Source organism: Kordia aestuariivivens, from assembly GCF_014397005.1.
Classification (GTDB): Bacteria; Bacteroidota; Bacteroidia; order Flavobacteriales; family Flavobacteriaceae; genus Kordia; species Kordia aestuariivivens.
Genome location: NZ_JACGWS010000001.1, coordinates 634387 through 692057, shown reverse-complemented (window position 1 = coordinate 692057; position 57671 = coordinate 634387). Strand labels below are relative to the sequence as shown.

Below are 57671 nucleotides of genomic sequence, written 5' to 3'. Positions count from 1 at the left end.
CAATATAGTTTTAAACGTGCTTTTAATGGCACACTATATGTTAATCCTCTTTCAATACATTCTTGAATATTGTATCTAGGTGGGTCGACGAAGTAATCAAGAAATTCTAATACGAATTGATTACGGGTGTCTGTAATTGGAAAGTTTTCTTGGAAGGTGTTGTATAATCCTTCTTCACCACGCTCTTCCGATTTCGTCTCTAATTGAAAGAAATCTTGGAATGACTTAATCTGAATATCTAGGAAATCTGGATAATCAGGTGTATGTTTTGCCGAGGCGAAATTTAATCTTTCAGTCTGATTTGTGAACATCAATGGACAGTATTATGATTAAAATAAAATAAAATAAAACGTATTCACGCTTATATACACAAAAGGGTTTAGGTCTTAGGGATACTCCCAAAGACCTAAACCAAGTTTTTATAGCTTGGTAAGCTTACTTAAGCTCAACCTCTGCTCCTGCTTCTTCTAAAGATGCTTTAAGACCTTCAGCCTCATCTTTAGTTACTGCTTCTTTTACTGCAGCTGGTGCTGAATCAACAATTGCTTTAGCTTCTTTAAGACCTAAACCAGTTAATTCTTTTACTAACTTAACTACTGCTAATTTAGAACCACCAGCAGCTTTTAAGATAACGTCAAACTCAGTTTGCTCGTCAGCTTCGTCTCCTCCACCTGCAGGACCTGCAGCAACTGCTACAGCAGCAGCAGCTGGCTCAATACCGTGCTCATCTTTTAATATACCTGCTAATTCGTTAACTTCTTTTACTGTAAGGTTAACTAATTGTTCTGCGAATTCTTTTAAATCTGCCATTTTCTATCGTTTTAAAATAATGTTTTTGTTAAATATTTGTTTTATTAAGTGCGTACTTTTTGTATTATCTTTCAGATAATGTTTTGATGATACCAGCTAATTTACCACCTCCAGATTGAAGCGCTGAAACAACGTTCTTAGCAGGAGATTGTAATAATCCGATGATTTCTCCAATAAGTTCTTCTCTAGATTTGATATCAACTAAGACATCTAATTGCTCATTTCCTACATAAACCGCAGACTCAATAAAGGCACCTTTTAATAGTGGCTTTTCAGATTTTCTTTTCTTTCTGAAGTCTTTGATTAATTTCGCAGGAGCGTTCCCTGTTTCTGAAAGCATTAGTGAAGTGTTCCCTTTTAATACATCAGGAAGTTCTCCAAAATCTTTTTCAGAAGCTTCCATTGCTTTTGCAAGCAATGTGTTCTTTATTACTGCAAGTTTAATATCACTTTTGAAACATGCTCTTCTTAATTCTGATGTAGCATCAGCGTTTAATCCAGAGATATCTGTTAAGTAAATATTTGTATTTTCAGCTAACTGTGCAGTTAATCCTTCTATTACTACTAATTTTTCTTCTTTAGTCATGATAAAGATGTTTTTTAACTACCAATTGTTTTCGGGTCAACAGCAATACTTGGGCTCATTGTACTTGACATAAAAATACTTTTTACGTATGTACCTTTCGCCGCAGTTGGCTTTAACTTCATTAATGTTTGTAATAATTCATCTGCATTCCCTTGAATTTTGTCTGCAGAGAATGAAGACTTTCCTATTGCTGCGTGTACAATACCAGTTTTATCAACTTTAAAGTCAATTTTACCAGCTTTTACTTCTGTCACAGCTTTAGCAACGTCCATAGTTACAGTACCAGTCTTTGGGTTTGGCATTAATCCTCTTGGCCCTAATATTCTACCTAAAGGTCCTAATTTACCCATTACACTTGGCATAGTGATGATTACATCAACATCTGTCCATCCTCCTTTAATTTTCTGAAGGTATTCATCTAACCCAACATAGTCAGCTCCTGCTTCTGATGCTTCAGCTTCTTTGTCTGGAGTTACTAATGCTAAAACTTTTACGTCTTTACCTGTTCCGTGAGGTAATGTTACAACACCTCTTACCATTTGATTAGCTTTACGTGGATCAACACCTAATCTTACAGCAAGATCAACAGACGCATCAAATTTTACATTTGTTATTTCTTTCACTAAGCTTGAAGCTTCTGCGACAGAATACATTTTGTTTCTGTCAACTTTAGCTAAAGCTTCTTTATGTTTTTTTGTTACTCGTCCCATTTTTCTTAGATTTAAAAAGGTTTATCACCAGATACTGTTAATCCCATAGATCTTGCAGTTCCTGCAACCATACTCATTGCTGACTCAGCAGTAAACGCATTTAAGTCTACCATTTTGTCTTCAGCAATTGCTCTTACTTGTTCCCAAGTTACGCTTGCTACCTTTTTACGGTTTGGTTCTCCTGATCCTTTTTTAATCTTTGCCGCTTCCATCAGCTGAACTGCTGCTGGTGCTGTTTTCACTACAAAGTCAAAAGACTTGTCTTTGTATACAGAAATAACAACTGGTACTACTTTCCCTTGTTTATCTTGTGTTCTAGCATTAAACTGCTTACAGAACTCCATGATATTAACTCCGGCAGCACCTAAAGCGGGTCCAACCGGTGGCGACGGATTCGCTGCACCTCCCCTAACTTGTAGTTTAACTACTTTACTTAATTCTTTTGCCATTTTCTTGTTTTAAATTGTGCAACACTTTTTGTTTGGAAGCTAAAAGCGTTACGTGTATATATAATGTGTAACAATTATATTTTCTCTACTTGCATGTAACTTAGCTCTAAAGGTGTTTTTCTTCCGAAAATTTTCACCATTACTTCTAACTTACGTTTTTCTTCATTGATCTTTTCAACAGTTCCATTGAAACCATTAAAAGGACCGTCAATTACTTTTATAGTTTGTCCTATTGTAAATGGAATTGCAACATTATCAGTTTTCACTGCTAGCTCATCCACTTTACCAAGCATTCTATTCACTTCTGATTGTCTTAATGGAACAGGATCTCCTCCTTTTACTTCCCCTAAGAAACCTATTACATTGGTAACTGATTTTATTACATGCGTTACTTCTCCTGCTATATTTGCTTTAATCATAATATAACCTGGAAAGTAAACTCTTTCTTTGTTTACTTTTTTACCATTACGAATCTGAATTACCTTTTCCGTTGGAACTAAAACTTCTTCTACATAATCTTCAAGTCCTAGCCTAGTAATTTCACTTTCTATATAAGCTTTTACTTTATTCTCCTGCCCACTGACAGCTCTCACAACATACCATTTCTTTACATTAGAATCCGCCATAATAAGTATAATTTTTGAGAGTGATTAATTTTTACCTAATACTACATCGTACACATAACCTAACGACTCTGAAAAGACTGTATCGACTCCCCAAATTGCTATGGAGAATATAATTGAGAAAACAGCAACAACAATTGTTAAACGCTGTGCTTCTGGCCAAGTTGTCCAAGTAACATTGGTTCTCAACTCCTCGAAAGATTCTTTTATATAATTTACTATACCAGCCATATTGTGATTTTATTAGCACGGGTTGAGAGGCTCGAACTCCCGACACCTGGTTTTGGAGACCAGTGCTCTACCAACTGAGCTAAACCCGTATTTTATAAAAGGCGCCCCGAAAAACGGGACACCTCTACTATTTTTAATCAGACTTATTTTTAGTCTAAAATTTCAGTTACCTGACCTGCACCAACAGTTCTACCACCTTCACGGATTGCAAAACGTAAACCTACGTTCATTGCGATCGTGTTGATAAGCTCAACAGTAATTGTTAAGTTATCTCCTGGCATAACCATCTCAACACCTTCTGGCAAGTTGATAGTTCCTGTTACATCCGTAGTACGAACGTAAAATTGAGGACGGTAGTTATTATGGAATGGAGTGTGACGTCCACCTTCTTCTTTCTTCAATACATATACCTCAGCTTTAAACTTAGCATGTGGTTTTACAGAACCTGGCTTACAGATTACCATACCTCTACTAATCTGAGTCTTTTCAATACCTCTTAATAAGATACCTACGTTATCTCCTGCTTCTCCTCTATCAAGGATTTTACGGAACATTTCAACTCCAGTAACTGTAGAAGTTAATTTCCCAGCTCCCATACCGATAATCTCAACAGCATCACCTGTGTTAGCTACACCAGTTTCAATACGACCAGTTGCAACAGTTCCACGACCTGTAATTGAGAATACATCTTCAATTGGCATTAAGAAATCTTTTTCAACATCACGCTTTGGTAATTTAATCCAGTCATCAACAGCTTCCATTAATTCCATTACTGTATCAACCCATTTTTGCTCACCATTTAAAGCTCCTAAAGCAGATCCTTGGATAACAGGTCCGTTATCACCATCATACTCATAGAAAGAAAGTAATTCTCTTACTTCCATATCAACAAGTTCTAATAATTCCTCATCATCTACCATATCGCATTTGTTTAAGAATACGACCATACTTGGAATTCCTACCTGACGACCTAAAAGGATATGCTCACGTGTTTGTGGCATTGGACCATCTGTAGCAGCTACTACTAATATAGCTCCATCCATTTGAGCAGCACCAGTTACCATGTTCTTTACATAATCGGCGTGACCTGGACAGTCAACGTGTGCGTAGTGACGGTTTGCTGTTTGATACTCAACGTGCGATGTATTAATTGTAATACCTCTTTCTTTTTCTTCAGGAGCGTTATCGATTGTATCGAAATCTCTTGCTTCAGAAAGACCAGCATCAGCTAATACTTTAGTAATAGCAGCTGTTAATGTAGTTTTACCGTGATCTACGTGTCCAATAGTACCAATATTTAAGTGCGGTTTGGAACGATCAAAAGTTTCCTTTGCCATGATTTAATAATTTTTTTAATCTTAGTTATATATTAGTGTTCAATTTATACATTTTATGAGCCAATGACGGGATTTGAACCCGTGACCTCTTCCTTACCAAGGAAACACTCTACCCCTGAGCTACATCGGCAAGAAATATATAGAGCGAAAGACCGGGTTCGAACCGGCGACATTCAGCTTGGAAGGCTGACGCTCTACCAACTGAGCTACTTTCGCTTTTTATTTAGTGGGGAGAGCAGGATTCGAACCTGCGAAGACGTAGTCAGCAGATTTACAGTCTGCCCTCGTTGGCCGCTTGAGTATCTCCCCAATAATAAATCAATATTTCAAATTTTAACCGATGAAAGGACTTGTTTCGGTTACGCTGAGGATTATTTTATTGCCTAGTTTTAAAGAATCCTTCTGATTCTTATAAACTTCCTGTTGCGTTTTACTTTTTTTGAGCCGATGGAGGGACTCGAACCCACGACCTGCTGATTACAAATCAGCTGCTCTAGCCAGCTGAGCTACATCGGCTTTTACTCATAAAAAAAGCCCGCTATTTCTAACGGACTGCAAATGTATAGATAATTTTTTTTAATTAAAACAATTTTTTAAAAATTTTTATGTATCAATGTGTTCGTACTTTTTCTTTTCTTTTTAATAGTGCTCTTTGTAATGTACTTGTTGCCTCGTCAACTGCTTCCTCAAAGGTTCTACATTGCTTTTTCACCATAACATCATCTCCTGGAATATTCACCCTTATTTCTGCTATTTTATTTTCTTTTGCACTAGTGTTTTCTACCTTTAAATAGACATCAGCGTCAATGATTTTGTCATAGTACGTTTCTAACTTGTCCATTTTTCTCTGAATGAAATCTACTAACTTACGATCTGCCGTAAAGTTTACGGACTGCATGTTTACTTTCATACGCGGCATTTTTTTAGGTTATTTTTTAGGTTCTGGCTATTTTTTCAGAAGATTACTTTTTGTTTCTAGGATGGGCTTTGGCATATACATTTTTTAGTTCAGCTAAACTATTGTGTGTATATACCTGTGTTGAAGCTAAGCTAGCATGACCAAGTAATTCTTTAACAGCATTTAAGTCTGCACCTTGGTTTAATAAGTGAGTTGCAAATGTGTGTCTAAGTATATGCGGACTCTTTTTTATTTTTGTAGATGCTTTACTAAAATAATCATTTATTAAACGATATACAAGATTCGGGTACATTTTATTTCCTTTTGCTGTCAAAAATAATTCATCAATATTAGAAACATCTATCTGCTTTCTTTGCGTATTGTATTCTTTTAGTTGTGTTTCTAGTTTATGCAATAATGGAACAATGCGTTCTTTATTTCTTTTTCCTAATATTCTAATTGTTTTTGCCGTGTAATCAATATCTGACTCTTTTAAATTGATTAATTCACTTCTTCGCATTCCAGTGGCATAGAACATTTCTATGATTGTTTTGTTACGTATGCCTTCAAAATTATTTTCAAATCTTACACTTCCTAATACTTCATCCATTTCTTTTTCAGAGAATGGTACTTGTATTTTAGTTGACGTTTTTAATGCTTTGTGTTTGGCTAGCGGACTTGCTTCTACTTGTTTTGTTTTGAGCAAGTATTTATAGTAGGTTTTTAATGAAGATATTTTACGATTGATTGTCGCGTTTATTAAACCATTATCTACTAATGAGACAATCCAATTTCGAATTTGGACATAGTGTACATTTATAATGTTAGCATCTTCATATTCTTTTTCACAGAATTCTGAAAAGGAACGCAAGTCATTTTCATACGCCGTGACTGTATGTTGCGAATAGTTTTTTTCAAGTTTTAGGTATTCTGTGAACGGAGTGAAGGTCATTCTTGTTTCTTGTTGTTTGTTGTTTGTTGTTTGTTGTTTGTTGTTTGTTGTTTGTTGTTTGTTGTTTGTTGTTTGTTGTTTGTTGTTTGAAAAATATTTCTTTGCCACGAATTCACAAATGTTTTCTTTGATTCTTTTACTCAATTTTTAACTACTCAATACTAATAGCTTATTTGTTGTTCGTTATTTGTTTATGAGTTTATGAGTTTATGAGTTTATGAGTTTAAAGTTACTGAACTTGTAATAACTATTTAAATTTAAAGCATAAAAAAAGGTTTCCGATGTGGAAACCTTTTAGTTTTTTAAGTTTTAGAAATGTTAGATATTCTCTGCATCTCTTAATCCTTGTATGTATTGAGCTTTCTGGATTTGAGCTCTACGAACAACAGATGGCTTTGCAAAGTGCTTTCTAGCTCTTAGTTGACGCATTCCTCCTGTACGATCGAACTTTCGTTTGAAACGTTTCAGTGCTCTGTCTATATTTTCTCCTTCTTTAACTGGTATAATTAACATAGTCCTTAACCTCCTCTCTTTTAGATTTTGTGGTTGCAAATATAGATACTATTTTTTAATTCTATTAAATTATTTGCATTATTTTTTTTGCATTAGCGATAGAGGTATTGTTGGAGCTCCTCCCAAAGAAATTGGGAGAGCGACTACCGAAAGCGCGGCCGCAATTTTTCTTTGCGGAATGCCCAGATTATTAATTTGACAATGTAGCAATTTGATAATGTACCAATTAGCATTAGATGAGTTTTTATTTTACAGACCAAACAGAATAACTTTTTGGTGGTGCTTGAATTTTAACCCATTTTCCGCCTTGCGTTACTGGTTCCCAACCAGAATGTCCTGTGTAATCTTTGATTCGTGTGTTTGACCAATTGGTTTCCACCCAACGTTCTTGCCAACTGTTTGAGTTGTTTATATACACCACTAAGCCTGAACTGTTATAGCCATTTCTTCTGGCAACATATTCATCATTATCTGTGTATAGAATAGAAGTGTTTCCACTTGCTAAGTTGTTATGAATCCAGATAAGATTGTTTAGACGTTCTTTGTTTAACCATTCTTCGTAATCGCGATAAAAGATAGTTGGATATCCTTCATGTGTTAGAATGTAGGCATACGCGAGAATTTTATTGTTGATGATTTCATCCGTATCATGATTTGCCACAAATGTTACTGCTTTTGACGCGTTACGTTTCCATAACATGTCTCCATTTAGTTGTGTAAGGTCGTTTCCGCCAAACGCATCACGCATTTTGTAGTAACAAGCAAAATCGAACGCGCTTACTTCCGCTTGCGCTGTCCAGGAATCTAAGATGTTTACATTTCCGTCCCACAATTCTCCCACAGAGAAACCTCCAACAGCATTTTTCCAGTCTTTTACAACCCACGGCGCAAAACCTTTTACGTAGTCAAAACGCCATCCGTCAAACCCGATAACATTTTTATAGTATTTGGCTACTGAGTTTGAATTGTTCCAAAGCCAGTCTTGCACATATTGTTTGTGGTGACATAAATCGGCAAAACCTCCAAATACACCTTCATCATTTGCGTGGTAATCATTTGGATGAAAGTCATAATAGGTTCTATTGAACATTCCTGACATTGGTTGATAATCCGTGTAAGTATTTGTTCCTTTGAACGGATTGTACTCACTATCACCTCCGCTATTGTGATTTAATACAATATCTGCTATTACACTCAATCTGTTATTATGAGCCGTATTGACTAAACTTATCAATTCGGCAGTTGAACCAAAACGCGTTTCTACACTTCCCATTTGATTGTATTCTCCAAAATCGAAGTAATCAAATGGATCGTATCCCATAGAGAACGGTCCATTTTGCGCTTTGGAAGCTGGCGGAAGCCAAATAGCGTCAATTCCGGCGTTGCTCCAATCGTCTACTTTTCCTTTGACAACATTCCACCAAGTTCCACCTGCTGGCACATCCCAATAGAACGCTTGCATCATTACACCAGAACCAATTGGTTTTAGATTGGATCTATTTTTAGCAACAACAGTTTCTTTGACTGCTTCTGTACTTTGCTCATTTTCTTGATTGATTTCGTCTTCAGAACAGCTAATTAGAAATAAACTGATCAGTAAGAAATAGAAGATTTTAGTTGTTTTCATATTTTTTGGGTTAAAGTTCTTTTTCAATGTAAATATTTATTTTGTAGAACAAGAATCCCATATCTAGCGAAAACGTTTTCGTGTTGATAAGTTTCTAACTTATACGGTTTTACCGTAATTGGAAAGAGTTTCTTTATACCAAAAAAAAAGACCACTCGTTAAAGTGGTCTTTTGTTATTTATTTTAAGTGTTGATGATTTTCGTTTTGAAAGTACTTCTCGATACTATTTTCTATCTATTTCGACTGCGCTCAATATGACAGAAAATCACTCGAAGTGACGTGTACTGATTCAATATTATGTCGCAGGTTTGTAATCTTTTTTATCAATAATCAAAAAAAGAATTTTTGATAAAAATGACTCCAATCTATTTATGTCGCAGGTTTGTAATCTTTTTTATCAATAATCATTTTTGCAATGATTTCACGAAGTATTTCCGATGTTCCGCCACCAATTGGTCCTAAACGGCTGTCGCGAAATAAACGTGCCATTGGATATTCTTCCATATAACCATAACCACCTAACATTTGTAAACATTGATAGATTACATTATCCGACATTTTGGTCGATTGTAATTTAGATATGGTAGCTTCTTTTACAACGTATTCTCCTTTATTGAGTCTGTACGCTACTGTATAGTTGAATGTTTTACACACTTCAAGTTCTGCTGCCAAGTCAGCCATTGTATGACGTAATGCTTGGAATTTGTCAATACTTCTTCCAAATGCTTGACGTTCCGACATGTATTGTATTGCGTATTCCATGGCAAATTCGGCTCTTGCATGTGCATTTACGCCCATAATTAAGCGTTCTAAAGCAAAGTGTTGCATGATGTATGCAAATCCTTTGTTTTCTTCTCCCATTAGGTTTTCTAGTGGAATTTCAACATTGTCAAAAGCAATTTCTCCTGTATCAGAAGCTTTCCAACCTAGTTTTTCTAGTTTTGTCGCAGAAATTCCAGGCATTTCTCTGTCCAAGACAAAAATACTGATTCCTTTGTTTCCAAGTTCTGGATTTGTTTTTGCAGCAATTACTAAATAATCACTGTATACACCGTTTGTGATAAACGTTTTTGAACCGTTGATGATGTATTTATCCCCTTTTTTTACAGCCGTCGTTCGCATTCCTGCAACATCCGATCCGCCAAAAGGTTCCGTAATACATAGACAACCTATTTTTTCGCCTGTAATACTTGGTGCTAGATATTTTTGTTTTATTTCGTGATTCCCTTCTTTGTTCAAGTGCGTCATGGCTAAGTATACGTGCGCCCAAATTGCTGCGGCAAATCCACCAGAATTGATACGTTGTAATTCTTCTAAAAGTATGACTGTATAGAAAAGGTCTAAATCCATTCCGCCATATTCTTCTGGATATGCCAATCCGAAGTATCCCATTTCGCCAAATTTCTCCCAAATAAAGCGTTCAATGGTTCCTGTTTTCTCCCATTTATCAATGTGAGGAACGACTTCTTTTTTTAAAAAATCTCTTAGACTTTCTCTAAAAAGTTGATGCTCTTCGTTAAAGTACATACTTTCCATATATGGCAATTTTTATATTTTTCTATTCAATTGACAAATATAATTCAATTATCTTGATTTTCTTGGTTGGAAAGTTTCGAATTTTTGCCAAATCTTCAAAAGTTTTGAATCCTTCTCTGAGAATTCGTTGGTTGATAATTTCGTCTGCCAATTCATAGTCTATGTATGGAATTTTTAGTAATTCTTCCAGTGAACACGTATTGAGATTCACTTTAACGATCGCTGGTTTTTCTATATAGAAACGTTTCCAAACGTTCTGTACTACTTCTGGCTTTAAGCCATAGACATCTTCTAATTGAGATTCTATCACAAATCCGCCAATTTTTGTTCTGTATTTTACAATTCGTTCAGAAAGTTTTTCGCCGATTCCGTATACTTTTCGGAGTTCTTCAATCGTTGCTTTGTTCAAATCGATCTTTTCCAGCGCAACTTCGTCTGCTTTCTCGTATGTATTTGACTTTCCTAGGTAGAAACGTTTCCAAACTTTTTGTATTACTTCTGGCTTTAGCCCATATACATTTTCTAATTGAGATTCCGTGACAAATCCGCCCAATTTCGCTCGGTAGTTTACGATTCGCGCTGAGAGTTTTTCACCAATTCCGTATACTTTTCGGAGCTCTTCAATCGTTGCTTTGTTGAGATCGATCTTTTTTAGAATAACTTCCTCCTTTTTTCCATACGCCCACTTTTTCTTCTTTTTGTTGGTCACCCATTCGGGGAATTTAAAATGCGGTTGCAAGATGCTGAGTAATGAATCTGAAACCTTTGTGACCGTTTGAAATTCCTTGGCTGAATTTACATATTTATTGGTCGCTCTAAATTTGTGTAAACGATCAATTTCTTTAGTAGACATTCCTAAGGTAAAACCTTTGTAATCGGAAATAAAGTTTGGATTGAACGGGAAAATTTTCGGTTTTCGTTCCTCAATCGCAAGCAGTTTGAGCGAATCTATGTGTTGTTGATAGATCGCAACTTCTGCGTCCGCAAATAGTTGAGGTGTTTGTGTGGGATTTGTGTAAAAGTAGATTCCTTGTACCATAAAGATTAGGAATATTATACACAAAATCCCACTTCGTTCTGCTTTCAGAAACGTAAAGTGGGATTTGATGTTTTTCATGTTTTCGATTTTTTAAATTAATCGTTACATGAGTATTTTATGGGGTTTAGTATTCTACACTAAGTTATTATTATTTAAGCTTTATTTTCTTTAATAGCGCTCATATATCTTACCAATTCTTCTTTTACTCTTGGCGCTAGTAATACAAGTCCTATCATGTTTGGAATCATCATCGCAAAAATCATCGCATCTGAGAATCCAATTACAGAATCTAAACTTGCTGCTGCTCCAACGATTACGAATAAACAGAAAACAATTTTATACGTATACTCAGCTCTTTTAGTTCTTCCAAATAGGTATGCCCAACCTTGGAAACCGTAGTACGACCAAGAAATCATGGTACTGAATGCAAATAATACTACTGCAACCGTTAATACATACGGGAACCAGCTAATTGCACTTGCAAATGCTCCAGAGGTCATTAAAATAGCTTCTGCATCGTTAGAAGGTCCACCAGCAGCTAAGGTTCCTGTGATGATTAAAACTAATGCTGTCATGGTACATACGACAACTGTATCAATGAATGGCTCTAATAAAGCCACCATTCCTTCACTTGCTGCATATTTCGTTTTTACTGCTGAATGTGCAATAGATGCAGAACCAATACCTGCTTCATTCGAAAATGCTGCACGTCTAAATCCTTGAATTAATACTCCAATAGCACCACCGGCAATTCCTTCAGGACTAAATGCGCCATTGAAGATTTGCATAAACGCATCACCAATCATAGTATAGTTTGCAAATATTACAAATAATGAAGCCGCTACATAAATTACGACCATGAATGGTACAATTTTGTCCGTTACTTTCGCAATTTTCTTGATTCCTCCAATAATTACAATACCAACTAAAATAGACATTACCAAACCAAATGCCCAACCATATCCATGTAGAAAAGATTCATCTCCACCTGTAATGTTTTCAACTAATTGAAATGCCTGATTTACTTGAAACATGTTTCCTCCACCAAAAGAACCTCCAATTACGAAGATGGCAAATAATACGGCTAATACTTTTCCTAAGCCAGCCAATCCTTTTGCTTTTAGTCCTTTAGTTAAGTAGTACATTGGACCACCATATACGGTTCCATCTTCTCCAATGTCTCTATATTTTACACCAAGCGTACATTCTACAAATTTTGATGCCATTCCTAGCAATCCAGCAATTATCATCCAAAAGGTTGCTCCTGCACCACCAATAGATACTGCAATGGCAACTCCGGCAATGTTTCCTAAACCTACTGTTGCAGATAAAGCTGCTGTTAAGGCTTGGAAATGCGAAACTTCTCCTTCATGACCTTCAATTGCTATTGTTTCGATTGCATCTCCTCCAGGCGTTGAATCTCCTGCTCCAATCATAGATTCGTGATGATCAATATCATCATATTTTCCTCTTACAATATTTACAGATGTCCAAAAACCGCTAAAGTTGATAAACTTGAAATAGATTGTAAAATACGTTGCACCTATAATTAGTGGAAATAATACCCAAAACACTTTAACGTCTTCTGTAAATGGTATTTGATAAAAGATAAAGTCTACAAACCAACTTGTTGCCCAGCCAAATCCTTCATCGATTTGTTGATCGAGTCCTTTTTCGGCGGCTTCCTGCCCAAAGGTTAGTATAGGTAATAAGATTGTAATTAATGAAAGAAGATATTTCTTCATAATATAGTGTCAGTTAGTTAATATTTATTTGTGGATAATTAATAAGCTAGCAAGATGCTAAAAAAAAATTGCTTAATCAAGTTTTAACGAATTAAATAAGATTTTTCGACAGTTTCTAAAGGTTGTATTTTAACTTTAATGATTCTATTTGCTCAGGACGCCCTAATACGATTATTTTAGATTCTTTTGCTAATTTGAGTTCTGCTTCTGGGTTGATAACGTATTCACCATCTGGTGTTTTATAACCAATTACCGTACAACCTGTTTCTCGTCGTAAATCGAGTTCTTTTAAGGTAATTTCTTTACCAGAAGGCGTAATGTCTTCCATTTTTATTTCTTCTACATTTGTAGTGTTATCTCCGCTAAGTGAAAGATTGTCGATAAATTCTACTAAATCTGGCACAACCACCAAAGAAGCCATGTGTTCACCACCAATTCTATCTGGCATGATTACATTATCTGCACCCGCTAGTTTTAGTTTTCTATACGATGTTTCTTGTGATGCCCGACTGATGATTAATAGATTTTCGTTGATCTGTCTGGCAGAAAGCACTACAAATAAGTTATCCGCATCACTTGGCAATGCCGTAATTAAGCATTTTGCTTGCTCAATTCCTGCTTTTTGCAAAACCTCATCTTCGCTCGCATTTCCTTCTACAAAATACGTTTCGATATCTTCATATTTTTCAATGATATTTCTGTTTTTTTCAATAATGACAAATTCTTCGCCATACGCACTAAGTTTTTCAGAAGCTTGCCTTCCATTTCTTCCAAATCCACAAATAATGATATGATTTTCCATGTGTCTTATTTTTTTTAAGGTCTTACGTTGTATAATATTTCTTAAGGTGCTTCTACTTAGAATGTATTCGGTGATGACAGTTATGGCGTACGCAAATACAAATACACTCGTAATAATTAAGAATACAGTAAATAAGCGTGCATTTTCATCTAAAGGAACAACTTCTCCATAACCAACGGTAGTTACCGTAATGACTGTCATGTACACCGCATCTGTCCAACTCATTTCAGTTACGGAATGAAAGCCAAAAACTCCTATTGTAAATACAATTACTAATAAGGATAAAGCCAGATAGAATTTTGATTTGAAAAATCTATACATATATCAAAATCGATTTAGAAAGCATCTTTATTTCTTAAAATTATTTCAAGTAAATATATAAATTGATCACTAGTTTACATTCAAAATGACAAAAAAGTTTAGATCAAAAAAAATGCTGCTTAAATAAGCAGCATTTTATAATATATAAATGTTTTATAGATGAATAATTGCATCTGGATTACCATCAGGGTCCCCATTTACGGTTCCATCAGTTGTCGGATTTCCAAATAATAAAACTCCTGCTGCATGAGGTGCTGCCATTGAAGTTCCACTGATTGTATTATATCCTCCACTTTTCCATGTAGATCTAACTGCTACACCAGGAGCACAATAATCTACTGGAGAACCATAGTTAGAAAATGAAGCGAAATTATCATTAATATCCATTGCAGATATAGTGTATACATTCGTTCCATTTGCTCTTGCAGGTGAAGAACTATTTGCGTCTGTAGCAGAGTTTCCTGCAGCTAGCACAAACTTAACTCCTGTTGAAGCGGCAGATATCACAGCATTGTCTAATGCAGTAGATATTCCTCCACCTAAACTCATATTAGCAACATCGCCACTACTTCCATTTGCAGCTACATAATCAACTCCAGCAATCACACCAGAGTTTGAACCACTTCCTCTTCTATCTAAAACTCTAACTGCAACAACAACATTTCCTGGAGCTACTCCTACAGTTCCAACGCTATTATCTATTGCAGCAATTGTTCCTGCAACATGTGTTCCGTGTCCATTTTGATCTTCAGGGCTTAAATTTGAAGGTGATCCTGTTAAAAAAGATGCACTTCTTGCAACGTCTACATTTAAGTCTTCATGATCTAAATCGATTCCTGAATCAATTACCCATGCAGTATTAGATGAAGCACCGCTTCCTCCTCCAACACGTGTCGTTCCATAAGGAATTACTTGAGGATCACTTCCTCCTGTATTCCCGCCAGGTTTTCCTGCGTAAGGAGAAATTGTAAACATAAAATCTTGTTCAATACTTTCTACATTAGGGTTTCTTCTAAGTGCTTCTAATTGGTCTTTTGTTAAGTTTGCTGTAAATCCTACAAAAACATGTCCATACGTTTTTTGGATTGCTTCCGGAGTTACAACAGATTTAAAATCGCGTGTGATTTCTTTTTGTAAATCATTCATTTGAGTTTGATATTCTCCTAGTGATTTTACTTTAGGGAACTTTTTAACGTTTTTACCATTAGATTTTAGTCTAACTGTATATTGATTAGGAATTACTTGGGTGTTTTTAAAAGTAATGTTTTCCACTTCAATTAAGTCATCTTCATTTAGATTAGCATCCGTTTGACAACCGATAATTGTTCCTGCTAAGATTCCTACAAGTAGAAATCTTGATAATTTTTTGTTAAGTTTCATTAATTTGGGTTATGAGGTTATTAATAAGTTAAAGTGGGAAATTACACATTTTATGTTAAAAAATTAACAAATAACTTTTTTTTCTGACAAAAAAATACTTTTTCATAAATAAATTAACTAATAAAATGAAGGAAAATATTTTCTAAATATTAATATTTTTTTCTTTCAAAAAAACAAATAGAACCTCGAACCAGGATGGTTTAAACTTCTGTATTACAAATCAAATACAGAGGTTCGTTTGGTGTAAATTAAATCTTTTAAACGTAAAATAAAAGCTAAGGTTAGGTACAAAGCAAAACTTACTCCAAACGTAGCAAATGTAATGTAGATAAAAAATAAACGTACATTTTTTGCCCGCATTCCTAAACGTTCTGCCAAGCGTGACAAGGCTCCGAATCCGTGTTTTTCAAAAAAGTAACGCAGTCTGTATATAAATTTCATCTGTATCTATTTTTGCTTTTTACTAGCTTTTGCAGATTCTATGCAAGATAATTTTTTTGCACAAAAAAAGCCACTATTGATTAGTGACTTTTTAAATTTTTAATGATTTTTATTATTAGTAAAGTGCTTCTAAAGCAAATCTATCGTTGTTATTGAAATTAATTGCTGGTCCACATGACTGCATTATTGAAGACGAATCTGATCCAGTTGGTGTTCCATTGATATAGATTGCACCAACTCCAGCGCTTCCTTCATTGATGTTTTGTCCACAACTTTGGCGTGTTTGATAATCTGTATGACGGAAACCGATACAATGTCCAATTTCGTGCGCCATTGTTCCTGCTAGTTCGTTTACAGTAGGACTTATAGAAAGTTCAAACCATCTGCTATTGATTCCAAATCCTTTTGCAGGATCGCCTTTACGTGTTGGAAAACCAGCAGCTCTACCTAAGGTAATGAATCCACCAGATTCTAATTCGTAAAATTCAGTTACTTCAATATTTGCTTTGTTTCTTCCTCGTTGTCCAAAAGCAACTCTTGCAAACGTAAGACGCAATCCTAAGTTGTTATACATAGAAATTGTTGCATCTAACGCATTTGATCCTAATGTTCCTAAATCTGGATCTACACTAATGGTAATGACTCTTGGTAAACTTGTTACTAAATTTGAAGTTCTGTAATGTTTTGCTAATGGATCTGCTGGTGCTAACTCGTCTATTTGTGAATAGGAGAAAAACATATCTTCTACAGCAATTCCATCTTCTCCCATGAAATTCATGGCACGTGCGTTGGTTGTGTCAAATAATGCGGCATCAAGTTTTGACAAAATTTCTGGGTTAATTTTTGCCTCATCCTGTAAAGGTTCATCTGATTGATCAGATTGACATGCTGTAAATGTTGCAAATACAAGTGCAAATACAGCTAACATTGATAAAAAGTTTTTGGTTTTCATACTAAAAGATTTTAGGTTTTTTGGGTTAATAATTCCCTAAAGTAATTATTTATTAAGATTTACATTACAAATTAGATGGTTTTTCGATGAAATACTGTATTTAAAATAATTCTAAAATCATACTTAAACCAAAGCTAAATGACTAAAAATCTTTACTTTACCGCATATTTTATCATCTTAATATAGCATTTCCAATAGCACATTGTAAACATTGATGTGTATTACAATAGCTTTTCTTTAATTCTAATAATGCTTGTGTTTGTAGCGCGTTTTCAATCGTAATTTTTTTAGTTGCAAATTTTTGAATGATCGTATTTTTTTCAGGTGTAATGCTTCGCAGTAAGGCAAGTATGTTTTCTATATTCGGTTTGCTTAAATATCGCTCGTAACAATATTTCAATGGAATGATACTATTGATTAATAATACATCAATGAAACTTTTGGAAAGTACTTTTTTTCGCTTGGGCGAAATTTTCTCAAAGGTGTAATGTGTCTCCCAAAATACAGACGTTGCAACTTGCAAAATTGCATACATGTCTTCAATAGAAGTTGTGGTGATTAGTTTCGAAAATAAATTACTTTCTTGATGATATAAGGTTGCCAATTGCGAAGCGCGAAGCGTTGGAAAGTTGGCAGGACGCGTTCTAAAAAAGTGCAATGGAATTGATGCTTTTTCAGCATATTCAAATTTATGCGTCAGATAGTTGTATTCACGGAACAATTGGTCATAGTATTTTTCCTGAGTCACATCTTGCGAAAGCAATCCAAAAATACCAAACAGAAAAGCTTCTAATGATTGTTGTTTCTCGCTCAATTTCCGAATTATAGAAAAATCAACGGAACATGCAGCTTCAAAAAAGGCTTCACTATTGAGTTTGAGTCCAAAACCTTTGGCAAGCAATCGGAATAAGACCGCTTCCCAATCGTACTTGGTTTGTTTGACCAATATTTCTATTTCGGCAGCTTTCTTTTCTAGACGTTCGAGGTATAAGCGTTCGAGCCAGTTTTCAAGTTGGAATTCTGTAATTGCTGGAAATTCTGTTTCACAATTGATCCACTTTTTAGGTGTGTTCATTAACTTGGAATAGCGTTGTATTTGTGTAAAATTGGTATAGTCTTTTAAAACTAATGTTGGAATGACAGAGTTGTCTTTTCGATGAATTTCAATATCATGATTCCACACAACATGCAGAATGACATTATCATAGTTTTTATCCTTTTCATGATGATGTACAAACCAATCAGAAGCGTTTACATGCATTTCTACATTGCCTGCCCACAATTGATTTTCAATACGTAATTGCGCATTGAAAAAATCAGGACCAGCATGGTGATTGTGCGTTCCTAAGTTGATAATTTGAATATTTTCTTTATTGGAAGTTTGTAAGTTTTGCAGGTGGAGTTTCCCAAATTTCCACAGATAATACAGCAGGTCTTCTTTTACAGTCATATAGATAATTATTAAATTTTAATAATTTCAATGGGGAAAGAAGTTTATTATCTCTTGTAAGATTAATAGTGTAAAAATACACTATTTTACATTTTATTTTTATACATTGTAAATTACAATTTTTTGTATAAAAAGCAACTTTATCTTTAATTTTTTATGAATTAATGAACTCCCTAATTAAGTCAGTTTTTATTATTGCCTTACCTGCATTTGCACTTATTGCAATGTTAGATAGTCTTTGGTATTTATATACTGCTGGAATCTCATTACAACATGTTGCGCACTTATTAACTGCTGGATGTATTGTATTTTTCTTTTTACAAATTTTCATAAAACCAACACCACGCACAGACGCCATATTAAAAACGCATACGTTTATTATCTTTTTAGGCTGCATACTTGGACTGTTGGTTGGTAGTTTGCAAGAAGATGACACATTTAGAGGAATCTGTACTATTTTTAATATACTGTTGACAGTTGGCTGGATCATGTATTTAGTGTGGTATTCATACTTTGAAAAGCGAAATGCAGCGAATAATGATATTTTAAAAGTTGGAGAAACGCTTCCATTATTGACTTTTGAGAATAGTAAAAAAGAAGCTATAACTACCGAACGCTTCGCGGGAACGCCAAGTATTTTTATTTTTTATCGTGGAAATTGGTGTCCGTTTTGCATGGCGCAAATCAAGGAAATGGTAGATAAGTATGAAGAACTAACTGAACGAAATATCAATACTATTTTTGTGAGTTCGCAACCGCATGGTTTTAGTAAGAAGTTGACTAAAAAATATCCGCTAGATTTTCAGTTTTTGGTAGATGTTGATGGAAATGTTGCCAAACAATTAGATATCTTTTCCAAAAATGGTTTGCCGTTTGGTTTTCAGATTTTTGGCTTTAAATCGCACACCGTTTTACCAACCGTTATCATTACAGATTCTAATGAAAAGATTACGTACACGAATCAAACCGATAATTATCGCGTACGACCAGAACCGAAGACTTTACTGAAAATTATAGATCAGAATGTATAGTGATTTAAAAATTACTCTATTTCGTATCCTGCTGCTTTCCAAGCTTTAATGCCACCTTCAACATTATACGTTTTTGAATATCCTAACTCGCGAAGTGTTACAACAGTTTTTCCGCTTCTTCTGCCACTTTTACAATACACATAAATCGTTTGATCTTTCGCAATTTTACTTGTAACATCAGCTACAAAAGTATCATCATAAAAATTAGCTTCAAGTGCTTTGCCAGTAATTTTTCCTTCCGCTACTTCTTCTGGTGTACGAACATCCAATACAGTTACTTCAGCATCCTTCAATAATTCATAAAGTTCTGTAACAGTAATGTTATTCTCTTTCGGAGCATTTGAACAACTAAAGAATACTAAAAAAGTTAGTGCAATAAATACAAACGTGATTTTTTGGAGTTTCATACAGTTGAAATTTAGTTCGTTTTAGCGCCTTCCCATTCTGAGAATCCGCCCATTAAATTATATGTGTTTTCAAAACCAATACTATTCATTACAGCGCACGCTTGACCGCTTCTTCCGCCAGAGCGACAGTATATGTAATAGTTTTTAGAAGGATCTAGTTTTTTTACTTCATCAATAAATCCTTGTCCTAAAAAGATGTCAATATGTAGTGCATTCGGAATGTGTCCTTCGTCAACTTCATCTTGTGTGCGAACATCAAGGAGTACTGCGTTTGTGTCGTTTGCAAGTTGTTCTTGCCATTCTTGTTGTGATAAATCTGCCATTCTATTTGTATATTTTTGTTTGTTTCACTCTTAACTCATCACTTTTTAACTCTTAACTTATTTGTTATTTGTTATTTGTTATTTGATGATTCGTTAATTTGTTTTCACTTTTCACTTGTTTGCCAGGAATTCGCGAATATTTTTATTTAGCTCTTTACGCTGTTTTCAAATTCTCAATACTCAATTCTAACAACTCATTTCTTTTAGCGTTTCAAAGTTAAACTTTTCAATAGAAATTATTCAAAAAAAAGCCGAAGTAATTTACTTCAGCTTTTTACAGGCAATAGTTGTGCCTTTATTTTTATAAGTTAAAATCTAAGTCAGTCTAAACATCTAAGAAGTCTAACAGAATCCAAGAAAATTTAAACCTTTATTGAACAACCAATCGCTTTTGTCGTTTTTACCTCAACTTCTTTTCCAGCTAATAACGCATCAACTGCATCTTCTACATAGTGTTTTGTTGTTGCAGCTGCATCTTTGTAATTATCGTCAATTGCGCCAATATACTTTACTTGGTGACCTTTTGGTGTTTTAGCTAGTACATACATGTGCGGTGTTCGTGTTGCTCCAAATACTGGATACACTTTTTGTCCTACATCCAACATATAAGGAAATGTAAATCCTTTTTCTTTAGCGCGTGTTTGCATTGCTTCAAAATTATCTTTTGGTCTCGCTTCTGGATTGTTTGGATTAATCGCAATTACAGGATAACCTTGACTTGCATATTTTTTATCCAACGCAATTAATCTGTCTTCATACGCCACAGAATATGGACACGTGTTACACGTAAACGTAAGAATGAATCCTTTTGTATCTTTATAATCTGCCATAGAAACCATTTTCCCATCTACATTTTTCAATGAAAAATCTTTTACAATGTCACCAACTTGATAACCGTTTGCAACTTCTTTCTTTGGTTTTTCTACATTTTCAGCAACGGCTTTTGTTTCTGGTGTTGCATCGCCATCTTTTTTCTTGTCTGTACATGAATACGTCATGAAAAGCACAGCCAATACTGCTAGTTTTATTGTTTTCATTTTGTGGGTTTTATTAGTTTATAAAATTTCTTAATTCACTTTCTAATTCTGCTTTGGTAAACGAATGTTCATAAAACTTACGTTTTCCTTTTTTGTAAATTACCGTTGCCGGAATTGCGCCTGACCATTTCTCTGACACTTTTGAAATCCATGCATTTTGATCTGGATCGTCGAGCAAAACTTTTTCAGATTTTAATTCGTTTTTCGCTAAGAATGAATTCAATTTTTTCAGATTGAAGTCCAAACTTACCAACAATACTTTTACGTTTTTATCCTTATAGTCTCGATTTACAGCTTCAAAATGCGGTAATTCTTTTACGCAAGGCGCGCACCAAGTTGCCCAAAAATTGACAACATGAATATTATCATCTTCAATATTGAGATACTTTTCAAACTGTTCAAAATTTAATACGGGAATATCGGAAGTTGTTTCTTCAGCGATTTCAACGTTTGTTGAACTTGTTTCAGCGTCTTTTGCTTCTGTAATTGCTGTTGATTTTGGTTCGTTTTTACACGAAAAAAATACAATACAAATTACGATAAGAATACTCTTTTGTAGCATGGTTTTAATTTTCAGCCTAAAAATACAAAAACTAGTTTTGAAGGACGTCGCTTTAACAAAATTTAAACAATATTAAAAATGATTTAGAAGAAAATAATTTGATCTTCATTTTAATATTTTTTCATTTCTTTTGTCAATTGTATTTTTAATTTACCTACTGTTTTGTCAAAAGAATCGGTAGTTGGATTATTATCTCCATTATTGAAAATAATACTATTTAGTTCCTTTTCATAAGGATTATTAAAAGTATCCAAATTATCAACTAATTGAATAAACTCATTAAGTTTTATATTATAATGTGTTACGTGCCTTGTAAGCTCCTTACAGAGTTTACTCATCTCAGAATTGTAATCGATTTCAACTTCTGGCAAAAAACTTAAAAAAGTATTGTAACTCTCTTGAAGGTACTTTAGTCTATTTTGGAATACATATTGATATTGCTCTGATTTTTTCGTTTCGGAAATATGATGTTTCGAAGAAAATTCAGAAGCTAGTATAAGAGGACTTCTAACTCTTCCAAAATCGTCTCTTAAATCAAGAATAGATTTTAATAAGTTTCTTGATAATTCATACTTTAACTTTCCTTTATGTTCCTTTTTCCATTTATTAAAACTTCTAAGAGTAAAAAAGGTTGCAGTTAAAGAACCGATAATTAAAATAATATCTTTTATTAATGTTAAATCTATACTATTCAAACACATTTTCTATAGCTAATTAATGTTATGCTAAATTAAACATTTTCTATCGTATTTTCATTATTTAAAATTTGTAACTTACCTTGGGTATTTCTAAACAACATTCAATCCAGAAAAAGGTTTCCCTATCACCTTTTTTGCATCAATATCTAACCAATTATTCAAGACAGACGTATAAATTTCTCGGAAATCAATTTCGTATTTCAAATCGCCATTTTCATCTAAATTGCTCAAATCTGCCATCGGATTGTAAAAACCTGGTTTTTTCAACTGACTTCCAATCAAAAATACCTGATTCGCCGTTCCATGATCCGTTCCATTCGCAGCATTTTGTTGTACGCGTCTGCCAAATTCTGAAAAAGTCAAAATTAAGGTGTCTTTAAAAGAGTCTTCTTGTTTTAAATCTTTTATAAAAGCCGCCATTGCTTCATCATACACACTCAACAAGCGTTTTTGCTTATTGGTTTGATTCGCATGTGTGTCAAATCCGCCAAGCGACGCATAATATACTTTTGTTTGCAATCCGGAGTTGATAAATTGGGCAACTTGCTTCAATTGTTTTGAAAATCCAGTATTCGGATACGTTGTCTTTGTGCTAAACGTTTTGGAAGTTTCGTAAATGTATTTTGCTGACGAAGAAGCTGTCACCATTGTTTTGTATAAATAACCCAAATTATGTTCACTTAAATGAGCTTCATCATGATGTTCTACAACTTTTTTGAAATACGGCGCTTGTGTACTTCTGTAAAAAAGATTTGGGTTTTTAGTGGCAATTCCATCGGTTTGTTCGCCTTTTAGCATGAGCGACAAGGTATCATCAACTTCAATTGCATCTAGTGATTTGCTTTTAGAAGCATCTAAATAACGACCAATCCAACCCGATTGTAAATATTCGTTCGCATCACTTGCGGTATGCCAAATATCCGTTGCTCTAAAGTGTGAACGATTCGGATTTGGATAGCCAACATTATTAATGACGCACAATTCTCCGTTATTATATAAGTCGCTATGCGCGATGAGACTTTCGTGGAAACCAATTTCGTCTGTAATGCCGATGAGGTTACTTTTTTGTTGTGCCAACGAAGGACGTTTTTTATAGTAAATATCATTTCTAAACGGAACAATTGTGTTTAAACCATCGTTTCCACCAGATAATTGAATGATAACTATCTTCTTCCCTGTCGCAATAGCTTCATCCAACAAATTAAATCCTGAAACAAACTTCGGCAGAAATAATGCCGTACTTGCTAACGATGCGCTTTTTATAAAATTTCTTCTGTTCATTCAAAAATTTATTTTTGCATTCCCATGAAAATGGGAATCTAATTCACTCTAAAATTTAACACAATTGATATTCAGGCAACGACATCAATTGAATGCAATATTCTTTCAAATCCTGATCGGCTAACTTGTCTAAATAAGTTGCTGTTCCTTTATTTAATGGACTTACCAATAAAACTTGCTGTAATTGTGTTGTCGTTATATTTTTTTGTTCCGAATAAAACATTTCCCAATCGGGAAGTACTTTTAGTTTTCGTTGTCGATTTCGTTTGGTATTAAAACGTTGAAAATCGTCTTCAAACGCGCCTTTTTCATCCAATGCAATCGCGCCTTTTGCTAATAATATGGAAGGTAAATTAAGGCGTAACATCATTGTATTCGGATTGATCCAATTTCTGCCGCCTTTCCAACCAGCAACATTTGGCGGAAATAATAAATGCTGTCCTAATAATTTTTGCAGATACACAAGTTCGCGTTCTTTTTCAAACTGCATTGGCACGACATTATGAACGCCCACTAAAAATTCTACGGGCGATTTTATCTTCGTTCCTATATTTTTTTGATCATAAAACCAATCGGAAAGCAATACAAAACGCATTAAGTTTTCAATGTCATAGTCTTTATAAAAAACTTCGGTCATTTCGCGTATGCGAGAAGGATCTAGTTGATCATTCACAAAATAACGGTAGACTTTTTCACAGATAAATTGCGCACATTGTTTTTGCTTCAAGATGATTTCGATAATATCGTCTCCATCAAAATTTCCGGTTTCGCCAAAGAAAGTTTTCTCTCCGTAATCATGCTGAAATCTGCGCAAGCGAAAATTCCCCACAAAATCATGATTCCAACCTGTAAACGCACGCGCCGCTTCTTTAATGTCTTTTTCAGAATATTGATCGCGTCCAAGCGTAAACAACTCCATCAATTCGCGCGCAAAGTTTTCGTTGGGCTTTTCCTTTTTATTTTGTTTTGTGTTTAAATACTTAATCATTGCTGCTTCTTTAGAAATGGCAACGACAAAATCTTTGAAGTTTCCTAAAGCGTGTTTGCGAAGTGTATTATTGTATTGTTGAATATGAAGAATATTTTTATCATGACATACAAAATGATTTGCCCAAAAAAGTGTCATTTTTTCGCGTAAAACTTCTTGTGTAGTTCCAAGTCTGTAGATCCAAGCAATATTGAGTTCGTGTACTTTTTTCACGCTGTCTTTAATCAGCGAGCGTAGTTTTTTTCGATCGTTTCGTTGTGCATTTCGCACTTGTGCAGTGAGTTCAGAAACATCGACCGTAAGTGGTTTTACTTTGCGAGAAGCGTCAAATACTTGTGAAACAATTGTTGCACGTGATTTGTTTTGCAAAGCACTCGCTGCTGTATATGAAATCCCAAAGCCTACTCTATTATATATATGTACTATTTCTTGTAACGTCATACTGAACAGCTTTTATGCTAAGACTGTAAAACGCTGAAATAGTTTAATTTGGTATTTATTTGAAATTTAAAATTCGTCACTTTGAGTAATTTTCGAGAGAAAATTGTATCGAGAAGCAATTTGAAACCACATAAATTTTTTCTGTTTTTGAATTTTTCTCGATACTATTTTTCTTCACTTCATTTCAAAAAATCACTCGAAATGACGTTTTGAATGATTTATCATTTTTTAATTAAATTTTAACACTTCCAAAGTTGCACACGTTCTCAATTTAATTACATTTGTATATACAATTGTTGTACATACAAATGAGTAAATTAGAAGACATCTTAAAAAGTGACGCAACCTTGCCTTTAGCAAAGCGAACTGCATTAAATTTTATGATCACGAACAAAACGTTATCAGAAAATTATTTAGACTTCTTTAAACAGTATGATATTTCAGGACAGCAATTTAATGTATTGCGCATCTTAAAAGGTCAAAAAGGGAAACCTGCTAACTTGGCTACGATTCAAGAACGCATGATTGACAAGAATAGCAACACAACGCGATTGATTGACAAATTGATTTTAAAAGGCTTTGTAGAAAGAACGATTTGTCCTGAAAACCGAAGAAAAGTAGAAATCATCATTACAAAAAATGGTTTAAAACTGTTAGACGTAATTGACCCAAAATTAAATCGACTAGAAGAAGACATTATGAAACCGTTGACCACAACAGAAGCGGAAACATTAAACATATTATTAGAAAAACTAAGAGGTTAGCAATCCTTTTAAAATTGCCCTAAATAATACAATAGACATAAATTAAAAACAAAAAAAATGAAAACACGTATCTTAACATTAGTAGCATTATTCATATTTGCTACGGTAACAACAGCTTTTTCTCAGGAAAAAAGAATTGACACAGAAGCAAGTTCTATTGCTTGGACAGGTTATAAAGTAACAGGACAACACGAAGGAACCATTAATTTTAAAGGTGGCGCATTAGAGTTTAAAGACGGAAAACTTGTGGGCGGAACGTTTACCATAAACATGACAACAATTAATACTACTGATTTAACTGGAGAATACAAAGGAAAACTTGACGGACATTTAAAATCTGACGACTTTTTTGGTGTAGCTAAATTTCCAGATGCAGTTTTAAACTTTAGAAAAGTTGTAGAAACTGATGATAACATCTACAGAGTTGCTGCCGATTTAACAATCAAAGGAAATAAATCACCTATTACATTTGATATTGAAGTAGAAGCGAATACTGCAGAAGCAAAATTAAAAGTAGATCGTACAAAATATGGTATCAAATACGGTTCGGCTTCTTTCTTTGACGGATTAAAAGATAAAGCGATCAATGACGAATTTGATTTAAACGTACAATTAAAATTCTAAAATATTTTTTATTATAAAATTCATTGCTATATTTGTTACAACAAAAACAGAAAATGAAATCAAATTTAGTAAATACTTGGTGGTGGAACTTACGAACACAAAACTCGTGAGCTAAGTCCCTATTTACTAAGAATAGATATATAAAAAGACTTGTCAATCACGACAAGTCTTTTTTTTTGAAACAAACCGAACTATGTATTCTTTAAAAACGACCTACAAAAAAATTCTGGCCGATACCATAACGCCAGTAAGTGTATATCTGAAAATCAGAGATAAATATCCTAATAGTTTACTGCTTGAAAGTAGCGACTATCACGCCAGCGGAAACAGTTTTTCGTATGTATGTTGCAATCCAATTGCGAGTATTAAAGTTGTTAATGAAACGCTTACGCGGGAATTTCCAAATGGTGAAAAATACATCACTCCTATTGATGCAACTACGAATGTTCCTGAGTTGATTCATGAGTTTTCACAACAATTTAAAACAGATAAAAACGATTTTAAGTTCATCAACAATGGTTTGTTTGGCTACATAGCGTACGATGCAGTTCGTTATTTTGAAGATGTCGAAATATCAAAAAAAGAACAATCGCTTAATATTCCAGATATTTACTATGCAGTATATCAAAACATCATTGCGTTCAATCATTTCAAAAATGAAGCGTATATCTTTTCACATTGCTATGAAACAGCAGACAACATTGCCTCCATTGAACATTTACTAAGTTCCAAAAACTTTACAACGTATAACTTCAAAATTGATGGTGAACGTACTTCTAATTTAGATGATGAACAGTTCAAACAAAATGTAACCTTGGCAAAAAAACATTGCTTTCGCGGCGATGTATTTCAATTAGTTCTATCGCGAAGATTCATTCAAAAATTTAAAGGAGATGAGTTCAATGTATATCGCGCATTGCGAAGCATTAACCCTTCTCCATATCTATTCTATTTTGATTATGGCGATTTCAAAATCTTTGGTTCTTCGCCAGAAGCGCAACTCGTTGTACAAGACAATCACACAGAAATTCACCCAATTGCCGGAACGTTCAAACGTAGTGGAAATGACGAACGCGATGCAGAATTAGCAAAAGAATTATTCGACGATCCAAAAGAAAATGCAGAACACGTAATGTTAGTCGATTTGGCTCGAAACGATTTAAGCAGAAACGGAAATCAAGTCAAAGTAGAAACTTATAAAGAATTGCAATTCTTTTCGCATGTCATTCACTTAGTATCGAAAGTAACAGCTCAAAAACATAAAGATGCATTAACGATGCAAGTCGTTGCAGATACCTTTCCAGCAGGAACTTTAAGCGGCGCACCAAAACACAAAGCCATGCAGCTCATTGAAAAGTACGAAACCTCAAACCGTGATTTTTATGGCGGCGCAATTGGTTTTATGGATTTCGACGGAAACTTCAATCATGCCATTATGATTCGTACGTTTCTAAGCAAAAATCATCAATTACATTACCAAGCTGGTGCTGGAATTGTAGCAAAATCACAAGAAGAAAACGAAAATCAAGAAGTATACAACAAACTAAGAGCGTTGAATACTGCGTTGGAAATTGCGGAAACCATTTGAAATTTTAAATGTAAAAGTAAACGTCTTTGCGAGGCGACAGCCGAAGCAATCTGTTAGTTAAAATATCAAAATCGTCACTTCTAGTGTGCTGAACTTGGTTTAGTATCTATCGAGAAGTGATTTAAAAATAAGAAGTAAAAAAAGCTAATAGCTAAAGGCTAGAAGCGAAAAGCCAATAAAAAAATGAAAAAAGTATTAGTCATAGATAATTACGATAGCTTCACGTACAATCTTGTGCATTATTTGGAAGATTTAGATTGTAATGTTACGGTAAAAAGAAATGATCAGCTTTCGCTGGAAGAAGTAGACGGTTATGAAAAAATCATTCTTTCGCCAGGCCCAGGAATTCCAGATGAAGCTGGGTTACTCAAAGCAATTATTGCAAGATATGCGCCTACAAAAAGTATTTTAGGTGTGTGTTTAGGACAACAAGCTATTGGCGAAGTATTTGGCGGAACGCTTTCAAACCTTTCAGAAGTTTATCATGGTGTTGCTACAAATATTGAAGTTTCTGTTGATGACGAATCACTATTTGATGGTTTACCAAAAACTTTTGAAGTTGGACGTTATCATTCGTGGATTGTTGCAAGTCCATTACCCGAAAGTTTAGAAGCAACTTCGTTTGATGAAAACGGACAAATTATGTCACTTCGTCACAAAGTCTATAACGTTCGCGGTGTGCAATATCATCCAGAATCGGTATTAACGCCACATGGAAAGCAAATATTAGAAAACTGGGTAAAAAATTAGATTTACTTAGACCTGTTAGACTTATTAGATTAGTTAGATAAAAATTACCGCTAGAAGCTAAAGGCTAACAGCGAAAAGCCAATAAAAAATGAAAAACCTACTAAACAGACTTATCAATCACGAAAACATTACGGAAGCGGAAGCCAAACAAGTATTGGTCAACATTTCGAAAGATATGTACAATCCAAATCAGATTGCTTCATTTCTAACCGTTTTTATGATGCGCAGCATTACACTGGAAGAACTCAAAGGCTTCCGCGACGCATTGTTAGAATTGTGTATTCCTGTAGATTTATCAGCGTATAACGCCATTGATTTGTGCGGAACAGGCGGCGACGGAAAAGACACGTTCAACATCTCAACGTTGGCTTCTTTCATTACGGCCGGTGCTGGTGTAAAAGTTGCCAAACACGGAAACTATGGTGTTTCATCTGTAAGCGGTTCCTCAAACGTGATGGAACATTTAGGAGTCAAATTTACCAACGACACCGACTTTCTTGAAAAATGTATTGACAAAACAGGAATCTGTGTATTGCACGCACCATTATTTCATCCAGCTATGAAAAATGTGGCACCAATTCGTAGAGCTTTGGGCGTAAAAACATTCTTTAATATGTTAGGTCCAATGGTAAATCCTTCATTTCCGAAGAATCAAATGGTGGGTGTTTTCAACTTAGAATTGGCGAGAATGTATGGTTATTTATACCAAAATACAGATAAGAATTACACCATTTTACATGCGTTAGATGGTTATGATGAAATTTCACTGACGGGCGCAACAAAAGCTATTCGAAACAATTCGGAAGAAATGCTAACACCAGAAGATTTTGGCGTTCCGACACATTCGCAAGCATCAATTTATGGTGGTGATTCAGTCGCTTCGGCAGCAGAAATTTTCACAAATATACTAGAAGGAAAAGGTACCGATCCACAAAACAATGTGGTTTGTGCCAATGCAGGAATGGCAATTGCTACGGTAAATGGATTGGAAGCAAAAGAAGGTTTTGAAATCGCGAAAGAATCCTTGCATTCTGGAAAAGCGTTGCAAGTATTGAAAAAATTACAGGAGTTGAGTAAATAGTTGCTTTTTCATTCCCGCGTGTCACATCGAGCGCAGTCGAGATGCAGGAATCTATACGTGACTAGCTAAGAATAAACAATCAGAAGGTTCCCGTTTGCACGGGAATGATTAAAGAGTTTCCCGCCTTCGCGGGAATAAAAATTGAAAACTTTTATGACCATTTTAGATAAAATCATCGCAGACAAATACAAAGAAGTCGCACTTAAAAAAAGTATCATTCCAGTATCGCAATTAGAAAATTCGGTATTATTTGGTCGTAAAACTTCTTCTTTAGCAACCGCTTTGCGCGAAAGTACAACGGGAATTATTGCTGAATTTAAAAGGCGTTCACCTTCAAAAGCAGTCATCAATCAAAGTGCAAGCGTTCAAGATGTAGCACAAGGTTATGAGCATGCGGGCGTTTGTGGAATGTCTGTTTTGACAGATGGAAAATACTTTGGCGGTTCGTTAGATGATGTATTATTAGCAAGAGCGAGCGTACAATTTCCAATATTGCGAAAAGAATTTATCGTAGATGAATATCAAATCTTAGAAGCCAAAGCACATGGCGCAGATGTTATTTTGCTCATCGCAGCAGTATTGACGAGAAACGAAATTAAATCGTTATCGGAAGTTGCTAAAAGTTTAGGTTTAGATGTATTGTTGGAAGTTCATAATTTAGAAGAATTGCAGAAATCCATCATGCCATCGTTAGATATGTTAGGCGTAAACAATCGCAATTTAAAAACCTTTGAAGTCAGCACAGACATTAGTAAAGAATTGTCAAATCATATTCCAACTGACTTTGTAAAAGTTTCAGAAAGTGGAATTAGTTCGGTAGCTGCGATTAAAGAACTGAAACCTTTTGGTTATCAAGGTTTTTTAATTGGTGAAAATTTTATGAAAACGGAAAATCCCGGTGGAAGTGCGTTGGCGTTTATAAATGAATTGAAGAAATAGATTCCCACTTTCGTGGGAACACAAAAACAAGTGTTGTGATGAAGCTCAAAATATGCGGAATGAAATACGAAGATAATATGACAGCAATTAGCGAATTGCAGCCAGATTACTTGGGTTTTATATTCTATAAAAAATCATCACGTTTTTTTGATACAAGTATTCCAGAAATTCCGAAAAGCATAAAAAGAACGGGAGTTTTTGTGAATGCTTCGATAGAAGATATCTTTAAAAAAATAAAATTACACGATTTGCAAGCAATACAATTACATGGAAGTGAAAGTGTTGAGTTTTGTGCTGAATTGAAAAAAATATGTCACATCGAGCGCAGTCGAGATGCTCGTGATGAGATACTGAATCAAGTTCAGCATGATGATTTCAATACGCACGTTGCGCATATTGAAATCATCAAAGTATTTTCTATAAAAGACGAATTTGATTTTACGGTTTTGAAACCGTATGAAGCTGCTGTGGATTATTTTTTGTTTGACACCAAAGGAAAATTACCTGGCGGAAATGGAGTTACGTTTGATTGGAAAGTGTTGGAAAATTATCCGTCTAAAAAACCTTTCTTTTTAAGTGGCGGAATAGGTTTGGAAACGATTCCAAAACTTGAAGCTTTTCTGAACAGTAGCGCTTCAAACTATTGCCATGCGTTAGACATTAATAGTAAGTTTGAAATTGTACCTGGATTGAAAGATGTTGAGAAATTGAAAGAATTTAAAAATAAAATTACAACGTCATGCTGAACTTGATTCAGCATCACATTAAGAAATGAAAGAAAGTTATGTTTATATAATGACAAATAAATACAGAACTACTTTTTATATTGGGGTAACCTCTAGTTTAAAAAATAGAATGTTTGAACATGCTTCTGGAAAAGGTTCTGAGTTTACTAAAAGATATAACTTAACCGATTTAGTTTATTACGAAAAATTTCTTGACATCAATCAAGCGATAGCAAGAGAAAAACAATTAAAAAATTGGCAAAGAAGCTGGAAAATTGATTTAATAAAAGAATTGAATCCAACTATGGAAACTTTGGAATTATAAGTCCAAGATTATGTGAAACTGAATCAAGTTCAGTTTGACGAAAAGAAAATAGGGCGTCATGCTGAACTTGATTCAGCATCTCACTCGTAAGTTTTAAAATGAGTATATGAAACTGAATCAAACTCAGTTTAACGAAAATTATAAAAAAAGTGCAACTTAAATAGATTCCCGCCTACGCGGGAATAGAAGACTATGAAAAAGACCTATCACGTTAACGAAAAAGGATATTACGGCACGTTTGGCGGCGCGTATATTCCAGAAATGTTATATCCAAATGTGGAAGAATTACGTCAAAAGTATTTGGATATTATGTATGAAGATTCTTTTCAGAAAGAATTCAAACAGTTACTAAAAGATTACGTCGGACGACCATCGCCGTTATTTTACGCGGAACGTTTGTCTGAAAAGTACAAGACCAAAATTTACCTAAAGCGTGAAGATTTAAACCATACTGGTGCACACAAAGTAAATAATACCATCGGGCAAATTTTGATGGCAAAACGTTTGGGCAAAACCAGAATTATTGCCGAAACTGGCGCAGGACAACACGGTGTTGCCACAGCAACAGTTTGTGCATTAATGGGCATGGAATGTATTGTGTATATGGGCGAAATTGACATTGCGCGACAAGCACCAAATGTAGCGCGCATGAAAATGTTAGGCGCAGAAGTTCGGGCTGCATTGTCTGGAAGTAGAACCTTGAAAGATGCCACAAACGAAGCGATTCGCGATTGGATTAGCAATCCTGTAGATACACATTATATTATTGGTTCGGTGGTTGGTCCGCATCCGTATCCTGATATGGTGGCTCGTTTTCAAGCCGTGATTTCAGAAGAAATAGAATGGCAGTTACAAGAAAAAGAAGGTCGCTCCTATCCCGATCATGTGATTGCGTGTGTTGGTGGCGGAAGTAACGCAGCTGGTGCTTTTTATCAATATTTAGATGATGAACGCGTGAATTTAATTGCCGTGGAAGCAGCCGGAAAAGGAATTCATTCTGGTGAAAGTGCCGCAACTTCGGTGTTGGGTGAAGATGGAATTATTCACGGAAGTAGAACGTTGTTAATGCAAACCAAAGACGGACAAATAACAGAACCGTATTCTATTTCAGCAGGATTGGATTATCCTGGTGTTGGACCCATGCACGCACATTTATATGCAAGCAATCGTGCTGAATTTATTTCAATTACAGATGATGAAGCAATGACAGCTGGACTCGAATTGTCACAACTAGAAGGAATTATTCCAGCGATAGAAACCTCGCATGCATTGGCAATTTTTGATACACGGAAATTCAAGGAAGACGAAATTGTTGTGCTGAATTTATCGGGTCGTGGTGACAAGGATTTGAATACGTATATAGAATACTTCAAGTTATAAATTTTTCATTCCTGCGAAGGCAGGAATCTATAAAATTATCAAATGGATATTCAATATGTATATATACTGACAAATAAAAATCATACGGTTTTGTATGTTGGATGGTCTAAACAATTGAAAAAGCGATTGATTCAACACAAAAACAATGAAAAAGATACGTTTACTGGTAAATATAATGTTCACAAGCTCGTATATTTTGAAACTACGAAGTATGTAAATAATGCTATTAAAAGAGAACGACAACTAAAGAAATGGAATCGACAATGGAAGATAAATTTGATCAACGGATTAAACCCTGATTGGAAAGATCTTTCTGAGTATATATAATTATTTAGAATTGTGTGAGATTCCCACCTTCGTGGGAATGAAAAATATAATAATACAATGAACAGAATAAACCAAAAATTACAAGAAGATAAAAAGTTATTATCCATCTATTTTACCGCAGGATATCCAAGTTTGAATGATACGGTTGGCGTACTTCAAAATCTGGAAAAAAGCGGCGTTGATATGGTCGAAATTGGATTGCCGTTTAGTGATCCTTTAGCCGATGGACCAACGATTCAAGCAAGTTCTACGCAAGCGTTGGAAAACGGAATGACGAGCGAAATTTTGTTTGAGCAATTAACTGACATTCGAAAAACAGTTTCTATTCCGCTAATTATTATGGGCTATTTGAATCCGATGATGCAATACGGAATTGAAGCATTTTGCGCAAAATGTAAAGAAGTCGGAATTGATGGTTTGATTATTCCTGATATGCCTGTGAATGTATATCACGAGCAGTTTCAAGCTATTTTTGAGAAATACGGTTTAATCAATGTGTTTTTGATTACGCCGCAAACTTCCGAAGAACGCATTCGATTCATCGATAGTATTTCCGACGGATTTATTTATATGGTAAGTTCGGCTGGAACCACAGGCGCAAAAAGTAGTTTCGGCAATGCACAATCTGACTATTTTGATAGAATTGGCAATATGAATTTGAAAAACCCGCAAGTTGTCGGTTTTGGAATTTCCAATCGTGAAACTTTCACGCAAGCAACAAGTAAAGCAAAAGGAGCCATTATTGGAAGTGCTTTTATCAAACATTTGACAAAACATGGAGTTGATACTATTTCAGATTTTATCAACGAAATTAGATAATCTAAAATACCGTACTTTTAAACATTTATAAATTCAATCAAAAAAAATGAAAAAATACATTTATATCCTTTCGCTAATTTTATGTTTTTCTTGTGAAGATGAGAAGAAACCAACCACTGATACTCCTGACAAATCTACACAAACATTTGCTGCTTTTTTGGATGATTATTATCAAAAAGGATTGGAATTGAATCCTCTGAGCGCAACAATGGCTGGTGACAATCGCTATAATGATTTGTTTCCAGATTTTTTATCGGATATACATATAGAAAAAACGAAAGCACATTACAGAACTTTTAAAACAACACTTAGAAATTATGCTGACGTTGATCTTTCTGAAAGTGAACAACTTAGCAAAGCTATTTTGAATTGGGATTGCGATATGAGTTTACGGCAATTAAGTTTTAAAAACAACACATTAATGCCTATCAATCAAATGTGGACGCTGAATTTATCAGTTGGACAATTGGCAAGCGGATCTGGCGCGCAACCTTTTAAAACCGTGGAAGATTATACAAATTGGTTGAAACGTTTGGAAGGTTATAATACTTGGCTACAATCGGCAAAAAAACGCATGCAAGAAGGTATTGATGAAGGATATGTATTGCCAAAATCGTTAATTAAAAAAGTAATTCCACAGTTTGAAGTGCTGACTTCTAAAGATTTAGAGAATCATCTATTTTATTCGCCGATTAAAAATTTTCCAGATAGTTTTTCTGATGAAAGTAAAGAACAATTAACAACAGCGTATACTACATTTTTGAAAGATACATTGATTCCATCTTTTGATGATTTACACCAGTTTTTAAAGACCGATTATTTAAACGCTGGGAGAACAAGTAGCGGAATTGCTGCAATTCCTTTTGGAGAAGCATATTATGATCATTCTATCAAAAATTATACAACCACCAATATGACAGCAGATGAAATCCATGCGTTGGGTTTGAAAGAAGTGGCGCGGATTTTGGCAGAAATGGAGAAAGTAAAAACACAAGTTGGTTTTAAAGGTGATATTAAATCATTTTTCAATTTTGTGAGAGAGAATAAAGAGTTGATGCCGTATACAGAACCGCAGCAAATTATTGATAATTTTAATGTGATTCATGATCGAATGAAGCCACAAATAGCAAAATTGTTCGATTTGAAACCAAAAACGCCTTTTGAAGTTCGCCGTACAGAAGCTTTTAGAGAAGCATCTGCAAGTGCCGAATACAATCAAGGTTCGTTGGACGGAACGCGTCCTGGGATTTTTTACACACCAATTCCTGATGCAAAAACCTATAATGTATTTTCGGATGAAGCTTTGTTTTTGCATGAAGCGATTCCTGGACATCATTATCAAATTTCATTGACACAAGAAAACGAAAATTTGCCTACGTTTAGAAAAACTTTATGGTATAGCGCGTATGGCGAAGGTTGGGCTTTGTATACTGAATCACTTGGAAAAGAATTAGGCTTATATACCGATCCGTATCAGTATTTTGGAATGCTAGGTATGGAAATGCATCGCGCCATTCGTTTGGTAGTTGATACAGGACTGCACGCCAAAGGTTGGACACGAGAACAAGCAATTGAATATTCATTGAATAATGAAGCTGAAAGCGAAGGAAGCATTATTTCAGAGATTGAACGTTATATGGCGAATCCGGGGCAAGCATTATCGTATAAGATTGGTCAGTTAAAAATTCGTGAATTGCGTGCAAAAGCTGAAACTACTTTAGGCGACAAGTTTGATATTAGAGAATTTCACAATCAGGTATTAAGTACAGGTTGTATTCCGCTTCAATTGCTAGAAGATAAAATTAATGTATGGATTCAAAAAAGAAGCGACACGAAGTAGCGAAGTCAAAATTGCATCCGCTGAATAAACATCGGGAACGCTATGATTTTAAATTGTTGATTGAACGTTGTCCCGAACTTGATTCGTTTGTAAAACCGAACAAATTTGGCGATGAATCTATTGATTTTTTTAATCCAGAAGCTGTGAAAATGCTCAATAAAGCATTGTTAAAACAGTATTATCATATTGATTATTGGGACATTCCTGAAAATTATTTGTGCCCACCAATTCCTGGTAGAGCTGATTATATTCATTATGTTGCGTCGCTTCTAGGGGAAACGTATCAGGGTGAAATCCCGAAAGGGAAACAAATTAAATGTTTAGATATTGGAACTGGCGCAAATTTGGTGTATCCAATTATTGGAACACAGGAATACGGTTGGTCGTTTATTGCTTCTGATATTGACCCGATTTCTATTGAAAATGCACAAAAGATTATTACGGAAAATTCAAATTTAACAGCTCTTATTGAAATTAGACATCAAACAAATCCGAATCAAATTTTCAAAGGAATTGTAGATCCTTCCGAATGTATTTCGGTAACAATTTGCAATCCGCCATTTCACAAATCTGCCAAAGAAGCACAAGCTGGAACGACTCGAAAACTTCAAAATTTAAAAGGAGAAAAAAGTATAAAAACTGAACTAAACTTTGGTGGACAAAGCAACGAATTGTGGTGTAAAGGTGGCGAAAAGAAGTTTATTAAAAATATGATAAAGGAAAGTAAACAGTTTGGAAAATCGTGTTTATGGTTTACGACGTTAGTTTCTAAAGAAGTGAATCTTCCCGCAATTTATAACGCTTTAAAACTTGTAAAAGCAACCACTGTAAAAACCATTCCGATGGGACAAGGAAATAAAGTAAGTCGGATTGTGGCTTGGTCATTTTTATGAAAATATAATAAATAGTACATTTACACCTTAAATATAAAAATTATGAAAACTTGTAAAAACAGAACGATGTAAACTTAGCAGTCCAAAGTTGAAATTTCGATTTCAATAGTACGCGAAGAATAAAAATATATTATACACTAAAATTTAAAGAAATGAGTACCCTATTTTTTACTTCTGACCATCACTTTGGACATAAAAATATCATCAAATTTTCAGAACGTCCTTTTACGGATGTAGATGAAATGGACGAGATTTTAATCCAAAAATGGAATGAAAAAATAAATCCTGAAGACGAAGTATATCACCTTGGTGATTTTGGACTTTCTTCTTCTGGAAAATTGAGAAAGATTTTAGACCGTTTACACGGGAAAATCTATCTTATTAATGGAAACCATGAGAAATCTGCGCAAGCGTGTCATACGCGATTTGAGTGGATTAAAGATTACCACGAATTGGTTGTGAAAGACGATGAGTTTCCACGCGGAGAACAAATGATTGTATTGTTTCATTACGCAATGCGCGAATGGAATGCTTCCCATTGGGGAACGTATCATTTATACGGACATTCGCACGGAACTTTGGCAGATAATCCAAATTCGTTATCGTTTGATATTGGTGTCGATTGTCACGATTTTTATCCGTTATCATATGAAAAGGTGAAAGCTATTATGAAAACAAAAAGCTGGAAACCACCTTTTGAAAAAAGTAATCGATAAATACATATAGTACGAGCCTTGATATAGAAAATCAAGGCTCGTTTTTTATGGTGATTTAACATTTTTTGCTTCTTTCAAAAAAGACTTACAAAAATTTATTTATATTTGAAATTAACTAACACTAATCAACAATAAATTATGGAATGGTATTTAAAAGTAGTACGTGATAATTTCGCGAACTTTGAAGGAAGAGCAAGACGTCAAGAATATTGGATGTTTATTTTGTTTAACATTATTATTTTGATAGGCTTAGTGATGACATTCGGAATACTGACTGCTATCACTCAATCTCCAGCAATAGGAATATTAGGCTTTAGTGTCTATATTATTTATGGATTGGGTATACTCATTCCAAATCTTGCGGTCATCGTACGACGCTTGCATGATACTGGAAATAGTGGTTGGATGATTCTTATTCAATTGATTCCATTAGTTGGAGGAATTTGGCTACTTGTGTTAATGTGCACAGAAGGACAAGTTGGACCAAACGAATATGGACCAGATCCAAAAGCAGCATATCCAGACGATTTAAACACTATTGGACCAAGAAGCAATAACTAAATCATTATAGATTTTCTTTTTTAGAAGAACTTTTTATATTGTAAAACGCGAAAATCAAAAGTTGTAAACGTTGGGTTTTCGCGTTTTAGTTTTCGGTATAATGGAATGCTTCCCACAGCACGATTTGCCGCGCCAGACGCTGAGGTAAGTGAAACGGTTTTGATTATTCTTGACTTCTCGACTGCGCTCGAAGTGACAGCTTGTTTATGAGATGCTGAATCAAGTTCAGCATGACCTTCGTTTTTTATAAAACCAACGTCAAACTGATGAATTCTTGGTACAATGTCTGAAACGACTTCTAGTTTTAGATTGTACTCTTTTAAGTGTTTTCGGAAGAAATATTCTGGGCCATTTTTGGAGTTTCCGCCCGTGAATAATATGGTGTGAATGCTTGGGTGTTTTTTTAGATAGCCAACCACATCCCGCAATTGAATGTTTTGCATTCCCAAATCAGAAGCATCTATTTTTTCGCGCTCGCAACTGTCAACAATATCACAAACGCCAATTTTATGTTGGATTAGGAATTGTTTTCGTTCGTCAATCGCTTCTTGCGAATTGTCATAACGCAAATTCAGCTTGTGAATTTTATCAATGAATAACCACAGCGAATTGTAATAACTTCCGTAACAGAAATTCACATCTTTTTCGAGCAAATCATCTGTGGAAAATCGTGGTGGCGGTAATGTTCCTACAATGAGTTTTTCGGTATCAGGCTGAATGAAAGGTTGGTATGGATGTTTGTGGAAGAACATGAAGTTATTTATATGTTTAATATGATACTAAATAAAGTAGTAGCTATCGTTAATCTATTTTTACTTGTTACTTTCATTTTCTTTGCTCGCACAAAGAAAACAGAAACAAAAGAAAATGCGCTTTCTCTGGCAGGTATTTTTAGTTTTTTCTTCGAAAAACTAAAACCGAAAAACTTTTACTAAATTTTCTCCAAGGCTTCGAAAATTCTTAACGCAAAACCTTTTCTATACTTCAGAGAAAGAAAAACTACTGAGATAATATTTTTTAATTAGCATGAATTATTCATTATCCAATTCTTCGCGAAACTTTCGCACATTCGTAATGACTTGTCTGTAAATACGTCTGTTTGGTTTTGTCATGTGTTCAGATTCTATGATAATTTCATCCAAAACTTCAACAGCTTTTGCGCGCTTGCCATTTTTGTAATAAAACTTAGCCAAGGTAAGGCGCTCTCCATAATTGGAATATCGTTGATCAATCACTTTCAAGTTTTGTTCAGCTTCTTCTATTCTGCCCAATTTATCAAGTGCTAAACCATAAATGTATTGCGACTTAGAATTTTTAAACTCGTGTTTGTCTTTAATTTCATCTGCCAAACGAATTACTTCTTCATAATTCTGAGATTGACTCATAGCACTAATCATTTGTGCCATTACATAAAAATCCTTTTTAAAATTACCTTTCAATGCCGCTTCATAATGTTTACTTGCATTTTCATAATCAGCATTTTCAAAATGTGCATCAGCTAATGCAACTCTGTTTTGAAATGTATCGGCAAAAGCCAATCGTTTTTCAGCATCTTTTACTTTTTTTGACGGTACAATAATCGTTACAATCTCGTCAGCTACTTTTTCAAGATCAGTTTTGTTAAATACTTGCGTCAATAAATACAGAATAGCACCTAGTAAAGGAACCATAAATATGATTAAATACCAGAAGTAATCTTTTTTGTTTTTATATGCATGGTACAAACAATATATTTGAAGAATCAGTACTGGAGAGTAGAAACGTAGCATAAAATTATCGTGTAAAAACTAATTCGTTTGTAGTAGACATTTCTTCACTAAAGCCATATCCTTCATAATTGAATCCTTTTAAATCATCAATTGTTTTAGCATTTGTGTCTATAATATAGCGCGTCATAAAACCTCTAGCAAGCTTTGCGTAAGTCATGATGGTTTTGTATTCGCCATTTTTAAAATCTTTAAAAACAGGTGTAATTACAGGGACTTTCAACGCTTTTGCATCCACAGCTTTGTAATATTCATTGCTTGCCAAATTGACAAATAATTCACCGTCTTCTAATTCGTTATTTAGTTGTGTGGTGATTTTCTTCTTCCAGAATTCATATAGATTTTTATTTTTCCCAACTGGCAACTTTGTCCCCATTTCCAAGCGATATGGCTGCATTAAATCTAATGGTTTCAACAATCCGTATTGCCCTGACAAAATTCGCAATGTGTTTTGCAACGTTTCTATTTTTTCTTCGGAAAGTGTAAACGCGTCTAATCCTTGAAAAACCGCACCACTAAAAGTGTAAATACTTGGTCGTGCATTTTCAGCAGTAAATGGCAATTGCCATTCTTGGTTTCGCTCATAGTTTACATCTGCCAAAGCATCTGAAATATTCATGAGCTTCGATAAACTTTTTCGCGACTTCTTTTTGAGTACTTTATTTAATTGTGCTGCTTCTTTTAAGAAACAAGCTTCAGTGTGTTTTTTTGTTGGGATTTTGCTATCTAAATCTAATGATTTGGCAGGTGATATGACAATCTTCATGGTATGCTCTTTCGTTTTTTTTGTTGTTAAATTTACTCTTTTTCTGGGACTATTTTACCATTTAGAAATGCAAAATTATAGTCGCCTTTAATATGAAAATCAGCTACCAATGCTTCTTCTTGTGTTGGAAACCACTTTTTCTTTGTATTGTTGACCAAAATAAACAGTCCTTCATCATTTCCTAATACACAAAAACGTTCAAAATTCCCATCATATATTGGAATTGGACGCATGGCATTCAATTCATCATAAATTGCTTTATTATCGCTTGAAACGATTCCAATTTCACTAATACTCAGTAAATCGGTTGAAGAAAACGGATGCGTATTTTTAATGTCTAAGCCTTTTCGCGCGATGAATTCGACAATATTTCCATCTACATCATAAAAATACAAGGCTTCTGCATTCCAATTGGAAAAATCAGCAATCTGTTCGCCTTCACATAGTAAAATTTCTGTTCGTTGTTGCATCCAACTTAAAGCTTCTCGAATTTTATAGGATGAAATATTAATGGCAAAATGTGCTGGATTTGTACTTTTTTCAGCAATAAACGTGAGTGAAGAAACGCCGATTCTTACCGTAAATTTTTCTTCATCAGCAACTACTAATGGTAATGCTAACACCTTCGTGTAGAAGTGTCTCTGTTCCGCTAAATGCGTTGTAAAAAGGGTTAATTCGCTAATTTGCATACTATAAAAATACAATTTTCAGAAATGATTGAATCATCTTTGAAAAAGTTATCGTTTATACAGAAATAAAGATTACTTATGAATTTGGGTTTTGGGTTTTGGGTTTTGGGTTTTGGGTTTTGGGTTTTGGGTTTTGGGTTTTGGGTTTTAAAAGAGATACTTTTAAATTTAAAATTCCCCATTTAACATTTAAAATTTAAAAACTGTAACAAACCATCATTTTTAAGAACCTATACTCAAAGTTCTTCTATGAAAATAAAATCCAACGCAACACCGTTAGAGCTAAGTTCTCCTTTTTATCTAGCAAACGAACAGTTCTGTCACGATTTTGAACGTTTTATCGCGAGTAAACAAGGAAAGGTAAAAGGAGTTTATAATGCTTGGAGTTATAGTATTTATGGCAAAATAGAAACTGGCAAAGCATGGGATTTAAAATATAAAAAAGCAACGTATTCAGGTGGAAGTATTTGGTTTTCTTCTAAATATCAAAACCTTCTAACGTTGGCAGAATGGAAATGTCATGATTTTGGAACGAATGATACTTCATTTGTTGTGCGGAAAAAGAAATTTTTAGATCTACTGAATCCTTCTTTTTCAAAAGTAGATACTCATGAAAATTATGTAATAAAGGCAAAAAAAGGAAAACCAAGAGTGCTTCCGCAACTAGTAAGCATTCTAAAACCGCTTTTCGAATCTAAAGAAATTTATAAAATTACCTGTAAAAATAATACACTCATTATCGAATTGAGAAACGAAGGACATCATTTCGATATTTTCAATCAATTGATTCAACTTTCATAGAATAGCTCTATCTTGCAGCCTTTAAAAATTTAGACATGAAGTTATTAAAATCAATCGATAAATTATTGGCAAGTATGGGAAGCAGCAAAGCTGCAGAGCGTGGACATTCAGCAGCTATTACAGAGAAGATCATGAAAGATGTACCTGGAGAACTCCTTGCTACTTCAGAATATGGCGGAATTTGGGCTGGACTTCAAGAACTGAATGGTTATGTTTTTATGGAAGTTACCATTTTAAATCCTACAAAAATCAAAACTTTTACAGGAAGTACATTAACTTTTTTAGGTGGCGATGAACTCGTATTAACTTCTGACTCTAAAGAGATTAATTCTGAATATTCAGGTGCTTACAATAGTTGGATAACGTTGATGAGTTTTGAAATTACAAAGAAAAATTTGGCATTCATTAAGGGCAAAAAATTCGATCAAATTCAACTCGATTTTAAAAAGAAATCATTGCTGTTTGATGCTAAAAAATAGTTATGCACTTCGCTTCGCTCTGTGTGTGAGTTGTGAGTTATGAGTTATGAGTTAAAATTAACAAATCTCAATACTCATTACTAACATCTCAATTCTTTTAAAAATCACATATCCATGTGCTTCGCATAGTGACGCCATTTCTCAATACATTGTGCAATATCCGTTGGAACTTCAGAGTTGAAACTCATCTTCTCTCCTGTTCTTGGATGGATGAACCCTAAGGTTTTTGCGTGTAATGCTTGTCGTGGCAAGATCTTGAAACAGTTGTCTACAAATTGCTTGTATTTAGTGAATGTTGTTCCTTTTAAAATGCGTTCGCCACCATAACGTGAATCATTGAATAAGGTATGTCCAATATGCTTCATGTGCACACGAATTTGATGTGTACGACCCGTTTCTAATTGACAAGAGACTAACGTTACATATCCCAAACGTTCTAACACTTTGTAATGCGTTACCGCAGCTTTTCCTTTGTCTTCTTCATCGCCAAAGAATACCGTATTTTGCAATCTGTTTTTAGGATGACGACCAATATTTCCTTCTATGGTGCCTTCATCTTCTTCCATATTTCCCCAAACTAATGCATGATAAATTCGCTCAGAAGTTTTATTAAAAAACTGCTTTGCCAAATGTGTCATGGCTTCTTCCGTTTTAGCAACCACTAACAATCCGCTAGTATCTTTATCGATTCTATGCACCAATCCTGGGCGTTCGCTAGAGTTTTTTGGAAGATTGTCAAAGTGGTAAATTAATGCGTTAATCAACGTTCCTGAATAGTTTCCATGTCCTGGATGCACCACCATTCCTGCTGGTTTGTTGACAACTAATAAATCATCATCTTCATAGACAACATCAATTGGAATGTCTTCACCAACTAATAAGTTTTCATACGGCGGATGTGCAAATAAAACGCGTATAACATCATTTCCTTTGACTTTGTAATTTGATTTTACTGGTACATCATTCACATGAATGTTTCCATCTTTGGCAGATTGTTGAATTTTATTTCGCGTAGCGCCTTCAATAAAGTTCATTAAATATTTGTCTACTCGTAATGGTTGTTGCCCTTTTTCGGCTGTAAACGAATAGTGTTCGTACAACTCATCATTTTCTTCTTGTGGCTGTGGAAAGTTATTCTCCTGCATTGTTGTCATTTTCTTCATTAACGGTTCCTCCTGGACGATTTCCATTTCCTAAAATCAATTCTACTTTTGACATTTTTGGAAGTCTATCACCTGGATTTATGGGTTTCCCTTTGTATTGTATTCCGAGTACCATATCTTTTCCGATATTGTCTTTGTAAATTACTTTTTCAACTTCAAAACCAACTGCATTTAACGTAGATTCAGCGGTTCTTCTGGTAATTTGAATGACATGAGGAATGGTAATTTCTCGGTATTTAGAAGGGTTTATTTTTAAATATATTTTTCGATCTTCTTTTACTTTGTCGCCAGCAACCGGACTTTGCTCTATCACGGAAAATGCTGGATAATCTGGATTGTAATTGATGGTATCTTGTAATTTGTAGCTTAAATCGTTTTCTGCCAATTTTGCTTTTGCTTCTTCAAACGAAAGTCTACTCAAATCTGGAACTGTTTTAAATTCTCCGTGATTTGTAGAATATTTTAACCATTGCATGATGAGAAAAATCAAAACGATCAGAACACCAACAGCAATACCAATTTGTTTTAGAAATGCTTTGGTAAATATAAGTTTGATAAAATTCATTTGTAATACATTTTAATGTGGCAAATATACATACTATTATTCCTATTATTGTACTTTGATTTGTCATCAAATACATTTACTTTCGTTTACGTAACGTTTATTTCTGTTATTTCTTATACTAATGAAGAAAAATGTAGCCATTATGATGGGCGGTTATTCTAGCGAATACGCCATTTCACTTAAAACCGGAAGTGTAGTTTACAAACATTTAGCTAGCGAAAAATATAACGCTTATAAGGTGCATATTTTTAAAGATAAGTGGGTTTGTGTTACCGAAGACGGAAAAGAATTTCCAATTGATAAAAATGATTTTTCTGTAACTATTGACGATCATAAGATTACGTTTGATTGTGCTTTTAATGCAATTCACGGAACACCCGGAGAAGATGGCCATATCCAAGGTTATCTGGCACTTATAGGAATTCCGCAGACAAGTTGCGGCATGTATCAAGCTGCGTTGACATTTAATAAACGTGATTTATTATCTACATTGAAACCGTATGGAATTAAATGTGCAACTTCCTATTATTTGAATGCAGGCGATGCAATTGACGAACAAGCCATTGTAGCTAAAGTTGGTTTACCCTGTTTCGTAAAAGCGAACAAAGCAGGAAGTAGTTTTGGTGTTTCTAAAGTACATAAGGTTGAAGAACTACGAAATGCCGTTGCTGTTGCGTTGAAAGAAGATGATGAAGTGATTATTGAATCGTTTTTAGATGGTGTAGAAGTTTCTGTTGGTGTCATTAATTATAAAGGCAACGTAACCGTATTACCGATTACTGAAATTGTTTCTGAGAACGACTTTTTTGATTATGAAGCAAAGTATTTAGGACAATCACAAGAAATCACACCTGCACGAATTTCTCCAGAAATGGAAGAAAAAGTGTCTAAAATGGCTAAAAATGTCTATGAAATCTTAAAAATGGAAGGTTTTTCGCGAAGTGAATTTATTTTTAAAGATGACGAACCATATCTTTTGGAAGTAAATACCGTTCCGGGAATGACTGAAGAAAGTATTTTGCCACAACAAGCACAAGTCGCGGGGATTTCACTTCCTGAATTATTTGGCAATGCTGTTGAATTGGCTTTGGCTAAAAAGTAGTACCTTGTTATTCTTTACACAGAAATTTTACACACATGAAACATTCATGACTAAAATCTAGTCATCTAAAGAAGTCATAGTATAAATGTTCCATGTGACAGATAAAAAAGCAATAAACATACACACATGAAAAAAGCTGTTTTTCCCGGATCTTTTGATCCAATTACGTTAGGACATTACGACATTATAAAGCGCGGCGTTAAATTATTTGACGAAATTATTGTTGCTATTGGTGTCAATTCTGCCAAGAAATATATGTTCAGTTTGGAACAGCGTAAAAAGTTTATTGAAGATGCTTTTAAAGACGAACCTAAAGTTACAGTTGTAGCGTATGAAGGTTTAACGGTTCATTTCTGTGAAAAAAATAATATCGATTTTATTTTGCGTGGATTACGAAATCCTGGTGATTTTGAGTTTGAAAAAGCCATTGCGCATACCAATCGTGATTTGGCACCTATAGAAACTATTTTCTTATTGACAGCCGCAAGTACATCATACATTTCATCTTCTATTGTGCGTGAAGTGATTCGCAATAACGGCGACTATACGTTGTTAGTTCCTGAAAGTGTTCGGGTAGATCAGACTTCTTAGATTATTGGACTTACTTAGACTTGTTGGATTATTGGACTTGCTTGTGCTGAAATGAGGAAAAATTTCTGTTACAAACGAACTCTCATTTTTATGTGAAGCTGAATCAAGTTCAACTTGACGAAAGCCACAGAAATCTAATAGTACAAAGCGAAGCGATCCAAAAGCGCGAAGCGTTCCAAAAGCAAAGCGTTCCAAAAGCGCTCGCACTGAGCTTGTCGAAGTAAAGCGATCCAAAGAAACTACTTCATATACTTCTGAATCAAAGTAAATAATTGCGAAGCTACAAATGGTTTTAGAATCATGTCGTTCATGCCCGAATCGATAATTTTATGCAAACTATCATCCAATGAAACTGCTGTAAACGCAATGATTGGAACTTCTTTGTTGAATCTTCTGATAGCTTTGGTTGCTTCGTAACCATCCATTTCTGGCATGTGAATGTCCATGAGGACAACGTTATACTGATTGTATTTTACACGTTCAATAGCTTCTGCGCCACTTGCAACAATGTCTGTTTCAATTTTTTTCGTAGATAGAATTTTCTTGGTCAACATTTGATTGATTTTATTATCATCAACCACTAACATTTTTAGTTGACTAAAATCAACAGCATCCAAATGTACTTCTATATTTGGATCAACACCATCTACAGCTTTCGGGAAACGAATATCAAATGTAAAAGTTGTACCTACATTGACTTTACTTTCTAGGTAAATATTACTATTATATACCTCTAATAGTTTCTTTACAATTGATAATCCCAAACCAGAACCTTGATATTCTTCATTGATGACATCGTAGTTTTGTGAGAACATTTCAAATACTTTTTCCTGCTTTTCTTTTGGAATTCCAATTCCAGTATCCTGAACGCAAAAATGCAATTGCACATCTTCTTCAGTTTCTTCTACTTTTTCTACGCTCAAACGAATGGTTCCAGCTTTTGTAAACTTGATGGCATTACTGATAAGATTGATCAGTATTTGCGAAATTTTCAAACTATCACCTACTAACAATTCTGGAATTTCTGTATCGTACGCAATGTGCAGTTCGTTTTCACGATCTTTTATCAGTAAGTCAAATGATTTTATAATATTATCAATATTTGCTTTAAGATTAAAGGTAGATGCACCAATGGTAATGGTGTTATCTTCTAGTTTGTTTGCTTGCAAAATATTATTCACCAAAGACAATAAGTGATCTCCTGAAAATTTTAATGACTTTAAGTATTGTTGTTGCGAAGGTTTTGGATTTTCTTCCAGCAATAAATGTGTAATTCCTGTAACGGCATATAAAGGTGTTCGCAATTCATGACTCATCATGGAAAAGAAGTTTGACTTTGTTTTAGAAGTCATTTCCGCTTTTAGTTTTGCTTCTTCCAATTTGTTGTGCTTCATGCGGAGCAATTTGTTACTTTTTATCTTTTTATAAATTGCTTTAACGATCAATGTTCCTAAAATGATACAACCAATTAAGAGTAGTATTATAATGGCTACTACGACTTTAAATCTATTGACAATGATTGCATTTTGATGATTTTTTTCTTCTAATTTATCTAACTTTAGTTGGTCTTTACCCAAACTATAATTTGCCAACAATTCTTCTTGCACACGATCACGATCATCATCTAATTTTTTCTTTAGATTTTCTTGATAGTTGAGTTGCGCCATTCGTTGTTTTTCTACTTCACCTTTCGATTTATAGATTTCCGCCAATTGCATATACGATGTTGCTAAATTTGGCGCATGTGTATATTCGTTTGTGGTATGTTTTTCTAAGAACTTTTGTGCTTCTTCATAGTTCCCTAGATGATAATAAGTGTTTCCTTTCGTATATTCTAAATAGTTGATGCGCGCCGTATACATAATCTTTTCAGCCTTTATTTTCTTTACGCGCGCAAACATTTCATCGGTAAATGTCAATAACTCTTTATATCTTTTTTCGGATTGAAATATTGTTATTTTTGCCCAATCCATAATTAAGACATTTTCCAAATCACCCGAAATTTCTGCAACTTCATAGCCTTTTTGCAGATATTCATGTGCTTTCTCAAAATTTTCTTCATCTTGAAAAATTCGAGCTAAATCATGATAAATCAATACTATTTGACGTTTATTGTCTAATTCTTGTTGGATTTTGAGTGCTTTTTTATAATATTTTTTTGCTTTATCACGATATTTCATTCGGTGATACGTTTTCGCTAAGATGTTATACGAATACGCCAACGAAGCATCATCTTCATTATTGGTTGCATGTTGTATGGCGAGATAACTATATGAAAGTGATTTTCCAAAACTATAAGCACGTGTGAGGCTGAAAGCTTTTTCGTTTAGTTTTTTGATACTATCAGAAGATACTTCTTGTGCAAACAATTGCAAACAGGCAAACAAGCAAAGGACGATATGTAGAAACTTACTATTCTTCACTTGATTCGTGTATTACGTTCTCAATTTTATCATACAACATTTCAGGCTCAAATGGTTTGCTAATCACGCCGCTAATTTTTGCGTCGACCACTTTTGCATACGCATCCGATATTTCCATGGCTGTTAATAAAATAATTGGAATGTTGTTATTGTTGTCTCTAATTTTCTGAATGGTTTCAATACCGTTTAGTTTTGGCATAAACATATCCATCAATATGAGATCAAAATCTTGCCGATCCAGAATGTCTAATGCAGAAAAACCGCTGTGTACTACTCTGGTTTGCACCTCTTGACGTTGCAGTATTTTTTCCGTCAGTAAACCATTTACAGCGTTATCATCCACAATTAAAATTTTCAGATTATGCAGATGATACGTTTTATCTTCAAAGTCTTCCTCTGAAATTTCAGAAACTTCAGTTTTACGCAACAACAACTCAAAGTAGAACTCTGAACCTTTGTTTAATACGCTTCGCAGGTGTAATTTTGACTTTAATACTTTTAATAAATTATTTACCGTAGTTAATCCCAAACCTAAATCGAGATAACCATTATCTTCTCTTAAAATGATTCCTTTTTCAAGATTTTCAAAAATGATGTGTTTTTTCTGTTGCGGAATTCCCAAACCATTATCTTTTATAGAAAACTTCAACGTAACGGTTTCAGAGGCTTCTGCAACTTGATATATTTTTAATCGAATATTCGCTTCCATATTGTAACGAACAGCATTGTCTAGTAAGTTGAAAAGAATTTGCGAGATTTTTAAACTATCACCTAATAATTGAGTAGGAATCTGCTCATCGATGATAACATCAATTGTATTTCTATTTTCTTTTACCAAAAAGTCCACAGAAGTAATTACATTTTTAACACTTTTCCGTAAATCCACATTCTCTTCAATGGTTTTCATTTTACTTGCTTCAATTTTATTCATTTGAAGAATATTATTGATAATAGCGAGTAAATGTTCTCCTGAAAATTTTAGTGATTTCAAATATCGTTCTTGATATTCTTCAGGTTTTTCAAGCAGTAATAAATTGGTCATTCCGATAATTGCATACAAAGGCGTCCGCAATTCGTGACTAATTAATGAAAAGAAATTTGATCGAATTTTAGATACATTTTCAATTTGCTTTTTTGCTTCAAATAATTGTCTATTCTGTCCGCTGAGCAATGCATTTGTTTTCATTCTTGAGCGTTGATTCAAGTAGAAAACTCCTGTAAGCAATCCTAAAAGAATCAAAATAACAACTAAAATATACGTAAGTTTTTTATAATTTGAAATATCTAATTCTTTCGCTTCTTGTCCCTTTTCTATATTTTCTAAACGTCCTTCATAATCGTCAATTCCATATTTTAAGATAATTTCAGAAAGTGTTTTATCTTTTTTCCAAACATTAAATATTTCATAAAAATGAATATGCTTTTCAAGCGCAGCTAACGCTGCTTCTTTGTCCTGCTTTTTGGTATACACTTCCGCCAAACTTTCATAAGCCAAAGATAAAAGCTCCGCATGATTTTCATTGTTGGGATCACAAAAGGAAATTACTTTTTGATATTCCTTTTCTGCTTGTTCTATTTTCCCTTGTCCAAACAAGGCTTGTCCATTAAAATAATGAGCCGTTTGTAAAATATTTGTTGTCGTGATATAATTGGGATTATCAATACAATACTCAATGACTTTTTCAAAGCAATCTTCGGCTTTGATGTAGTTTTCTTTGCTTAAAAATAATTGCCCAATATTGTATTTTGGATAGATAGAACTAAAATCATCGCTAAACTTCTCAGAAAGTGCTAAACTTTCTTTCAATTGTTTTTCGGCGGCTTCGTATTCGTTGTTTTTATATAAATAATAACCAATGTTATTATAAAGTTTCATCAAGCCTTTTTCGTTGTGAGATTGCTTATAATATGGAATTGCTTTTTGGTAGTTTTCAATAGCGAGTTCTCCATACTGCATTCGAATGTAAACAATTCCTAAAGATCGATAACTTTCTGCGACCAAACTATCATTACCTATAGTAGTAGCGTACTTTAATGCTTCCTGACTGTTGTGAAGTGCCTGATTGAATTTTCGCTGTGAAGAAAGTTCGTTTGCAGATTCATGCAACCGAATAACACTGTCTTTATCAACGGTACGAGCTATTTGTCCGTATGTATTCGATACAAATAGTAGAATAAAAAGTAATAAAAAAACACGTCTGGCAATCATGTTTATGGAGTAGGCTATAATCTGCCGAAAAAGATACAAAAATTAGCGAAGCTTTCTAATCTTTTAACGCTTACTTCGTAAATAATTATTTTTGTATATCCATCATTACGTGATATCTTGGATCATCAACGGCATCTTCAATAACATTTGCTAATTTCGGTGAAGCCTTTACCATCAACGCTTTACAATCTTCGCTTAAATGTTTGATACGCAATTCTTTTCCTGCTGCATCATACTTATTAATCAGATTAAAAATAGCTTCTAATGCAGAATGATCCGAAACTCTTGATTCCATAAAATCAATAATCACTTTATCTGGATCATTTTTTATATCAAACTTATTGTTGAATGCTTGAATGCTTCCAAAGAATAAGGGGCCAAAAATTTCGTACACCTTTGTTCCATCGTCTTGTATTTTCTTTCTAGCGCGAATACGTTTTGCGTTTTCCCATGAAAATACCAATGCCGAAATGATCACACCTGCAATTACAGCAACCGCTAAATCTTTCCAAACCGTAATTAATGATACCGCAATTAAAATAATAGCATCACTCACTGGTATTTTATTTAAAATTCTAAAACTACTCCACGCAAAGGTTCCAATAACTACCATAAACATTACACCAACTAAAGCTGCAATTGGCACTTGTTCTATTAAACCTGACGCAAAGAGTATAAAACATAACAACGCTAAGGCTGCAACAATTCCAGACAATCTTCCGCGTCCACCACCTTTTATATTAATGATCGATTGTCCAATCATGGCACAACCACCCATTCCGCCAAACAAACCGTTTAAAATATTCGCGCCACCTTGCGCCAAACATTCACGATTGCTATTTCCACGAGTTTCTGTTAATTCATCCACTAAATTTAAGGTCATCAACGATTCTATCAATCCAATAGCTGCTAAAATAAACGCATAAGGCGCCATAATTAAGAATGTTTTTAAGCTCCATAATTCGGCGGTAAATATACTGGTTTGAAACTGTGGCAAATCACCTTTTAATCCGGTTACTTCTCCTCCACTACCTTCAATAATAAACGATTTTACCGTTGCTACATCAACATTTCCAAAAATTACAATCGCAGAAACAACTGCAATCGCGATTAATGCTTCTGGTAATTTTTTGGTTAATTTTGGCAATCCCCACATAATCAACATTGTCAATAATACCAACCCGAACATAAACCAAAATTGCGCATTACTAAATAATGCTTCAAACCAAGCACTAGAATTTGACCAAATAGAAATACCGTCTGGTGCAATCTGTGGAAACATTGCTAATTGTGACATAAAAATTACAATCGCCAAACCGTTTACAAATCCCATCATTACTGGATGTGGAATCAATCGAACAAATTTTCCAAGTTTAAAAACACCCGCTAATACTTGAATCGCTCCAACCATTAACAATGTAATGAATAAGAATTGTAATCCTTGTTCACCTATATTACCTTCAAGACCAAATTCATTTCCTTTCTTAACAAGTGCAATCATTACAACCGCCATAGCTCCGGTAGCTCCAGAAATCATTCCTGGTCGTCCACCAAAAATAGCCGTGATAATTCCCATCATGAAAGCTCCATACAATCCTACCATTGGTGGAACATCTGCAACAAAGGCAAACGCAACAGCTTCTGGCACTAATGCCAAAGCAACTGTTAATCCACTCAAAATATCATTCTTGGCATTCGCCGTACGCTTTCTAATAAACTCAGTCATAATTCTTTGCTCTAATTTTTCTTAATTTTAAGAAGCCGCAAAAATACAGTTATTATTTCTACTGACAAGTTTTTGAGAATGCTTTGTCTACTTAGATTCCTTATTTTTTGACTAAGTTTGACGAGTCAAAACCTATTTTCATGAAATAAGCCATAACAATTAGTTGAAACCAACCGAGTTGATTATTGGCGAATTCCATCTGACACTTTAAAAAAATAAAATATAAACAGATGAAAAAAGTACTTTTCCTTTTATGTCTTTTAGTAGCATTTGCATGCGATTCTCCAAAAAAAGAAACAACCGTTACACATGATTTTACAACGACATTTGAAAAATCGAACGGAACACAAACGCCAACGTATCCAGAAGTGATTGCGTATTATGAAAATTTAGCGGAAAGTTATACTGAAATTCACTTGGAAACCATCGGAAATACAGATGCTGGATTTCCTTTGCATATAATCACTTTTAATCCTGATGGAAATTTTAATTTTGATCAAATTCGAAAAGAAAAAACAATTGTATTCGTAAATAATGGAATTCATCCTGGTGAAAGTGATGGAATTGACGCTACCATGATGCTCATGCGAGATTTAGCAAACGGCACAAAAAAAGCACCTAAAAATGTAGTCATTGCAGCAATTCCCGTGTATAATATTGGCGGAAGCTTGAATCGAAACTCAGGAACAAGAGCCAATCAAAATGGTCCTGAAGCGTATGGTTTTCGCGGAAACGCACAAAATTATGATTTGAATCGTGATTTTATAAAGTCAGATACTCGAAATGCAAAAGCTTTTGCGGAAATTTTCCATAAAGTACAACCCGATGTTTTTGTAGACAATCATGTGAGCAATGGCGCGGATTATCAATATATATTGACACATTTATTTACACAACATAACAAACTTGGAAACGAAGCTGGCACGTTTTTACACGAAATCATGATGCCAGATTTAGAAAAAACACTGCAACAAAATAATTGGGATATTACACCATACGTGAATGTTTATGGAAGAACTCCAAACGAAGGTTTTTCACAATTTTTCGATTCGCCACGTTATTCTACAGGATATACAACCTTGTTTAATACACTTGGTTTAATGGTGGAAACACACATGCTAAAACCGTATAAACAACGTGTAGAAGGAACGTACGCTTTGATGGACGCGCTGATTCAAAATATTGAAACCAAACATCATAAAGACATTAAGTTGATTCGCGAGAAAACACATCAATCATTTTTGAATGCTCCAAAATATACTGTGCAATGGGAATTAGACAAAAGCAAAGAGACAATTTTAAACTTCAAAGGGTATGAAGGAACTTTTGTTGATAGTGATGTAACAGGTCAAAAACGTCTGAAATACGATGCAACAAAACCATTTACAAAAGAAGTAAAATATTCAAATTATTTTAAGTCGAAAAAAGAAGTAACGGTTCCAAAAGCATACATCATTCCGAAAGGTTGGCATGCTGTTTTGGAGTTGCTTTCGCTGAATAATGTGGAATTTAATACGATTGAAAATGACACTCTTATTAACGTAGAAACCTATCATATTAAAGATTTTAAAACCTATACAAATCCGTATGAAGGACATTATACACATTACAATACGGAAGTCACTAAAACGTCACAAAAGATTGGTTTCAAAAAAGATGATGTCATTGTGTATACAAATCAGCCTGCGTTTCGTTATTTGATAGAAACACTCGAACCTGAAGCTGTCGATTCGTTCTTCAATTGGAACTTTTTTGATACAATTTTACAGCAAAAAGAAGGATTTTCAGCGTATGTTTTTGAAGATGAAGCAAAAGAATTATTAGCGAACAATCCTGAATGGCAAAAAGAATTTTCAGCTTTAAAAGCAAGTGATGAAAAGTTTGCAAATAGTGCTTCTAGACAATTACGTTGGATTTATAAGAAATCTGATCATTATGAGAAAGCACATTTGCGCTATCCTATTTTTAGGATTCTTAGATAGTTAGACGGTTAGACGGTTAGACGGTTAGACAAAAATAAAAAGTCTAAGGAATCTAAAAATCCAAGAAGTCCAAAAGTCTCATCAAAACAACAGCTTTATATTTTCGTATGAATTTTGAAGTGCTTCTTTGATTGCTGTTTCATCTTTCCATTCTACTTTCATAATACCTTCCGCTTCTTCTGGAAACAACGCGCCATCATAAGCTGTTTGCATTAAATACCAATGTGTTAACTTTAAGCGGTATTCGCCATTTCGTTTAAACACATGATACGTGTTCATTAAAAAATCGGTAATCATCAAACCTTTTACGCCAGTTTCTTCTACAACTTCACGAATAGCGGTTTGTTCCATGTTTTCACGTTTTTCAGTCTTTCCCTTTGGCAAATCCCACTTTCCATTTCTAAAAATAAACAATACTTCACCTTTTGAATTTTTCACCAAACCGCCCGCAGCTTCTACCAAAGGCAATTTTGCATACAGAAGTGGCAATAATTCGTTAAAGTCATCGTGATAAAGTATCGCTTTGTCTAATTTCCCAGAAGTCATTTTCCCTATAAGCCACTCAAAATCAACGCCTTTCAGTAAAAAGGTGTCAGAAATTTCATTTTTTTGCACTTCATTAGATAGAATAATGAGCTTTTCATTGATAAAAACTTTATACATTTGCATTATGATTTTTGATAAAAATACAGCCAAAAAGACTGCCGAATTATTATTGCAAATTAACGCAATTAAATTACAACCACAAGAACCTTTTACATGGGCTTCAGGTTGGAAATCTCCAATATATTGTGATAATAGAGTAACACTCTCGTTTCCTCCAATACGTAATTATTTGAGAGAGCAGTTCGCAAAACACATCGAAAAACAATACGGAAAGCCCGATGTGATTGCTGGTGTAGCAACTGGCGCTATTGGAATTGGAGTTTTAGTCGCAGAATATTTAGGACTTCCATTTGTGTACGTTAGACCGGAAGCAAAAAAGCACGGGAGGCAAAATCAAATTGAAGGGTTTATTCAAAAAGGACAAAATGTAGTCGTTGTTGAAGATTTAATCAGTACCGGAAAGAGTAGCTTAAATGCTGTAAAAGCGTTGAAAGAAGCTGAAGTAAATGTAAAAGGCATGGTTGCCATTTTTTCGTATAATTTTGATATTGCGAAACAAAACTTCACAGACGCAAATGTAGATTTGCACACCTTAAGTAATTACGAAAATCTTTTGGAACAAGCGTTAGATACAAATTATATCACAGCTGCTGAACTTGAAACTTTAGAGAATTGGCGAAAAGATCCTGCAAATTGGAACGCTAATTGATTAAGAATACCAAAAAATAACAATATGAAATGAGCCATGACCATTGTTGGTGAAAATCAAAGTGGCAGTTGGCAAATTCCATCTGATAGAATTAAAATAATATAACGTATAGATAGATGAACTTAGAAAGCCCAAAAGTTACCGTAGCTAAATCACCGCAAGAGCTTTATGATTTTTTGACAAATGTTGAGAACTTTGAAAAATTAATGCCCGAAAGCATTAGTAAATTTGAAGTTTTAGAAAAAGGGAAATTTCTTTTCGCGTTAAAAGGAATGCCAGAAATCATTCTAAAATTAAAAGAAAGCACGCCACCAAATCAGGTTGTTTTAGGTGCTGCCTCCGACAAATTACCTTTTACACTTACTGGAAACATTCAAGAGTTATCAGCTGGAAAAAGTGAAGCACAATTAGTGTTTGATGGTGATTTCAATCCAATGATGGGAATGATGATCAAAGGACCAATTGGTAAATTTATCAATACGCTTGCAGAAAATATGAGTAAATTATAATTGTACTCAATACAATACACTGAAGCCGAATAAATGTATGTTTGTTCGGCTTTTTTATGCTGTAAACACTAAATAGGTGTGTGAAACTGAATCAAGTTCAATTTGACGGATATTGTATGAATCCAAGTATAAATTAATGAAGTCTAGTGATCTAACTTGTCTAATAATCTAAGCAAGTCTAGCTTAATACATCAATTTAATTTCTTTCAAATCAAACGCAACTACAATTTCATCTTCGAGTAATACGTTCAACTTTCCGTCTTCAGCAATTCCTTGAATGAATCCCATAAACAATTCTCCATTTGTATTTCTAAAAGTAGATGGTTTATCTTTTCGAAATAATAAGGATTCGTAAGCAGTTTTTAATTCCTCAAAAGCTCTTTCGGTAATCAAATGAGAATATTTTTGTAATTGTTCTGTAATTTGAAATAGCACTTCATCCAAGTCAAAATGAGTGCCTATTATTTTTTTCAATGAAGAAGCATTCAGTCCAACTTCAAAATTTGTTTGATTTACATTCAAGCCAATTCCGATAATGGCTGCTGTCATTTTGCTATTTTGTATGACATTTTCAATAAGAATCCCACATATCTTCTGATTCTCTGACAAAATGTCGTTTGGCCATTTTATAGCTAATTTCGGAATATGGAAATGCTTTAGCGCATTGTAAATAGCTAATGAAGTTGCCATACTGATATAGAATCCTTCATCAGTTTCTAGGCAAGAAATCTTTTTAAAGACACTAAACGTAAGGTTTTTACCTTTTTCAGCTTCCCATTTTGTTCCCATTTGACCTTTTCCAGCAGTTTGTGAAGCTGCGATCACAATGGTGAAATCATCTACGTTTTCTTGCGTACTTAGCTGTCGTAAGTAGGTATTAGTGGAATCAATGGCATCAAGTTTGATTGTTTTCATTGTATATTTAAAAAATCTTTAGATATTCTTATGATAAAGGAGTTACAAATAACATTTAAAAGTAATACTTTTGTACAAAATATAATTAATTGAATGACAAAAACTAAGGTTAGCATGGATCAATTGATCACAGGCATCATAAAAGGGATAGAAGAGGTAAAAGGAAA

The 57671-nt window shown here is 34.3% G+C and carries 62 protein-coding genes and 5 tRNA genes (2 of these 67 only partly in view); 24 read left to right on the top strand and 43 right to left on the bottom strand.

The genetic code is table 11. From position 1 onward, the window contains the following. From rpoB to H2O64_RS03095, 25 genes are all read right to left on the bottom strand, one after another. On the bottom strand, positions 1 to 311 hold the beginning of the coding sequence (gene rpoB, locus H2O64_RS03215; RefSeq protein WP_187560686.1) for a DNA-directed RNA polymerase subunit beta. The gene continues 3499 nt to the left of window position 1, outside the view; 311 of the gene's 3810 nt are visible here — the first part of the coding sequence; it begins with the start codon at positions 309 to 311; the stop codon falls past the left edge of the window. Positions 312 to 435: 124 nt separating this feature from the next. Then, positions 436 to 810: a 50S ribosomal protein L7/L12 gene (gene rplL / locus H2O64_RS03210; protein WP_187560685.1), complete on the bottom strand. Its 375-nt coding sequence runs from the start codon at positions 808 to 810 to the stop codon at positions 436 to 438. A 64-nt stretch (positions 811 to 874) separates the two neighbouring features. Then, a complete protein-coding gene (rplJ, locus tag H2O64_RS03205; RefSeq protein WP_187560684.1) occupies positions 875 to 1396 on the bottom strand; it encodes a 50S ribosomal protein L10 in 522 nt (173 codons plus the stop codon). A gap of 14 nt (positions 1397 to 1410) precedes the next feature. Further along, a complete protein-coding gene (rplA, locus tag H2O64_RS03200) occupies positions 1411 to 2106 on the bottom strand; it encodes a 50S ribosomal protein L1 (RefSeq protein WP_187560683.1) in 696 nt (231 codons plus the stop codon). An 11-nt stretch (positions 2107 to 2117) separates the two neighbouring features. Continuing rightward, positions 2118 to 2555, bottom strand: a complete 438-nt coding sequence (rplK, locus tag H2O64_RS03195) for a 50S ribosomal protein L11 (RefSeq protein ID WP_187560682.1) — start codon at positions 2553 to 2555, stop codon at positions 2118 to 2120. 74 nt (positions 2556 to 2629) lie between these two features. Continuing rightward, the gene (gene nusG / locus H2O64_RS03190; protein ID WP_187560681.1) at positions 2630 to 3181 is read right to left on the bottom strand and encodes a transcription termination/antitermination protein NusG; all 552 of its coding nucleotides are present in this window, start codon (positions 3179 to 3181) and stop codon (positions 2630 to 2632) included. Positions 3182 to 3205: 24 nt separating this feature from the next. Continuing rightward, positions 3206 to 3409, bottom strand: coding sequence for a preprotein translocase subunit SecE (gene secE, locus H2O64_RS03185; protein ID WP_187560680.1), 204 nt, complete (start codon positions 3407 to 3409; stop codon positions 3206 to 3208). A 16-nt stretch (positions 3410 to 3425) separates the two neighbouring features. Then, positions 3426 to 3498, bottom strand: a tRNA-Trp gene (locus H2O64_RS03180). Positions 3499 to 3558: 60 nt separating this feature from the next. After that, a complete protein-coding gene (gene tuf / locus H2O64_RS03175) occupies positions 3559 to 4746 on the bottom strand; it encodes an elongation factor Tu (protein ID WP_187560679.1) in 1188 nt (395 codons plus the stop codon). A 58-nt stretch (positions 4747 to 4804) separates the two neighbouring features. Continuing rightward, positions 4805 to 4876: transfer RNA gene (locus H2O64_RS03170), tRNA-Thr, on the bottom strand. Between the two features lie 13 nt (positions 4877 to 4889). Then, a tRNA-Gly gene (locus H2O64_RS03165) sits at positions 4890 to 4962 on the bottom strand. A gap of 11 nt (positions 4963 to 4973) precedes the next feature. Continuing rightward, positions 4974 to 5055 (bottom strand) — tRNA-Tyr (locus tag H2O64_RS03160). 133 nt (positions 5056 to 5188) lie between these two features. Then, positions 5189 to 5262: transfer RNA gene (locus tag H2O64_RS03155), tRNA-Thr, on the bottom strand. Positions 5263 to 5356: 94 nt separating this feature from the next. Next, on the bottom strand, positions 5357 to 5656 hold the full coding sequence (gene hpf / locus H2O64_RS03150; RefSeq protein WP_187560678.1) for a ribosome hibernation-promoting factor, HPF/YfiA family: 300 nt from the start codon (positions 5654 to 5656) through the stop codon (positions 5357 to 5359). A gap of 52 nt (positions 5657 to 5708) precedes the next feature. Continuing rightward, positions 5709 to 6596 carry a tyrosine-type recombinase/integrase gene (locus H2O64_RS03145; RefSeq protein WP_187560713.1) on the bottom strand — a complete coding sequence of 296 codons (888 nt, stop codon included), beginning with the start codon at positions 6594 to 6596 and terminating at the stop codon, positions 5709 to 5711. Positions 6597 to 6914: 318 nt separating this feature from the next. Beyond that, a complete protein-coding gene (gene rpsU / locus H2O64_RS03140; RefSeq protein WP_187560677.1) occupies positions 6915 to 7109 on the bottom strand; it encodes a 30S ribosomal protein S21 in 195 nt (64 codons plus the stop codon). Between the two features lie 244 nt (positions 7110 to 7353). Next, a complete protein-coding gene (locus H2O64_RS03135; protein ID WP_187560676.1) occupies positions 7354 to 8736 on the bottom strand; it encodes an alpha-amylase in 1383 nt (460 codons plus the stop codon). Between the two features lie 370 nt (positions 8737 to 9106). Beyond that, positions 9107 to 10273: an acyl-CoA dehydrogenase family protein gene (locus H2O64_RS03130; protein ID WP_187560675.1), complete on the bottom strand. Its 1167-nt coding sequence runs from the start codon at positions 10271 to 10273 to the stop codon at positions 9107 to 9109. A gap of 22 nt (positions 10274 to 10295) precedes the next feature. Then, positions 10296 to 11390, bottom strand: a complete 1095-nt coding sequence (locus tag H2O64_RS03125) for a ComEA family DNA-binding protein (protein WP_187560674.1) — start codon at positions 11388 to 11390, stop codon at positions 10296 to 10298. Between the two features lie 74 nt (positions 11391 to 11464). After that, positions 11465 to 13057, bottom strand: coding sequence for an alanine/glycine:cation symporter family protein (locus tag H2O64_RS03120; RefSeq protein WP_187560673.1), 1593 nt, complete (start codon positions 13055 to 13057; stop codon positions 11465 to 11467). Positions 13058 to 13172: 115 nt separating this feature from the next. Continuing rightward, positions 13173 to 14180, bottom strand: coding sequence for a potassium channel family protein (locus tag H2O64_RS03115; protein ID WP_187560672.1), 1008 nt, complete (start codon positions 14178 to 14180; stop codon positions 13173 to 13175). Between the two features lie 153 nt (positions 14181 to 14333). Beyond that, entirely contained in the window at positions 14334 to 15560 is a 1227-nt protein-coding gene (locus tag H2O64_RS03110; protein WP_187560671.1) for a S8 family peptidase, read from the bottom strand. A gap of 213 nt (positions 15561 to 15773) precedes the next feature. Next, positions 15774 to 16001: a PspC domain-containing protein gene (locus tag H2O64_RS03105; RefSeq protein ID WP_187560670.1), complete on the bottom strand. Its 228-nt coding sequence runs from the start codon at positions 15999 to 16001 to the stop codon at positions 15774 to 15776. A gap of 115 nt (positions 16002 to 16116) precedes the next feature. Beyond that, positions 16117 to 16953: a M57 family metalloprotease gene (locus H2O64_RS03100; RefSeq protein WP_187560669.1), complete on the bottom strand. Its 837-nt coding sequence runs from the start codon at positions 16951 to 16953 to the stop codon at positions 16117 to 16119. A 172-nt stretch (positions 16954 to 17125) separates the two neighbouring features. Beyond that, positions 17126 to 18403, bottom strand: a complete 1278-nt coding sequence (locus tag H2O64_RS03095; protein WP_187560668.1) for a DUF2851 family protein — start codon at positions 18401 to 18403, stop codon at positions 17126 to 17128. Positions 18404 to 18567: 164 nt separating this feature from the next. Here H2O64_RS03095 and H2O64_RS03090 point away from each other — a divergent pair, with 164 nt between their 5' ends. Beyond that, complete coding sequence (locus tag H2O64_RS03090; RefSeq protein WP_187560667.1) at positions 18568 to 19434, top strand: peroxiredoxin family protein; 867 nt, start codon at positions 18568 to 18570, stop codon at positions 19432 to 19434. 11 nt (positions 19435 to 19445) lie between these two features. Here H2O64_RS03090 and H2O64_RS03085 read toward each other — a convergent pair whose 3' ends face one another. The 7 genes from H2O64_RS03085 to H2O64_RS03055 form a co-directional block, all read right to left on the bottom strand. Next, positions 19446 to 19841, bottom strand: coding sequence for a rhodanese-like domain-containing protein (locus H2O64_RS03085; protein ID WP_187560666.1), 396 nt, complete (start codon positions 19839 to 19841; stop codon positions 19446 to 19448). A gap of 11 nt (positions 19842 to 19852) precedes the next feature. Continuing rightward, a complete protein-coding gene (locus H2O64_RS03080; protein ID WP_187560665.1) occupies positions 19853 to 20164 on the bottom strand; it encodes a rhodanese-like domain-containing protein in 312 nt (103 codons plus the stop codon). A 362-nt stretch (positions 20165 to 20526) separates the two neighbouring features. Next, positions 20527 to 21201 carry a thioredoxin family protein gene (locus tag H2O64_RS03075; protein WP_187560664.1) on the bottom strand — a complete coding sequence of 225 codons (675 nt, stop codon included), beginning with the start codon at positions 21199 to 21201 and terminating at the stop codon, positions 20527 to 20529. Positions 21202 to 21214: 13 nt separating this feature from the next. Next, a complete protein-coding gene (locus tag H2O64_RS03070; RefSeq protein ID WP_187560663.1) occupies positions 21215 to 21763 on the bottom strand; it encodes a redoxin domain-containing protein in 549 nt (182 codons plus the stop codon). 110 nt (positions 21764 to 21873) lie between these two features. Then, positions 21874 to 22458, bottom strand: a complete 585-nt coding sequence (locus tag H2O64_RS03065) for a hypothetical protein (protein ID WP_187560662.1) — start codon at positions 22456 to 22458, stop codon at positions 21874 to 21876. Between the two features lie 93 nt (positions 22459 to 22551). Further along, complete coding sequence (locus tag H2O64_RS03060) at positions 22552 to 23742, bottom strand: DUF1501 domain-containing protein (RefSeq protein ID WP_187560661.1); 1191 nt, start codon at positions 23740 to 23742, stop codon at positions 22552 to 22554. Positions 23743 to 23797: 55 nt separating this feature from the next. Then, the gene (locus tag H2O64_RS03055) at positions 23798 to 25171 is read right to left on the bottom strand and encodes a DUF1800 domain-containing protein (protein ID WP_187560660.1); all 1374 of its coding nucleotides are present in this window, start codon (positions 25169 to 25171) and stop codon (positions 23798 to 23800) included. 308 nt (positions 25172 to 25479) lie between these two features. Between H2O64_RS03055 and H2O64_RS03050 the strand changes: the two genes are divergently transcribed. From H2O64_RS03050 to H2O64_RS02980, 15 genes are all read left to right on the top strand, one after another. Then, positions 25480 to 25935 (top strand): MarR family winged helix-turn-helix transcriptional regulator, encoded by a 456-nt coding sequence (locus tag H2O64_RS03050; RefSeq protein ID WP_187560659.1) that lies wholly within the window; start codon positions 25480 to 25482, stop codon positions 25933 to 25935. 57 nt (positions 25936 to 25992) lie between these two features. Then, positions 25993 to 26559 (top strand): YceI family protein, encoded by a 567-nt coding sequence (locus tag H2O64_RS03045; protein ID WP_187560658.1) that lies wholly within the window; start codon positions 25993 to 25995, stop codon positions 26557 to 26559. 193 nt (positions 26560 to 26752) lie between these two features. After that, positions 26753 to 28147, top strand: a complete 1395-nt coding sequence (locus H2O64_RS03040) for an anthranilate synthase component I family protein (protein WP_187560657.1) — start codon at positions 26753 to 26755, stop codon at positions 28145 to 28147. A 183-nt stretch (positions 28148 to 28330) separates the two neighbouring features. Further along, a complete protein-coding gene (locus H2O64_RS03035) occupies positions 28331 to 28897 on the top strand; it encodes an anthranilate synthase component II (RefSeq protein ID WP_187560656.1) in 567 nt (188 codons plus the stop codon). A gap of 88 nt (positions 28898 to 28985) precedes the next feature. Beyond that, positions 28986 to 29978, top strand: a complete 993-nt coding sequence (gene trpD, locus H2O64_RS03030; RefSeq protein WP_187560655.1) for an anthranilate phosphoribosyltransferase — start codon at positions 28986 to 28988, stop codon at positions 29976 to 29978. A 153-nt stretch (positions 29979 to 30131) separates the two neighbouring features. Next, positions 30132 to 30917, top strand: coding sequence for an indole-3-glycerol phosphate synthase TrpC (gene trpC / locus H2O64_RS03025; protein ID WP_187560654.1), 786 nt, complete (start codon positions 30132 to 30134; stop codon positions 30915 to 30917). Between the two features lie 38 nt (positions 30918 to 30955). Next, positions 30956 to 31663, top strand: a complete 708-nt coding sequence (locus H2O64_RS03020) for a phosphoribosylanthranilate isomerase (protein WP_187560653.1) — start codon at positions 30956 to 30958, stop codon at positions 31661 to 31663. A 25-nt stretch (positions 31664 to 31688) separates the two neighbouring features. Next, positions 31689 to 31967, top strand: coding sequence for a GIY-YIG nuclease family protein (locus H2O64_RS03015; RefSeq protein ID WP_187560652.1), 279 nt, complete (start codon positions 31689 to 31691; stop codon positions 31965 to 31967). A gap of 192 nt (positions 31968 to 32159) precedes the next feature. Then, positions 32160 to 33347 (top strand): tryptophan synthase subunit beta, encoded by a 1188-nt coding sequence (gene trpB, locus H2O64_RS03010; protein WP_187560651.1) that lies wholly within the window; start codon positions 32160 to 32162, stop codon positions 33345 to 33347. Between the two features lie 42 nt (positions 33348 to 33389). Next, positions 33390 to 33674: a GIY-YIG nuclease family protein gene (locus H2O64_RS03005; protein ID WP_187560650.1), complete on the top strand. Its 285-nt coding sequence runs from the start codon at positions 33390 to 33392 to the stop codon at positions 33672 to 33674. Positions 33675 to 33731: 57 nt separating this feature from the next. Then, positions 33732 to 34493 carry a tryptophan synthase subunit alpha gene (trpA, locus tag H2O64_RS03000; RefSeq protein WP_187560649.1) on the top strand — a complete coding sequence of 254 codons (762 nt, stop codon included), beginning with the start codon at positions 33732 to 33734 and terminating at the stop codon, positions 34491 to 34493. Between the two features lie 46 nt (positions 34494 to 34539). After that, complete coding sequence (locus H2O64_RS02995; RefSeq protein ID WP_187560648.1) at positions 34540 to 36333, top strand: DUF885 domain-containing protein; 1794 nt, start codon at positions 34540 to 34542, stop codon at positions 36331 to 36333. Beyond that, positions 36303 to 37226, top strand: coding sequence for a 23S rRNA (adenine(1618)-N(6))-methyltransferase RlmF (gene rlmF, locus H2O64_RS02990; protein ID WP_187560647.1), 924 nt, complete (start codon positions 36303 to 36305; stop codon positions 37224 to 37226). Before H2O64_RS02995 ends, rlmF begins: the two co-directional genes overlap by 31 nt. A 152-nt stretch (positions 37227 to 37378) precedes the next feature. Continuing rightward, positions 37379 to 37942 carry a metallophosphoesterase family protein gene (locus H2O64_RS02985; RefSeq protein ID WP_187560646.1) on the top strand — a complete coding sequence of 188 codons (564 nt, stop codon included), beginning with the start codon at positions 37379 to 37381 and terminating at the stop codon, positions 37940 to 37942. A gap of 138 nt (positions 37943 to 38080) precedes the next feature. Continuing rightward, positions 38081 to 38503 (top strand): DUF805 domain-containing protein, encoded by a 423-nt coding sequence (locus H2O64_RS02980; RefSeq protein ID WP_187560645.1) that lies wholly within the window; start codon positions 38081 to 38083, stop codon positions 38501 to 38503. Between the two features lie 20 nt (positions 38504 to 38523). Here the strand turns inward: H2O64_RS02980 and H2O64_RS02975 are convergent, their stop codons facing one another. From H2O64_RS02975 to H2O64_RS02960, 4 genes are all read right to left on the bottom strand, one after another. Then, entirely contained in the window at positions 38524 to 39255 is a 732-nt protein-coding gene (locus H2O64_RS02975) for a uracil-DNA glycosylase family protein (RefSeq protein ID WP_187560644.1), read from the bottom strand. A gap of 279 nt (positions 39256 to 39534) precedes the next feature. Then, a complete protein-coding gene (locus tag H2O64_RS02970) occupies positions 39535 to 40272 on the bottom strand; it encodes a hypothetical protein (RefSeq protein ID WP_187560643.1) in 738 nt (245 codons plus the stop codon). A 4-nt stretch (positions 40273 to 40276) separates the two neighbouring features. Then, positions 40277 to 41035: a peroxide stress protein YaaA gene (yaaA, locus tag H2O64_RS02965; protein ID WP_187560642.1), complete on the bottom strand. Its 759-nt coding sequence runs from the start codon at positions 41033 to 41035 to the stop codon at positions 40277 to 40279. Between the two features lie 32 nt (positions 41036 to 41067). Further along, positions 41068 to 41724 carry a VOC family protein gene (locus H2O64_RS02960; RefSeq protein WP_187560641.1) on the bottom strand — a complete coding sequence of 219 codons (657 nt, stop codon included), beginning with the start codon at positions 41722 to 41724 and terminating at the stop codon, positions 41068 to 41070. Between the two features lie 249 nt (positions 41725 to 41973). Here H2O64_RS02960 and H2O64_RS02955 point away from each other — a divergent pair, with 249 nt between their 5' ends. Further along, on the top strand, positions 41974 to 42525 hold the full coding sequence (locus H2O64_RS02955) for a hypothetical protein (RefSeq protein WP_187560640.1): 552 nt from the start codon (positions 41974 to 41976) through the stop codon (positions 42523 to 42525). A gap of 35 nt (positions 42526 to 42560) precedes the next feature. Next, the gene (locus H2O64_RS02950; RefSeq protein ID WP_187560639.1) at positions 42561 to 43004 is read left to right on the top strand and encodes a hypothetical protein; all 444 of its coding nucleotides are present in this window, start codon (positions 42561 to 42563) and stop codon (positions 43002 to 43004) included. Positions 43005 to 43108: 104 nt separating this feature from the next. Here H2O64_RS02950 and H2O64_RS02945 read toward each other — a convergent pair whose 3' ends face one another. Together H2O64_RS02945 and H2O64_RS02940 are read right to left on the bottom strand one after the other, a co-directional pair. Beyond that, entirely contained in the window at positions 43109 to 44149 is a 1041-nt protein-coding gene (locus H2O64_RS02945; RefSeq protein WP_187560638.1) for an RluA family pseudouridine synthase, read from the bottom strand. Beyond that, positions 44136 to 44732, bottom strand: a complete 597-nt coding sequence (locus tag H2O64_RS02940) for a PASTA domain-containing protein (protein ID WP_187560637.1) — start codon at positions 44730 to 44732, stop codon at positions 44136 to 44138. The genes H2O64_RS02945 and H2O64_RS02940 overlap by 14 nt, the downstream gene beginning before the upstream one ends. A gap of 121 nt (positions 44733 to 44853) precedes the next feature. Between H2O64_RS02940 and H2O64_RS02935 the strand changes: the two genes are divergently transcribed. After that, positions 44854 to 45834, top strand: coding sequence for a D-alanine--D-alanine ligase (locus tag H2O64_RS02935; RefSeq protein ID WP_187560636.1), 981 nt, complete (start codon positions 44854 to 44856; stop codon positions 45832 to 45834). A 126-nt stretch (positions 45835 to 45960) separates the two neighbouring features. Beyond that, positions 45961 to 46425, top strand: a complete 465-nt coding sequence (gene coaD, locus H2O64_RS02930) for a pantetheine-phosphate adenylyltransferase (protein WP_187560635.1) — start codon at positions 45961 to 45963, stop codon at positions 46423 to 46425. 239 nt (positions 46426 to 46664) lie between these two features. Here the strand turns inward: coaD and H2O64_RS02925 are convergent, their stop codons facing one another. The 3 genes from H2O64_RS02925 to H2O64_RS02915 form a co-directional block, all read right to left on the bottom strand. Continuing rightward, the gene (locus H2O64_RS02925; protein WP_187560634.1) at positions 46665 to 48848 is read right to left on the bottom strand and encodes a tetratricopeptide repeat-containing hybrid sensor histidine kinase/response regulator; all 2184 of its coding nucleotides are present in this window, start codon (positions 48846 to 48848) and stop codon (positions 46665 to 46667) included. After that, positions 48838 to 51057 (bottom strand): tetratricopeptide repeat-containing hybrid sensor histidine kinase/response regulator, encoded by a 2220-nt coding sequence (locus H2O64_RS02920; RefSeq protein WP_187560633.1) that lies wholly within the window; start codon positions 51055 to 51057, stop codon positions 48838 to 48840. The genes H2O64_RS02925 and H2O64_RS02920 overlap by 11 nt, the downstream gene beginning before the upstream one ends. A gap of 85 nt (positions 51058 to 51142) precedes the next feature. After that, positions 51143 to 52783, bottom strand: coding sequence for a SulP family inorganic anion transporter (locus H2O64_RS02915; protein WP_187560632.1), 1641 nt, complete (start codon positions 52781 to 52783; stop codon positions 51143 to 51145). A gap of 230 nt (positions 52784 to 53013) precedes the next feature. Between H2O64_RS02915 and H2O64_RS02910 the strand changes: the two genes are divergently transcribed. Beyond that, the gene (locus H2O64_RS02910) at positions 53014 to 54765 is read left to right on the top strand and encodes a M14 family metallopeptidase (RefSeq protein WP_187560631.1); all 1752 of its coding nucleotides are present in this window, start codon (positions 53014 to 53016) and stop codon (positions 54763 to 54765) included. 81 nt (positions 54766 to 54846) lie between these two features. On the opposite strand, the gene H2O64_RS02905 is transcribed toward H2O64_RS02910, so the two are convergent. Beyond that, positions 54847 to 55428, bottom strand: coding sequence for an NUDIX hydrolase (locus H2O64_RS02905; RefSeq protein WP_187560630.1), 582 nt, complete (start codon positions 55426 to 55428; stop codon positions 54847 to 54849). A gap of 7 nt (positions 55429 to 55435) precedes the next feature. Here H2O64_RS02905 and pyrE point away from each other — a divergent pair, with 7 nt between their 5' ends. Further along, positions 55436 to 56080: an orotate phosphoribosyltransferase gene (gene pyrE / locus H2O64_RS02900; RefSeq protein WP_187560629.1), complete on the top strand. Its 645-nt coding sequence runs from the start codon at positions 55436 to 55438 to the stop codon at positions 56078 to 56080. 116 nt (positions 56081 to 56196) lie between these two features. Continuing rightward, positions 56197 to 56589, top strand: a complete 393-nt coding sequence (locus H2O64_RS02895; RefSeq protein WP_187560628.1) for an SRPBCC family protein — start codon at positions 56197 to 56199, stop codon at positions 56587 to 56589. Between the two features lie 183 nt (positions 56590 to 56772). Here the strand turns inward: H2O64_RS02895 and H2O64_RS02890 are convergent, their stop codons facing one another. Continuing rightward, positions 56773 to 57504, bottom strand: a complete 732-nt coding sequence (locus H2O64_RS02890) for a biotin--[acetyl-CoA-carboxylase] ligase (RefSeq protein WP_187560627.1) — start codon at positions 57502 to 57504, stop codon at positions 56773 to 56775. A gap of 93 nt (positions 57505 to 57597) precedes the next feature. Here H2O64_RS02890 and rsfS point away from each other — a divergent pair, with 93 nt between their 5' ends. Further along, positions 57598 to 57671 carry the 5' end (the start) of a ribosome silencing factor gene (gene rsfS, locus H2O64_RS02885; RefSeq protein WP_187560626.1) on the top strand. The gene runs 298 nt beyond the window's last position, so the window shows 74 of its 372 coding nt (coding positions 1-74); it begins with the start codon at positions 57598 to 57600; the stop codon falls past the right edge of the window.

Coding starts and splice junctions, on each gene's coding strand:
- H2O64_RS02960 (WP_187560641.1), bottom strand. CDS start 41,724: ATGCAAATTAGCGAATTAACCCTTTTTACAACGCATTTAGCGGAACAG.
- H2O64_RS02910 (WP_187560631.1), top strand. CDS start 53,014: ATGAAAAAAGTACTTTTCCTTTTATGTCTTTTAGTAGCATTTGCATGC.
- H2O64_RS02980 (WP_187560645.1), top strand. CDS start 38,081: ATGGAATGGTATTTAAAAGTAGTACGTGATAATTTCGCGAACTTTGAA.
- trpC (WP_187560654.1), top strand. CDS start 30,132: ATGACCATTTTAGATAAAATCATCGCAGACAAATACAAAGAAGTCGCA.
- H2O64_RS03130 (WP_187560675.1), bottom strand. CDS start 10,273: ATGGAAAGTATGTACTTTAACGAAGAGCATCAACTTTTTAGAGAAAGT.
- H2O64_RS03135 (WP_187560676.1), bottom strand. CDS start 8,736: ATGAAAACAACTAAAATCTTCTATTTCTTACTGATCAGTTTATTTCTA.
- H2O64_RS03055 (WP_187560660.1), bottom strand. CDS start 25,171: ATGACGTTACAAGAAATAGTACATATATATAATAGAGTAGGCTTTGGG.
- H2O64_RS03020 (WP_187560653.1), top strand. CDS start 30,956: ATGAAGCTCAAAATATGCGGAATGAAATACGAAGATAATATGACAGCA.
- H2O64_RS02945 (WP_187560638.1), bottom strand. CDS start 44,149: ATGCAGGAGAATAACTTTCCACAGCCACAAGAAGAAAATGATGAGTTG.
- H2O64_RS03045 (WP_187560658.1), top strand. CDS start 25,993: ATGAAAACACGTATCTTAACATTAGTAGCATTATTCATATTTGCTACG.
- trpB (WP_187560651.1), top strand. CDS start 32,160: ATGAAAAAGACCTATCACGTTAACGAAAAAGGATATTACGGCACGTTT.
- H2O64_RS02970 (WP_187560643.1), bottom strand. CDS start 40,272: ATGCTACGTTTCTACTCTCCAGTACTGATTCTTCAAATATATTGTTTG.
- H2O64_RS02920 (WP_187560633.1), bottom strand. CDS start 51,057: ATGATTGCCAGACGTGTTTTTTTATTACTTTTTATTCTACTATTTGTA.
- H2O64_RS03080 (WP_187560665.1), bottom strand. CDS start 20,164: ATGGCAGATTTATCACAACAAGAATGGCAAGAACAACTTGCAAACGAC.
- H2O64_RS02935 (WP_187560636.1), top strand. CDS start 44,854: ATGAAGAAAAATGTAGCCATTATGATGGGCGGTTATTCTAGCGAATAC.
- H2O64_RS03125 (WP_187560674.1), bottom strand. CDS start 11,390: ATGAAAAACATCAAATCCCACTTTACGTTTCTGAAAGCAGAACGAAGT.
- H2O64_RS03070 (WP_187560663.1), bottom strand. CDS start 21,763: ATGCTACAAAAGAGTATTCTTATCGTAATTTGTATTGTATTTTTTTCG.
- H2O64_RS02955 (WP_187560640.1), top strand. CDS start 41,974: ATGAAAATAAAATCCAACGCAACACCGTTAGAGCTAAGTTCTCCTTTT.
- hpf (WP_187560678.1), bottom strand. CDS start 5,656: ATGAAAGTAAACATGCAGTCCGTAAACTTTACGGCAGATCGTAAGTTA.
- H2O64_RS03060 (WP_187560661.1), bottom strand. CDS start 23,742: ATGAACAGAAGAAATTTTATAAAAAGCGCATCGTTAGCAAGTACGGCA.
- H2O64_RS03110 (WP_187560671.1), bottom strand. CDS start 15,560: ATGAAACTTAACAAAAAATTATCAAGATTTCTACTTGTAGGAATCTTA.
- nusG (WP_187560681.1), bottom strand. CDS start 3,181: ATGGCGGATTCTAATGTAAAGAAATGGTATGTTGTGAGAGCTGTCAGT.
- H2O64_RS03105 (WP_187560670.1), bottom strand. CDS start 16,001: ATGAAATTTATATACAGACTGCGTTACTTTTTTGAAAAACACGGATTC.
- H2O64_RS02915 (WP_187560632.1), bottom strand. CDS start 52,783: ATGACTGAGTTTATTAGAAAGCGTACGGCGAATGCCAAGAATGATATT.
- secE (WP_187560680.1), bottom strand. CDS start 3,409: ATGGCTGGTATAGTAAATTATATAAAAGAATCTTTCGAGGAGTTGAGA.
- H2O64_RS03035 (WP_187560656.1), top strand. CDS start 28,331: ATGAAAAAAGTATTAGTCATAGATAATTACGATAGCTTCACGTACAAT.
- H2O64_RS03005 (WP_187560650.1), top strand. CDS start 33,390: ATGGATATTCAATATGTATATATACTGACAAATAAAAATCATACGGTT.
- H2O64_RS03100 (WP_187560669.1), bottom strand. CDS start 16,953: ATGAAAACCAAAAACTTTTTATCAATGTTAGCTGTATTTGCACTTGTA.
- H2O64_RS03015 (WP_187560652.1), top strand. CDS start 31,689: ATGAAAGAAAGTTATGTTTATATAATGACAAATAAATACAGAACTACT.
- H2O64_RS03120 (WP_187560673.1), bottom strand. CDS start 13,057: ATGAAGAAATATCTTCTTTCATTAATTACAATCTTATTACCTATACTA.
- H2O64_RS02940 (WP_187560637.1), bottom strand. CDS start 44,732: ATGAATTTTATCAAACTTATATTTACCAAAGCATTTCTAAAACAAATT.
- trpA (WP_187560649.1), top strand. CDS start 33,732: ATGAACAGAATAAACCAAAAATTACAAGAAGATAAAAAGTTATTATCC.
- H2O64_RS03115 (WP_187560672.1), bottom strand. CDS start 14,180: ATGTATAGATTTTTCAAATCAAAATTCTATCTGGCTTTATCCTTATTA.
- rplJ (WP_187560684.1), bottom strand. CDS start 1,396: ATGACTAAAGAAGAAAAATTAGTAGTAATAGAAGGATTAACTGCACAG.
- trpD (WP_187560655.1), top strand. CDS start 28,986: ATGAAAAACCTACTAAACAGACTTATCAATCACGAAAACATTACGGAA.
- H2O64_RS03085 (WP_187560666.1), bottom strand. CDS start 19,841: ATGAAACTCCAAAAAATCACGTTTGTATTTATTGCACTAACTTTTTTA.
- H2O64_RS02995 (WP_187560648.1), top strand. CDS start 34,540: ATGAAAAAATACATTTATATCCTTTCGCTAATTTTATGTTTTTCTTGT.
- rlmF (WP_187560647.1), top strand. CDS start 36,303: ATGGATTCAAAAAAGAAGCGACACGAAGTAGCGAAGTCAAAATTGCAT.
- H2O64_RS02890 (WP_187560627.1), bottom strand. CDS start 57,504: ATGAAAACAATCAAACTTGATGCCATTGATTCCACTAATACCTACTTA.
- rplA (WP_187560683.1), bottom strand. CDS start 2,106: ATGGGACGAGTAACAAAAAAACATAAAGAAGCTTTAGCTAAAGTTGAC.
- H2O64_RS03090 (WP_187560667.1), top strand. CDS start 18,568: ATGAACTCCCTAATTAAGTCAGTTTTTATTATTGCCTTACCTGCATTT.
- H2O64_RS02950 (WP_187560639.1), top strand. CDS start 42,561: ATGAAGTTATTAAAATCAATCGATAAATTATTGGCAAGTATGGGAAGC.
- rplK (WP_187560682.1), bottom strand. CDS start 2,555: ATGGCAAAAGAATTAAGTAAAGTAGTTAAACTACAAGTTAGGGGAGGT.
- H2O64_RS03095 (WP_187560668.1), bottom strand. CDS start 18,403: ATGACTGTAAAAGAAGACCTGCTGTATTATCTGTGGAAATTTGGGAAA.
- H2O64_RS02895 (WP_187560628.1), top strand. CDS start 56,197: ATGAACTTAGAAAGCCCAAAAGTTACCGTAGCTAAATCACCGCAAGAG.
- H2O64_RS02905 (WP_187560630.1), bottom strand. CDS start 55,428: ATGTATAAAGTTTTTATCAATGAAAAGCTCATTATTCTATCTAATGAA.
- H2O64_RS03040 (WP_187560657.1), top strand. CDS start 26,753: ATGTATTCTTTAAAAACGACCTACAAAAAAATTCTGGCCGATACCATA.
- H2O64_RS03075 (WP_187560664.1), bottom strand. CDS start 21,201: ATGAAAACAATAAAACTAGCAGTATTGGCTGTGCTTTTCATGACGTAT.
- H2O64_RS02975 (WP_187560644.1), bottom strand. CDS start 39,255: ATGTTCTTCCACAAACATCCATACCAACCTTTCATTCAGCCTGATACC.
- rpsU (WP_187560677.1), bottom strand. CDS start 7,109: ATGTTAATTATACCAGTTAAAGAAGGAGAAAATATAGACAGAGCACTG.
- tuf (WP_187560679.1), bottom strand. CDS start 4,746: ATGGCAAAGGAAACTTTTGATCGTTCCAAACCGCACTTAAATATTGGT.
- H2O64_RS02985 (WP_187560646.1), top strand. CDS start 37,379: ATGAGTACCCTATTTTTTACTTCTGACCATCACTTTGGACATAAAAAT.
- pyrE (WP_187560629.1), top strand. CDS start 55,436: ATGATTTTTGATAAAAATACAGCCAAAAAGACTGCCGAATTATTATTG.
- coaD (WP_187560635.1), top strand. CDS start 45,961: ATGAAAAAAGCTGTTTTTCCCGGATCTTTTGATCCAATTACGTTAGGA.
- H2O64_RS03050 (WP_187560659.1), top strand. CDS start 25,480: ATGAGTAAATTAGAAGACATCTTAAAAAGTGACGCAACCTTGCCTTTA.
- yaaA (WP_187560642.1), bottom strand. CDS start 41,035: ATGAAGATTGTCATATCACCTGCCAAATCATTAGATTTAGATAGCAAA.
- H2O64_RS03145 (WP_187560713.1), bottom strand. CDS start 6,596: ATGACCTTCACTCCGTTCACAGAATACCTAAAACTTGAAAAAAACTAT.
- rplL (WP_187560685.1), bottom strand. CDS start 810: ATGGCAGATTTAAAAGAATTCGCAGAACAATTAGTTAACCTTACAGTA.